Origin of the sequence: Bittarella massiliensis (ex Durand et al. 2017), assembly GCF_009876955.1 — a bacterium.
Taxonomy (GTDB): domain Bacteria; phylum Bacillota; class Clostridia; order Oscillospirales; family Ruminococcaceae; genus Bittarella; species Bittarella massiliensis.
On sequence record NZ_WWVY01000002.1, the window covers coordinates 539467 to 595057 of the forward strand.

Below are 55591 nucleotides of genomic sequence, written 5' to 3' on the forward strand. Positions count from 1 at the left end.
AGGGGTTCTCGGGGGCCTGGCTGCAGCGCCGCCGGCAGACTTCCAGCGCCTCGTCCGGGTCGATGTTGCCGGCCACCGCCAACACCATGTTGCGGGGGTCGTAGAAGAGGCGGTGCACCCGCTCCAGGGTGGCGCGGTCGATTTTTTGGATCGAGTCCACCGTGCCGGCGATGTCCTCCTTCACCGGGTCGTTGTGGTAGAGGCAGCCCAGCAGGTCGAAGGTAGAGCGCCAGTCCGGGTCGTCGTCGTACATCTTGATCTCCTGGGCGATGATCCCCTTCTCCTTCTCCACGTTCTCGTCGGTCAGGTAGGGCGCGCCGATCTGCCCCAGGAGGATGTCCACCGACTGGGCCACGTTCTGGGTGGCGGTAAAGAGGTAGCAGGTGCGGTCAAAACTGGTGTAGGCGTTGGCGCTGGCCCCGGTCTTGGCGAACTTCAAAAAGAGGTCGCCCTCCTCGCTCTCAAAGAGCTTGTGCTCCAAAAAGTGGGCCACCCCGGCGGGGATGTGCACTTCCTCCTCCCCGTCGAAAAAGGCGCAGTCCTGGCTGCCCACCTTGCACCCCAGCAGGCAGTGGGCGGTGGAGAGCCCCTCGGTGGGGTAGAGCAGGACCGTCAGCCCGGAGGGCATGACCGCCTTCTGGTAGCCGCCTGCAAACCCCTTGGCGCGAATTGTCTCGGTGCGAACCAAATCCATCCTGTCTCCTCTCGTAAACAGTCGCTTGTCTTCCATCTCGCCGCCCCCCTAGAGCGCCCGCTGCCGGGGCTTGAGCAGGTAGCGGAGCCGCTGGGAGAAGCTGGCGCAGACGGCCATGACCTCTTCCCGGGTGGCGGCCTCGATCTGGGCGGCTGCGGCCTGGGGGGACTGGGCGTCCCCCTCCAGCACCTGGCCCAGGTACCAGGGGTCCAGCTCGGCCAGGGAGTCCTCCATGGCGGTCATGCTGTTTTTCAGGTAGGCCTTGGCGTCCTGCAACTCCTCGTCGGTAAAGTTGCCGGCAGCCAGCTCCGCCAGTTCGCGGCGGATGCTCTCCTCGGCGCGGGGGACGTCCTTCTCGTCCAGCCCGCAGTCCACCGTCAGCACCCCGGTCACCCGGTTGAAGCGGGCGTCGCAGTAGTAGCAGAGGCTCTGCTTCTCCCGCACGTTGGCAAAGAGGCGGGAGAAGGGCGCCCCCCCGAAGAGGGCGACAGCCGCCCGCACCGCCCCGTACTGCCCGGGGGCAAACCGGCGGGCGGGCAGGAAGCTCAGGACCAGCTTGGACTGGGTGACCGAGAGGGCCTCCTCCACCTCCACGGGGCCCTCGGTCGAGGGCAGCGGGGGGAGGGAGAAGGCGGCGGGGCGGGGCGGCAGGCCGCCCAACTGCCGGGCAAAGACCTCGGCCGCGCCCGAGAAGTCGCCTCGGCCGCTGCAGAGGATCTCCACCTGGGCGCTCTCCAGCAGCCGCTGCAGGGCCCGGTAGAGGGCCGCCCCGTCCAGGGCCAGGACCGCCTCTTTGGTGCCCAGGCGGGAGCCGGCCAGGGGGGTCCCCACATGGAGGATCTCCCGGCTGCGCCCCAGGGCGTAGGCCCGCTTGTTGTTGATCTCGCTGTCGATCTCCTCACAGAGGTTTTTCTGCTCCACCGCCACCTCGTCGGGGAGGAAGGCGCCTCCGGGGGCGTTGGGCCGCAGCAGCATGTCGCAGAGGAAGTCGGCCAGTTCGCCGTTGATCTTCTCCCGCTTCCAGGCAAAGGCCTCGTCGATGGTCTGCACCGCCAGGCTCAACACCTGACAGCCCCCCAGGGTGGCGAGGGTGCAGTCGTAGTAGGCCCCGTAGAGGTCGTAGAGCTTGCGGTTGAGGGGGGCAAACCCGGGGTAGCGCTCGCTCCCCCGCCGCAGCAGGTAGGAGAGCATCGCCCCCTGGGCCGACGCCTCCTCGCTGCGGGGGAAGCAGAGGTTGACGGAGATGCGGTTGCAGACGTAGCGCCCGTCCCCCAGAGTGGTGAGGGAGATCCCCTCGGCAAGGGTTTTTCGTTCCATGTATGACAGTCCTTCCGTTGTCTTTCTCAAATCCATTCGCTCACCGGGCCGGGCTGCCGCTGCCCATGATGGCCTGGGCCACCCGGACCCCGTCCACCGCCGCCGAGACGATCCCCCCGGCGTAGCCCGCCCCCTCCCCGCATGGATAGAGGCCGAAGGCCGCCGGGGAACAGAGATCCTCCCCCCGCAGGACGCGCACCGGGGAGGAGGTGCGCGTCTCCACCCCGGTGAGGAGGGTGTCGGCCGCATCGAAGCCGGGCAGCTTGCGCCCGAAGTCCCGCAGCCCCAGCTGAAGCATCCCGTACACCCGGGGCGGGAAGAGGCGGGAGAAGTCGGCCGGGGCGACCCCCACGGCGTAGCTGGGGGCCACCCGGCCAAAATTCGCCCCCGGCCGCCCGGCCAAAAAGGCGTCGGCGCTCTGGCAGGGGGCCCGGTAACCGCCGCCCCCCAGGGCAAAGGCCGCCCGCTCCAGCTGGCGCTGAAAGGCGATGCCCGCCCGGGGGTCCTGGCCGAAGTCCCGGCTGTCCACCCCGGCCACCAGGGCGCTGTTGGCGTTGGGGCCGCTGCGGGCGTACTCGCTCATCCCGTTGACCACCACGCCCCCCTCTTCGGAGGCGGCGGGGACCACCGTTCCCCCCGGGCACATGCAGAAGGTGTAGACCCCCTGCCCGTCCACCCGGCGGGAGAGCTGGTACTCCCCCCCCGGCAGGGGGGGGTCCCCGGCCAGGTCGCCGTAGAGGCCCCGGTCGATGTCCCCCTGCAGGTGTTCGACCCGGACCCCCACCGAAAAGGGTTTGGGCGCCACCGGCAGCCCCTTGTCAAAGAGCAGCGCAAAGGTGTCCCGGGCGCTGTGGCCCACCGCCAGCACCAGCCGGGAACAGGGGATCTTCTCCCCCCCGGCGGTGCAGGAGACCACCCGGCCCCCGACAATCTCGATTTCTTCCAGGCGGGTGTCGAAGCGGATCTCGCCTCCCAGGCGGAGGATCTCCCCCCGCACCTTTCGCACCACCTGCCGCAGCCGGTCGGTGCCGATGTGGGGCTTGGCCCGGTGCAGGATCTCCTCCGGTGCACCGAAGGCGGCCAGCTGCCGCAGCACCCAGCCGCAGCGCTCGTCCCCGATGCGGGTGGTGAGCTTGCCGTCCGAGAAGGTGCCGGCGCCCCCCTCCCCGAACTGGACGTTGCAGGCCGGGTCCAGTTCGCCGGTGCGCCAAAACCGCTCCACCGCCGCCACCCGGCGCTCCACCGGGGCGCCCCGCTCCAGCACCAGGGGGCGGTAGCCCTGCCCCGCCAGGGCCAGGGTGCAGAACATCCCCGCCGGGCCCAGGCCCACCACCACCGGCCGGTGGGCCAGCGGCGCCCCGGCGGGAGCGAAGGCGGGCGGGGTCTCCCGCACCAGGCGCACCCCCTGCTCCCGGGCGGCGAGGCGCTCTTCCAGGGCGGGGTCGTGCAGCGCCAACTCGGCGCTGCAGACATAGCGCACCCGGTCGCGGCGGCGGGCGTCGAGGGAGACCTTGGCCAGGTGGCTCTCCGCCAGTTGGGCGGGTCTCAGCCCCAGGCGGCGGAGCGCCTTCTGGCAGGCGGTGGCCGGGTCCTCCCCCAGGGGGACGGGGATATTCTGCACCAAGATGGCCAAGGGGCGGCCTCCTCTCTCAAAAATCTCTTGCGGGCTTCCTATTTGGCGCTCACCTTCACCACCACTTCATAGCTGCCGGTGGGCCAGACCATGGCCCCGCTGGTGGTGGAGAGCTGCACCGGCACGTTGTACTGGCCGTTTTTCAGCTCGATGGACGCGCCGTCCACCTCGGCGACGATGTCGGTCCCCTCCAGGGCGTCGATGTCGTCGCGCAGCCCCACGAACTTCACCCCGTAGAGGCGGCGGGTCACCACCGAGATGTCGTAGTTCTCGGGGGCGTTGATGACGTTGATGTTGGAGACGGTGAAGCTGCCGCCGTCGTAGCGGCTGCCGAAGCTGACGGCCACCGAGTCGAAGTCGTCCAGGTTGACAAAGCCGGTGGGCAGCTGGTCTTGCACCTGGAAGGTGTAGCCGTTTTTGTAGTCGAAGTCCAGCACGTTGACATAGCCCAGGGTGATGGCGGTCATCCGGTCCACCGTCTCGGCGGGGCCGGCCACCTGGATGGTGGTCTCGCTCAGGTCGTACTGCAGGGCGCTGCCGTCCAGCCCGCTGGGCAGGTTGGTAAAGGCCACCTTCAGGGGCAGGGTGGCTTTTTTCAGCACCGGGATGGTCACCTGCACCTTGGGGGTGTCGATGGAGAGAGTGCTGCCCAGCTCGATCTCGCTGCCGTCGGCGGCGTAGAGGCGGACCTCCGCCTCCACCTTGGCGGTCTTTGCCAACTTGGTGTCCTTGCCGTCCAGCCGGACCTCGGCCTTGGCCACCTGGTCCACCGCCGACTCGGGCCCCTTGACGGTGATCTCCTTGGGGTTGGCGGCGGAGGAGCCGAGGATGTAGCCCTCCTCCGCGGTGTAGCCGGAAACGGCGACGGACAGTTCGGTCTTGAGGGTCTTGACCCGGTCAAAGGTCAGCTCCACCTGCTCGGGGGAGACCGAGAGGATGGTGAAGTCGGCCGCCGAGTCGACCTTCACCGCCCGCAGGGAGCAGGTGTACTTCCCCGCCTCGGTGACGCTGGTGAGCACCGGGTAGACCACGATGTCGGAGGGCTTGAGGGAACCCACCACCTCGCGGCGGCCCTCCACCTTGACGCGGACGGTGCGGTTTTGCCCGTCCACCACGTCCAGTCCCACCGAAGACAGGGTCTCGTTGCTGCCGGAGATGGTGATGGGCACGTCGGAGACGGTGGTGGTGATGGTGGGGCTGATGGTGAAGGCCACCACGAACCAAAAGAGGATGGCCACCCCCACCGAGAGCACCTTCATGAAGCGGCTGTCGTCCATCAGCCGCTGAAAATCGAGTTTCTTCATCTGTGTTCCCTCCTGCCAAAGGGGAAGCGGCGTTTTTTCTGCTCGGCGGCGGGGGCCTGGGGCAGCAGCTCGTTGGAGAGCAGCCGCTGCAGGTAGTCGCGCTCGATGCCCCGGTGGAGGTGGCCGTCGCAGGCCACCGAGATGAGGCCGGTCTCCTCGCTGACCACCACCACCACCGCGTCGGAGTTTTCAGAGACCCCCAGGGCCGCCCGGTGGCGGGTGCCCAACTCCTTGCTGATCTCAAAGTTTTGGGAGAGGGGGAGGAAGCAGCCCGCCGCGCAGACGCGGCCGTCGCGCATCACCACCGCCCCGTCGTGCAGGGGGGTATTGACGAAGAAGAGGTTGCCGAAGAGCTCGACACTGGGCTCGGCGTCCACCACGGTGCCGGTGGAGATAATGTCCCCCAGCTTGGTCTTTCGCTCGATGACGATGAGGGCGCCGGTCTTTTTGCCCGAGAGGATGTCGGCGGCGTCACAGACCACGACGATGGCCTTCTCCACCTTTCTGCGGGTGGCGTCGTCCACCGTGGAGCCGGAGGAGAAAAACCGCAGGCTGCGCAGCTTGGTGCGGCCCACCTTCTCCAGCGCGCGGCGGATCTCGGGCTGAAAGACCACCACCAGCGTCACCACCCCAAATTGGAGGATGGCGTTGAGGAGGAATTTCAGCGATTCCAGCCCCAGTTGGGAGGCCAGCACATAGGCCACCAAAAAGATGATGACCCCTTTGAGGAGTTGGGCCGCCCGGGTCTCCCGCACCAGGATAAAGGCGACGTAGACGATATAGGAGACGATGGCCACGTCCAGAACATCCATGACGGTGATGGTCTTGATGACGCTGACCAGCGAGTCGAAAAACGTGGTGATGGCTTGCATGGATAAGCCCCCTTCTATGGCAAAGGTTACAGGTGTTTACAGGCCGGGTCCCCCCACCCTGTCGGGGGAGGGAGGGGTCTCGATGGGCAGCAGCAGGCAGACGCTGTGGGCGGCAATGCCCTCCCGGCGGCCGGTGAAGCCCAGGTGCTCCTCGGTGGTGGCCTTGACGCTGATGTTTTCCAGTTCGGTCTGCAGGTCGCCGGCCAGGTTGCGGCGCATCTGCTCTATGTACGGGGCCAGTTTGGGGGCCTGGGCGATGACGGTGCAGTCCAGGTTGCCCAGCTTGTAGCCGCGCTCCTTCATCATCTCCCGCACCGCCCGCAGCAGGGCGCGGCTGTCGGCGCCCTTGTACATGGGGTCGGTGTCGGGGAAATGGGCGCCGATGTCCCCCAGCGCCAGGGCGCCCAGGATGGCGTCCATGGCGGCGTGCAGCAGCACGTCGGCGTCGGAATGGCCCAGCAGCCCCTGGTCGCAGGGCAGGTCCACCCCGCCCAAAATCAGCTGTCGGCCCGGCGAAAAGGCGTGCACGTCGTACCCGTGCCCGATGCGGATCGCTTGCATCTCTACTCCCCCCTCACGGCCAGGATCTGCTCGCAGAGAGCCAGGTCTTCCGGCGTGGTGATCTTGATGTTTTGATAGCTCCCCTGCGAGAGGTAGACGCGCCGTCCGGCGCTCTCGAAGAGCTGGCAGTCGTCGGTGTAATCCCGCCCCTGGGCGAGGGCCTCCTCCATGGCGCGGCGGTAGGTCCCCACCTCGAAGATCTGCGGGGTCTGGCAGGCAAACAGGGTGGCCCGGTCGGGGGTGGAGTCGATGAAGCCGTCCTCCCCCCGCACCTTGATGGTGTCCTTCACCGGGACGGCGGCCGCCGCCCCGCCGTGGGCGATGGCGTCGCGCAGCACCCGGCGGATGAGGGCCTTGTCGCAGAGGGGGCGGGCCCCGTCGTGGACGGCCAGGTACTGGCAGCGCCCGTCGAGACAGGCGAGGCCGATGGCCGCCGACTGCTGGCGGCTCTCCCCCCCGCGGACGATCTGGCTCACCTTCGCCAGCCGCCAGCGGGCGCAGAGGTCGGCCACCTTGGCGATCGACTCCTCCCGGGTGACCACCACGATCTCGCCGATCTCCCGGCACTCCTCAAAGGACAGCAGAGTGCGGGCCAGGCAGGGGATCCCCCCCACCGGGGCAAACTGCTTGTCGATCCCCTCCATCCGGCTGGCGCTGCCGGCGGCCACCACGATGGCCGACACAAAAGGCCGCTTCTCCCCCACGGCGCACCCCTCCTCCAAACGAAAAAAAGAGGCCGCCCAACCGGCTGCAAAAGGGCGGCTCAAAACGCTCCTATACGCCTAACAGTATACTATAAATCCCCTGTCGTTTAAACCCCTGATTTTTCCTGTTCGCCAAAAGTTCACAAAAGCGGCGGCCCTTCCTTGGGCGAAATGACCCCGCCGCCAAAAAAGGGGGCGAAACTTTGGCCAAAGCCCCCATTGCCAGCCCCCGCCGCGGGCGGATATAGTGTTGTTGTGCGACCATTTCGCCGGCTGTGCGCCGGCCCGATAGAAGGAGCGAGTGACAAATGGACAAACAGCAGATCAAGGCGGCCGTCTGCGCGGCCATCGACCAAAACCGGGACAAGCTCATCGCCCTGGGCAAGGACATCTTCTCCCACCCCGAGCTGGGCTATAAAGAGACCCGCACCAGCTCCCTGGTGCAGCGCACCTTTGAGGAGCTGGGGCTGCCCTATCAAAACGAGCTGGCCCTCACCGGGGTCAAGGCCCGGGCCGCCGGGCGGGACCACCGGGCCACCGTCGCGGTGATGGGGGAATTGGACGCCGTCGTCTCCCCCCTGCACCCCAACGCCGACAAGCAGACCGGCGCGGCCCACGCCTGCGGCCACAACGCCCAGATCACCACCATGTTGGGGGCGGCCATGGGCCTTTGCCTCTCGGGGGCGATGGAGCAGCTGGACGGGGACGCGGTCTTCATGGCGGTGCCCGCCGAGGAATTTGTGGAGCTGGAGTACCGGGAGAAGCTGCTGCGCGACGGCAAGATCGAATTTTTGGGCGGCAAGCAGCAGCTGATCGCCGAGGGCGCCTTTGACGACGTGGACATGGCGATGATGGTCCACTCGATGCCCGGGGCCCCCACCCCCCAGTTCACCGCCGTGGGCGCGGGCTGTTCGGGCTTTGTGGGCAAACTGGTGAAATACCGCGGCAAGGAGGCCCACGCCGGGGCCGCCCCCCACGACGGCATCAACGCCCTCAACGCCGCCTGCCTGGGGCTGATGGGCATCAACGCCCAGCGGGAGACCTTCAAGGACGAGGACGGCATCCGGGTGCACCCCATCATCACCAAGGGGGGCGACCTGGTCAACATCGTCCCCGCCGACGTGCGCATCGAGACCTATGTGCGGGGCCGGGGGATCGACGCCATTGTCGACGCCAGCAAAAAGGTGGACTGGGCCCTGCGGGGCGGGGCCATGGCCGTGGGGGCCGAGGTGGAGATCGTGCAGCTGCCCGGCTACCTGCCCATCGACACCAACCGCCAGATGGACGCCCTGTTCATGCAAAACGCCGCCGCGCTGGTGGGGGAGAAAAACGTGGTGGACGCCAGCGCCATGCCCGCCGGGGGCGGCAGCTCCGACGTGGGGGATCTGAGCCTGGTCATCCCCACCATCCAGCCGGTGGCCGGCGGCTTCAGCGGCACCGCCCACGCCATGGACTTTTTGGTCTGCGACGAGGAGATGGCCTACATCAACCCCGCCAAGATGATGGCCTGCACCGTGGTCGACCTGCTCTGCGATGGGGCCGAGGCCGCCTGCCAGGTCAAGGCCGAGTACAAGCCCACCTACACTAAGGAGACCTACCTCGCCTTCTGGCGGGAATTCGTCAAGGCCCAGTAGAAAATCCAACGCCCTTTGGCGCCCGGCGTCCCCCTTTTTTTCGGGGGCGGCGGGCGCCTTTTTGGCTGTGTGCAGGGGGCCGGTAAGGACCCCGCGGGCAGGCCGGCGAAAAAGGCCCTTTCCCGCAGCCCACAGGGCCACCCCGGGGTGCTTTCCTCCTCCCCCAGAGATCCCCACCGAGCGCAGGCCGCCCCTTTCCCCTTGCCCCTTGTCCCCCCGCCAAAAAACTGGTAAAATGGGCGGACAAAACCGAAAGGGGGAAGCGGTGGATGGCCATTGTTTTGGAGACCGAGCGGCTTGTTTTGCGGGGGATGGAGCAGGGGGACCTGGACGACCTGGCCCAGATGCTTCAGGACCCGCAGGGGATGCTGGCCTACGAGCACGACTTCACCCCCGAAGAGGTGCAGGACTGGCTGGACCGGCAGCGGGGCCGCTACGCCCGGTACGGCTACGGCCTCTGGGCGGCCTGCCGAAAAGACAGCGGCGAGATGGTGGGCCAGGTGGGGCTGACGTGGCAGCCCTGCGAGGAGGCAGAGGTGTTGGAGGTGGGCTACCTCCTCAAGCGCCGTTTCTGGCACCAGGGCTACGCCCGGGAGGCGGCCGCCGCCTGCCGGGACTACGCCTTCACGGTCCTGGGGGCCGAGAAGGTGCACGCCGTCATCAAAGCCGACAACCTGCCCTCCATCCGGGTGGCCCGCGCCCTGAGGATGGAGCGGGAGCGGGCCTTTCTCACCCACTATTACAGCGGCGAGCGGCTGCACTATCTCTACGCCGTCTGCCGCCCGCCCCAGGAGGGGTGATGGGTAAAAAACGACAAAAGAGAGGGGGGACCGGTCGTCCCCCCTCTCTTTTTGTGGGCGATTTTCGCATCTCTCCCATCAGCGCACGGTGCGCAGGGCCTCGATGAACTGGTCGGTGAGGGCCGGGTCAAACTGGGTGCCCCGGCAGCGCACAAGCTCCGCGATCCCCTCCTCAAAGGTGCGCCCCTTTTTGTAGGGCCGGTCCGAGAGGATGGCGTCAAAGCTGTCCACCAGGGTGAGCACCCGCGACAGGTAGGGGATCTCCTCCCCCTTCAGGCCGTCGGGGTAACCGCTGCCGTCGTAGCGCTCGTGGTGGTGGCGGACCAGTTCGGCGGTAAAGGCCAAACTGGGCAGGTTTTGCAGGATGTAGGCCCCCTCCTCGGGGTGGCGCTTCATCTCCCCCCACTCCTCGTCGGTGAGGCCGATGGGCTTGAGCAGCACTTCTTTGGGGATGTTGATCTTCCCCACGTCGTGGACATAGGCGGCGTAGACCAACTGCCCCGCCTCCTCCGGCGGGAGGGCCAGCTGCCGGGCCATCATGTCGGCGTAGTAGACCACCCGTTCGGTGTGGCCAAAGGTGTACATGTCCCTGGAGTTGACCACGGCGATGAGGGCCCTGATAGAGGCCAGGGCTTCCTCCACCCCCTCGCTCCCCTCCCGGGGGAACTGCTCCAGCAGCGAGACGTAGACCTCCACCCGGTTTTTGCGGAAGAACTTGGCCCGATAGAGGGCGTCGTCCCCGCTGTGCACCAGCTCCTTGTAGTCCGCCTGCTGGGGGGTGCGGGCAGCCACCCCGCAGGAGATGGTCAGCCGCCCGCCGGGCAGCACCTCCTCCCCGGGGAAGGGGTGCTCCTCCACCGCGGCGCGAAGCCGCTCGGCCAGGGCGCGGGCCTCCTCCTCCCCCACCCCCGGGAGGATGAGGGAGAACTCCTCCCCGCCGTAGCGGAAAATCTGCTTTCCGTCCCCCAAGAGCTGGGTGAAGAGGCCCGCCATGGCCACCAGCGCCGCGTCGCCGGCCTGGTGCCCGTGGCAGTCGTTGTAGGTCTTGAAGTAGTCCACGTCGGCAAAGATGAGGGAGAGGGGCTGGTCCTCTCTCACCGCCCGCTCAAAACCCGCCTGCACCGCGTCGTAAAAGCTGCGGTGGTTGAGAAGGCCGGTGAGCCCGTCCACCCGCACCTGCTTCTCCAAACTGGCGATGTACTCCTGCCGGATCTGGGAGTAAAAGCCCAGCGCCCAGGCGGTGACGATGAAGGCCCCGCAGAGGAGCAGGTCGTTTTGCATCTGCAGGTTGACCCCGCCCTGGGTGGGGGCCCAGACCGCGTCGATGGCCAGGACTGCCAGGGAGCAAAAGGCCGCCAGCCCCAGGCCGACGCGCATCCCCGACTCAAAGGTGTAGCTGATGATGAGGAAGAGAAAGAGGATCTTGTACTGGCTCTCCCAGAGGCCGGTGACGGCGATGGCGAAGAAGAACACCCCCAACATCAGCCCGCACTCCAGCGCCTTGCCCCAGCGCTGCTGCCGCTTGGTGGCCCGCCGCAGGTTGAAGAGGCAGAGGTAGATGGCCGCGGCGATGGCGATGGCCGCCAGGGGGACATACCAGACGTAGGAGGCAAACTCCGCCCCCGCGTCCACCTGCCAGTAGGCAAACTGCAAAAAGGCGATGGCGGCAAAGAAGAGGGAGAGGAGCCGGACCGAGAACAGAAAATCCTGTATGTTGAGGCGATCTGTCTTTTTGTTTGTCATCTTTGTCATCCTTGCCATCAGCCCCCCTTTCTGCCCGGGCGTTCTGCGCGCCCGGGCGTCGGTCGTTTTTTGTCACTGCTCTCTCGATTGTATGACCGATGTGTGACCCTGTCAAGGACAGATGTGCTGCAAAAAAGAGCCTCGCGGCTCTTTTTTGCGGTGCGCAGTCCCTGCTGTCTTACTTGTTCAGGCAATCGGGTTCCTTCGGCTGGTAGAAAAACCACAGGCAAGCCGAAGAGGCCATCAGGGCCGCGGCAGCAGTTGCCAGCGCCGCCAGCGCTGCATACCACTTCTTCCCTTTCACGTCCTGTCACCTCCTTTCCAGGCGGGCGCCGGAGCGCCCGCCGATCGCTTTGTCAGCCGCACCGCGGCCGGGGTGAGGGAGGCCGCCTGCCAGCAGATCGCCAGGCAGAGGGCGCCCCCGCAGCTCCTCCACCCGCCGCCGGCAAAGCCGCCGGCCAGGGAGAGGGCCGCCAAAAGGGAGGCCAGGGCCACCCCCCGCCTGCGAAAGGCGGCCCGCAGCCGCGCATCCCGCAGCTGCTTGTTGGGGTGATCCACCGGCGCCCAGAGGGAAATCGCCAGGATGGAGAGAAGGGAGAGGGCCGCCGCCCCCGCCAGCCAGAGGGGGCGGGGCAAGGGCAGGGCCCAGCCGGAGAGGAGGGCCATCCCCCAGCAGGAGAGGGCGCTTACCGCCCCGCAGAGAAGGGGGCTGGGCGCGTGGGCGCCGCCGCAGAGCCGGCGCAGCAGGGAGCCGCCGACCAGGGCGGTCAGCGCTTCCCCCAGGCAGCCGCTCAAGCCGCCCAGGGCGCCCACCGCCAGCAGGAGAAGCGCCGTCTGAAAGAGGCCGAAAAAGCCGTAGGCCAGCACCTCGACGCGCTCCTGCGGGTAGTCCAGGGCAGCGCCCACCCGCCCGGCCGCCCGTTGGGCGGCCCCTTCCAGCCAGCCCACCGGTCAGTCCTGCCGGGAGCGCTCGGCCCGCTTTTTTTTGAGGCCGTAAGCGCCCAGCAGCACCGCCGCCAGCAGCAACACGGTGGGCAGCCCGGCGACGGTCTTGTAGAGGCGGTTTTCAAAGATCGCCCCCAGGTCGCCGTGGAAGAAGAGCTGCAGGAGAAAGACGTTGAACGCCTCCAACAGGGCCAAAATCAGGGTGACGATCAGGCTGGACTTGATGGAGGTGAGCAGGTCGATCTTGCAGAGATAGGTGGCCAGAGAGATGAGGACGATGACGTTGAGGAGGATGTAGACGCCGTTGTTCAGGGGGAGGGCCCGGGTGAGGATGGTGGTGATCACCAGCACCCCGGCGGAGAGGAAGTACTGCCGCTTCTCCACCGGCTGGCCGGCAAAGACGTAGAGCCCGAAGAGGAGCAGCAGCACCTCCGGGATGTCGCGCAGCAAGAGTTCCAGCAAAAAAATCATCTATCCCAACTCCTTTGAGGCGGCCTTCTGCGCGAAGTGGCGCAGGGTCGCGTAGACGGCCAAAAAGCCCATCACCCGCACCAGCACATCCCCGATGCTGAGCACGCTGTAGCCGATGTCGATGTAGTCTGTGAGCACCTTCAGGCGGGTGGCGCCGTCCCCCAGCACATGGATGCCGCCCCCCAGGTTGAGGTTGCGGCTGTTGACATACCCCGTCAGGTAGGAGAGGGTGGGAAAAACCGGCATCTTCCCCCCGTTGAGGCCCATGACCAGGTTGTTGAGAAAACTGCCCAGAAAGACGCACCCTGCACTCAGGAGCCCCGCGTCCCAGAGCCGGTAGCCGATGAGGGGGAGGGCCAGGGCCAGCATGTAGCTGGTCTTGAGGATGGGGGCGTAGGGGATAAAGGTGTAGACCCCGCAGAAGACGCAGACCTGAAAGGCGATGGTGCAGAGTTCCAGCAGATAGGCGGGGTAGAGGAGCTTTGCCCGCTTGAGTCCGGCCAGGGGATACCCCTTGCGCCCGGCCCACCAAATGGCGAGAAGAATGGTCTCGATCACGCCGACCCGCCTTTCCCCGGCATTGCCGGCCCTGTATTTCTCACCCTCTCATTATATCGGCCTCCCAGGCCCCCGTCAACAAAAATCCCCCGAATATCCCCTTTATGAGACAAATTGGGGGATCCCCTTCAAATAAAATTTCAAAATCACCGATTTTCGCTGTTTTCCTCAAAAATGCGATAAAGTTTATCCAATTGCCAGCGCTCCACCCCCCTTTCTTTACCGCCCCTTGGCGCTTGCCCCCACCCGCAAAACGCGGTATCATAGAGGGGCCAAAAGGCAATCATCAATCGCGGCGGCCGCCGCTTTACAAGGAGGGCGCACCCATGGACAACAGGGCGCTGAAAGAGCGGGTATTTCAAACCATCGACGAGAACCGGGAGCGGATCATCGACGCGGGCAGGGCCATCTTCGCCTACCCCGAGCTGGGCTATAAGGAGCACTTTGCCAGCGAACTGGTGCAGACGGTCTTTTCCGAGCTGGGCCTCCCCTATCAGACCGGGCTGGGGCTCACCGGGGTCAAGGCCCGGGCCGCCGGGCGGGACCACCGGGCCACCGTGGCCCTGTTGGGGGAGCTGGACGCAGTGGTCTCCCCCACCCACCCCTTTGCCGACGAGCGCTCCGGCGCGGCCCACGCCTGCGGCCACAACGCCCAGATCGCCGCCATGCTGGGGGCGGCCATGGGTCTCTGCCTCTCGGGGGCGATGGAGCAGCTGGACGGGGACCTGGCCTTTCTGGCCGTCCCCGCCGAGGAGTTTGTGGAGCTGGAGTACCGTCAAAAGCTGCGGGACGAGGGCAAGGTGGAATTTGTGGGCGGCAAGCAGCAGTTGATCGCCGAGGGCGCCTTTGACGACGTGGACATGGCGATGATGGTCCACTCCTACTGCTCCCCCGACGTCCGCTCCTCGGTGGTGGGGGCCCCCTCCTCCGGCTTTGTGGGGAAGATCGTGCAGTACACCGGCAAAGAGGCCCACGCCGGGGTGGAGCCGGAAAATGGGATCAACGCCCTCAACGCCGCCATGCTGGGGCTGATGGCCGTCAACGCCCAGCGGGAGACCTTCAAAGACGACGACGGCATCCGGGTGCACCCCATCATCACCAAGGGGGGCGACCTGGTCAACATCGTCCCCGCCGACGTGCGCATCGAGACCTATGTGCGGGGGATGGACACCGACGCGGTGGTGGCAGCCAGCGCCAAGGTCAACCGCGCCCTGGAGGCGGGGGCCTACGCCGTGGGGGCCCGGTGCGAGATCAAGGAGCTGCCCGGCTACCTGCCCATGCGCCAGAACCCCGACCTGGACCGGGTATTCCTGCAAAATGCCCGCGCCCTGCTGGGGGAGGAGCACGTCATCGACGCCACCGTGGGCCCCAAAATGGGGGCCGGCTCGTCGGACATGGGGGACCTCAGCCATGTGATCCCGGCCATCCACCCGGTGGCGGGGGGATTTTGCGGCAACGCCCACGCCAAGGACTTCGCCATCTGCGACGAGGAGATGGCCTACATCCTCCCCGCCAAGATGATGGCCGCCACCGCCATCGACCTGCTCTGGGACGGGGCGGCAGAGGCCCTGCGGGTCAAGGAGAACTTTGTCCCCAAATACACCAAGGAGAGCTACCTCCAGTTCTGGCGGGAGTTTGTGGGGGAGTAGGGCGACCCCTCCCCCCAAGCCGGGCAACTGCAAGAAAACGGCGCTCCCCCGGCGGGAATGACTGGCCAGCCACCCGGGCAAACTGCGAGGGACAAACGTTTTGAAGGAGGACGGCAGATGGGACGGCAAATGGTGGAGCAGATGCCCTTTTCCAAAATCTATCCCCTCCTTGTCAACAAGGCGGTGAGAAAGGGGCGCACCAAGGGAGAGGTGGACGAGGTCATCTGCTGGCTGACCGGGTACAGCCAGGGGGAGATCGACACGCTGGCCGCGGGAGGGGGCAGCTATGCCGCCTTCTTTGAGGGGGCACCTCGGATGAACCCCGACCGGGAAACGATCAGCGGCACGGTCTGCGGCGTGCGGGTGGAGGCGGTGGAGGACCCCCTCCTGCGGGAGATCCGCCGCCTGGACAAGTTGGTGGACGAGCTGGCCAAAGGCCGGCCCCTGGACGCCGTTTTGCGGGCCCAATAGGAGCCCACCGGTAAAGTCTCATCGGCTGGGCGCCGGTCCCCAAAGGGCGTCGCACAGATTTAGCCCCGCAAGGAGCATCAAAATTTGTGCCCGCCCTCCACGCGCTGCCACCGGCAATCTGGGATGAGATGCAATTTCGCGCCATCTGCAACCCAAAATCGCTTTTCCCATTGCGTCTTCACCCTCTTTTTTCGGGGATCCCTCTGCAAGAACAATATGACTTCCCCGGCAGAGTCGGGGGGCCAAAGCCATAAAAGAAGGGCGACAGCAAATTGCTGTCGCCCCTCTTTTTTATTTCTTGTTGTCCTCTTTGAGGATGTAGACCGGCCGGCGCTTGGTCTCGAGATAGGTCTTGGAGAGGTACTGCCCCAGAATGCCCAGACAGAGCAGCTGGATGCCGCCGATGAGGAAGATAAAGCACATCATCGAGGGATAGCCCGCCACCGGGTCGCCCCAGACCAGGGTCTTGACGATGACCACCACGATCAAGATGGCCGCCAGCAGGCAGAAGAGAACGCCCATGAGGGAGGCGATGGCCAGGGGGGCGGTGGAGAAGGCGGTGATGCCGTCGATGGAGTAGAGCAGCAGCTTCCAGAAAGACCACTTGGTCTCCCCCGCGACCCGCTCCACATTCTCATACTCCAGCCACTTGGTGGAGAAACCCACCCAGCTGAAGATCCCCTTGGAGAAGCGGTTGTACTCGCTCATGGAGAGGATGGCGTCCACCATCTGCCGGGTCATCAGCCGAAAGTCCCGGGCGCCGTCCACGATCTCGGTGTCGGAGATCTTGTTGATGAGCTTGTAGAAGAGCCGGGCAAAGAAGGAGCGCACCTTTGGCTCCCCCTTGCGGGTGACCCGGCGGGTGCCCACGCAGTCGTATCCCTCCTCGGCGATGCCGCGGTACATCTCTTCGAGCATCTGGGGCGGGTCCTGCAAGTCGGCGTCCATCATGGCCACATAGTCGCCGGTGGCGTGCTGCAGCCCGGCAAAGATGGCCGCCTCCTTCCCAAAATTGCGGGAGAAGGAGAGGTAGCGCACCCGCTCGTCCCCCGCCGCCAGCTCCTTGAGCACCCCCAGGGTGCCGTCCTTGGATCCGTCGTCCACAAAGATAAAGGAGAAATCCACCCCGTAGGCGGCCTTCATCCGCCCGGCCACCTTGCAGATTTCCGGGTAAAAGTAGGGCAGGGACTCCTGCTCGTTGTAACAGGGAACCAGTACGGTAATCTCACTCATGCTGTCTCTCCATCCTTCTTTTTAAAAATCCACAGCTTGCTGAACAGGTAGTTGAGGACGATCACCACCACATTGGAGGCGATCTTCACGAGTAGGTCGGGGCAGGCCAGCCGGGTGACAAACAGCCACATGATCCCCATGTCCAGAGCGCCGGAGAAAAGCCTCGCCGCCACAAAGGAGCCGAATTCCCGCGCCAGGTGGCGGGCCCCGAAATCCCGGTTTTCAAAGACCCAGAGCTTGTTGGTCACATAGGCAAAGAGGACCGACAGCACCCAGGCCCAGACATTGCTCCCCATCTCCCCCATCCCCAACAGCCGGGTCAAGGCCGCGTAGGTGACGATGTTCACCAGGGTGGTGAGGGCGCCAAAAATCAGGTAGAGCAGAACGTCCTTGTACTTTTTCAAAAGGTCTTTCAACTTCTCATTCCTCCCAGCGGGCAATCAGGGTGTTGACACCATAGTAGCGCGCGGCGTGCTGGTTGACAAAATAAGAGGGATCTTCCCCGATGAGGACGCCGGTGTAATCCACGTTTTGCCGGGTCTTTCCCCCCTCAAAGGTAAAGGTGACTACGTCCTGCACCCCCGCCGCCTTCTGGGCGAGGATGTCCTCTTCCTGCTGGCGGTGGTAGAGTGCCGTGCGGGCGCAATCCAGCGAGGCGAAGAAATAATTGCCGGCAAATAAAACCAGGGCGCAGCCCGTAGCGGCCCAAACCATCTCCCGCCGCCAGGGAACGGAGACCTGCAGCACCTGTAAGCAGGCGACCGTCAAAAAGGCAAAGACCCCAAACATCGCCCGTTCGGGGTAGTAGGGCGAGAGAATCATCGCGTAGTTGCAGGCGATCCCCGCCACAAAGAAGAAGGTGGGCAGCAGCAGCTCCCGGCGTCGCTCCCCCTTGAAAAAAATGTAGAGAAACAGGGCCGCAAAGAGTAAGACCAGCAGGAGGGCATTGTCCCACAGCTGTTGGGTGGCGGTCTCAAAGCGCTTCAGATAGCGGATAAAAAGGCTACTGCTCTCCTGAAAGTACTCCTTGCGCAGAGCGTTTCCAGGGGCCAGCACCAACAGCGCCAACCCCACCGCACAGCCGACACAGCCCGCCGTCAGCGAGAGGGGGACCTGTTTGTCCCGCACCCAGAGGGCAATCAGAAAACCGACGCCCAGGAGCAGACAGGCCCCCGAGGTGTTTTCGTTGCACCAGCCGGCGGCGACCCCCACGGCAAAGAGAAGGGGCGTCCACCCCGGCCTCGCAAAGGCCTGCGGCCTGTCCCAGTGAATCCTGTAAAAGAGGAGAAAGCCCAGGACAATGGCGCCGCACCACAGGTAGTTGCAGGCGCCGGTCAGCCAAATCATGTCCTCTGCGTAGTTTGGCAGCAGCGCCCAGAAGGACAGCTGCGCCAAGAGGTAAACGGGAACGCTGTCCTTTTTGCCGAGTCGGGCATGGCGGTATAAAAACCAGGTAAAGGCCAGGTAGACCAAGGTGTTGCAGAGGTTGAAGAGCGGCTTTCCCAGCCAACAGAAAAGCTGGGCAAAAATATGGGCCACCGTCCGCCCACCCCAGGTAAAGTAGTGGACGTACTGGGAGGAAAAAACATCCCCCAGACTGGCAATCGGCGCGCCGGTCCCATAATGAAAAGCATAGAGATAATCATCGCAATAGAGAGGAGCCAGTGCGTTGAGGACAAAAAACAGCACCCCGCTGACAGCCACAGCCCAGTAGAGGGTCCGGCGACTGGAGCGATCTTCCCGCCGGAGCGATGCCCCGCCCTGCCCCTTCAAGATTCTCACGCTTCGATTTCCCCTCTCCCACTGAATTTCTGTTCATTATACCAAAAAAAGGCGGTTTCCACAACCGCCTTTTCCCTGTCGGAAATCCTATTCCACCGATTTGAGGCTCTCCACCATATCCACCTTTTTCAGGTGAAAGTGCATGGCCAGGTTGACCAGCACCGCGAAGAGGATGGTCAGCGCCGCCGAGAGGAGGTAGCTGAGGGGGGCCACCGTCCGCCCGAACATGATGGTGTCGATCTCGGCAGTGGTGATGACGAACCGGTGCAGCCAGATGCCCCCCAGCAGCCCGGCCACGGTGCCCATGAGGGTGAGGGCCACATTCTCCCGGAAGATGTAGGCCGAGACCTCCTTGTCGTAAAAGCCCAGCACCTTGATGGTGGCGATCTCCCGCAGTCGCTCGGCCACGTTGATGTTGGTGAGATTGTAGAGCACCACAAAGGCCAGCGCCCCGGCCGAGACGATGAGCACCAACACCACGTAGTTGAGGCTGGCCACCGTGTCGCCAAAGCTGTTTTTGATGCCGCTGGTGTAGCTGATCATCAGCACCCCGTCGCGCTCTAACAGCGCCCCGGAAAGGGCGTCCTGCCCCTCCTGTCCCGGGTCGTCCATCTGCAAGAGCAGGGTGTTGGGGCGCATCTCCTCCCCAAAGACCTGCCGGTAGTAGGCGGGGGAGAGGTAGAGGTAGTGGAAGGCGTAGTTCTCGGTGATCGCGGCCACCTTGACCGGGAGCTGTTCCTCCGAGTCGGCCACCAAAAAGATCTCGTCCCCCGCCGAGACCCCCATCAGGCTGGCGGCCTTCTCGCTGAGGACCGCCCCCTCGTCGGTGAGGGGGATGGGCGTGTGCCCCTTGCGGGTGCGCAGCACGATCTGCTCACCCAGCCGCTCCGGCTCCTCGGGCACCACCAGGGTCAGTTCCAGCTGGCGGCTGTCGCTGCCGGCGGTGACCGACTTCTCGCGGGCGTACTGGCGCGCCCCCAGCCCCAACTGGCCGGCCAGGAGGGCGTCGAAGTCCTCCCTGTCCTCGGCGAGGGTGTCCTCGTCAAAGACCACCTGCCCGTCGTAGACATCCAGCTCGCCGAACTGGATGCTGACGATGTCGGAGATGGAGTCCTTTACCCCAAAGCCCGCCATCATCAGCGCGGTGCAGCCGGCGATCCCCAGCACCGTCATGGCGATGCGCTTTTTGTAGCGAAAGAGGTTGCGCACCGTCACCTTGCCGATGAAGCTCAGCCGGTCCCAGACAAAGTCCACCCGCTCCAGCAGCACCCGCTTGCCCGCCTTGGGGGCCTTGGGGCGCATCAGCTGGGAGGGGGTCTCCCGCAGCTCCTTGACGCAGGCGTAGAGCACCGCCAAAGCCGCGCAGGCCGCCGACCCCAGGGTGATCCAGAGGAGGTAGTCCAGGCGGATGGGGGCGATGACCTTCGTCATCCGGTACATGATGGAGTAGGCGTTGAAGATGACGTTGGGGAAGAGGAGCAGCCCCCCCACGATGCCGAAGACCGCCCCCAGCACCGCCGCCGTCACGGCATAGATCAGGTACTTGCAGATGACCGCGCTGCTGCCGTATCCCAGGGCCTTGACGGTGCCCGCCTGGGTGCGCTGCTCCTCCACCATCCGGGTCATGGTGGTCAGGCAGACCAGGGCCGCCACCGCGAAGAAAAACACCGGGAAGACAAGGGAGATGGCGTCGATGCGGTCGGCGTCGTCGGCAAAGCCGGAGTAGCCCACGTTCCCATCCCGGTCGTAGAGATACCACTTGGGCAGGGCGATGTCCGCCAGCTTGGCCCGGTTCTCGTCGATCTCCTCCTGCCCGTCGGCGATCTGGGTGGCAAAACTCGCCTTGGCGCTCTCGTACTCGGCGGCGCCGCTGCGGTATTCCCTCTGGCCCTGCTGGTACTGGGCCAACCCGGTCTGGTACTGGGCCAGGCCCTGCTGGTAGTCGCTCTTGGCCTTTGTCAGGTCGGCCCGGGCTTGGTCGAGCTGGGCCTGGCCGTCCTTCTTGGCGGCGGCTAAGTCAGCCTCCCCCTGGGCCAACTGGGCGCGGCCCCCGTCCAGTTGGGCCTGCATCCCCTGCAACTGCCCGGCCAGGGCCTGGTACTGCGCCTGCAGTTCCGGCGGCAGCTGGGCGGGGTCGCCCATGGCGGCCAGCTGACCCTGCAGGGTCGTGACCCCCTGCTCCAACTGGGCCAACTGGCTGCGGGACCGCTCCAATTCGGCCTGACCGGCGGCGATCTTCTCATCAAAGGCGGCCTGGTTTTGGGGGATGGCCGCCTCCCCCGCCGCGATCTGGCTCTTGGCGTCGGCCAGCTTTTTCCCGCTGGCGTCCAGGGTGCTCTTGGCGCTCTGCAGCTCGGCGGCGGCGCTGTCGAGCTTTTTCTTGGCCGCGTCCAGTTCGGCCTGCCCGTCGGCCTTTGCCCGATCCAGTTCGGCCTGGGCGTCGTCAAGCTTGCCTGCGGCCTCCTCGTAGATCTCGTCGTAGCGGGCCTGGGCGCGGGCCTCCCCCACCCCCTCGAGGCGGACCTTGGCGTCGGCCACCAGTTGATCGTACTCCTCCCCGAAGCAGTCCAGCTCTGCCGCCCCCTTGAGGGTCAGGTAGGCCTCGGTGTAGTAGTCGAGGACAAAGGCCTCATCGGGGATGAGCAGCAGGTCGTCCACCGTGCCGCTGCCGATGCTGGTGGTGCCCATGGAGAAGGTGATGTAGAGGGGGCACTGGGCGACCCCCACCACCGTGTAGCTGCTCTCCTCCAGGGTGTCCGACAGCGCCTCCCCCTCCTTGCCGGGGGAGAGGGTCACGGTGTCGCCGATCTGCAGCCGCCGGCTCAGGTGGCCGCCGTACTGGATGAGGCACTCGTTCTCCGCCTCGGGCAGCCGCCCCTCCATCAGCCGGGGGGCGTTGATCCCCCCCTCTCCCGGCAGCCCCAGCACCTTGATGACGCTGGATTTCTCGCCGTCGTGCACCAGGGTGTCCACCGAGTGGGCCGGCTCCACCGCCTTGACCATCTCATCGGCCTCCAGGGCGGCGATGTCGTCCCCGTTGAGTCCGTAGGTGGAGAGGGCCTTGATGTCCATCAAATCCTGCTCGTCAAAATAGGCGTCGCCGGTGAGCTTCATGTCCGGCCCGGTGGCCTTGATCCCCGCAAAAAAGCCGGCCCCCAGGGCCACGATCAAGAAGATAGAGAAAAACCGGCTCTTGGTCTTGCGCACCTCCCGGAAGGCGTCCTTCCAGAGGGCGGTCTTGCGCTGTCTCTTCACCGTCTACCACTCAATTCTTTCCACCGGGGTGGGGGCGTCGTTTTTCTCCATGCTCCGCACCCGGCTGTTTTTGATTTTGATGACCCGGTCCGCCATGGGGGTAAGGGCGGTGTTGTGGGTGATGACCACCACCGTGGTCCCGGTGTTGCGGCAGGTGTCCTGCAACAGCTTCAAAATGCTCTTGCCGGTCTCGTAGTCCAGCGCGCCGGTGGGCTCGTCGCAGAGCAGGAGCTTGGGCCGCTTGGCCAGGGCCCGGGCGATGGCCACCCGCTGCTGCTCCCCGCCGGAGAGCTGGGCGGGAAAGTTCTTCATCCGCTCCCCCAGCCCCACCTGGCGCAGCACTTCCTCGGCGTCCTCCGGCTCCCGGCAGATCTGGGAGGCCAGCTCCACATTCTCCTTGGCGGTGAGGTTTTGCACCAGGTTGTAAAACTGAAAGACAAAGCCGATGTCGTAGCGGCGGTAGGTGATGAGCTCTTTGCGGGAGTAGGCGCTCACCTCCTTGCCGTCCACCCAGATCTTGCCGCCGTCGCAGCTGTCCATCCCCCCGAGGATGTTGAGGACGGTGGTCTTGCCCGCGCCGCTGGGCCCGACGATGACGCAGAACTCCCCCTTCTCGATGGAAAAGGTGATGCCGTCCGCCGCGCGGATGGTCACCTCCCCCATCCGGTACTCCTTGACCACGTCCTGAAACTCGACAAATGCCATCTCTCTGCCCCCAGCGGGCGCCAGAGCGCCCTGTATTTTGAAAAAGGGAGCGGGGCCGCCCGACGGCGAAACACCCGCGATCCCATCTCTATGCATCTTCTGCCATATCTGTCCATTCTGGTTCATTGTACACCATATTTCGCCCCCGGTGATAGCAAAATTGTAAACAGAAAAAATTTTGCCCGGGCAAAAGCGCCCCCTCGCCCACCGGCATCAAACGCCCCCCTCCGGCAGCCTGCACCGCCCCTTTGGGGCAGGGGCATCAAAACCGGCGGTCAAAGGGCCCCAGGGGAAGGGGCAGCCAGCGCAGACCGGCGACACCCCCCGGCGCAGGCGCGCTGCACCGCCCCGAGGCGGCAGACCCGCGGGAACGCCGAGCGGCGGCGCCCCCTCTCGCCGGGGGCGCCGCCGCCGTTTACGCCCAGATGCGCGCCACCAGGGCGGGCAGCTCTGCCAGCGCGTCGATGGTGTAGTCGGCCTCAGGGGCCCGGCCAAAGCCGTAGCGGGCGTGGATGAAGGGCACCCCCGCCCGGTGGGCGGCGTCGCAGTCCATCTCCGTGTCCCCCACGTAGAGCACCCGGGAGAGCCCCTCCCGCCGGGCCACCAGGGAGATGTTGTCCCACTTGGGCAGCCCGGTGTGGCCGGCGTTCTCGCTGCCGGCAAAGTAGTGCCCCAGCCCGTGGGCGGCGTAGAAGGCCTCGATATACCCCTCCTGGCAGTTGGAGACCACGTAGAGCGGCCAGCGGGCCGAGAGGGTGGCCAGGGTCTCCTCCAGCCCGGGGTAGAGGGTGCCGCCGGTCCGCTCGAGGTAGGCGTTCTCCTCGTCGCAGCAGCGGGCCACGATCTCGTGGGCCCGCGCCACCGGCACGCCGGTGAAGAGGGCCTCGCCGATCTTGGGCAGGGTCTTGCCCATGACCCCCTTCATCTGGGCCTCGGTGATGGGGCCCACCTCGGGGAAGTGCCGCAGGGTCAGGTTCCAGGACTCCACCACCCGGGCCGCCGCGTCCCAGAGGGTGCCGTCCAAGTCAAAGAGGATGCCGTCTTTCTGCACTGTCTCTCCCCCCTATCTGCCCAAATCGAAGCGCAGCTGCGGATTGTAGAGGTAGTCGTCGTTGTCGTAGGTCAGCTCCAGGTTCTGCGAGCCCTTGGGCACCTCGTAGCAGAGGGTGGTCTCGATGGTCCGCCCGGCGGCTAAAGTCTGGGTGGTAAAGAGCTCCTGGCGGTTGCCCTGGCTGTCGGTGATGTAGGCGTCGTCGTCCTCGGAGAACTCGAAGAGGTCGTCGCCCCCCTGCAGGATGAAGTCGGGCCGCCAGAGCAGCCGGTCCTCTCCCGAGTGGTTGGTGATCTTTATTTGCACCACCAGGTACTCGTCGTCCTCGTCGGGGGCCAGGCCGTACTCGCTGCCGTCGCGCACCCCGGTGACGGTGAACTCCATCTCCTCCCAGCTGGCGGTCTGCCCCACCGCGTAGTGGGTGGCGTCGGGGGTCCGGCGGTTTTGGTGGTCGCCGCTGTTCCAGCCGCTGGGGGCCTGCTGGTCAAAGTAGCTCCCGCCGTCGCCCTCGTCGCCGTAGTCGTAGGTATCGCCGTCGTCCCAGCCCCCCTGGTAGTGGTGGTAGCCGTTCCCATAGCCGCCGTCACCGTAGTTGCGGGCGGTGCGAAAGACCGCCGCGATCACCGCCCCATAGCACAAAAACACCACCAGCACCGCCGCCACCGCCACCGAGGCCACGGCGATGATGGTGTTGCGCAGGTTTTTGTACTTTCGCTCCCGCACCGCTGCCACCGGGCAGCCGCAGCAGGGGCAGACCGGGCTGCCGGCGGGGATCCGGTTGCGGCACTGGGGGCAGCTGGTGGTGCCGTAGGACTGGGTCGGGGGGGTGTAGTAGCCGTTCATAGAGAACTCCTCCTCATCGTCGGGGCGGGCAGGGATGCCGCCCTTCTCTCTCTTCTGTTTTAGTGTATCGGCCGGGGCCCGGTTTGTCAACGAAAAAGGTCTCATTTTCCCCGCTCCCCCCGGGTGTCGAATTGTGAAAAAAGTCATAACAAATTGTAAAGAGACGGTGGACAAGTCCGGCCCGGTGTGGTATCCTGAGGACAAAGTTGATAGAGGCGCGGTGCGGATGAGTAGCCGGCGGGAGGGGACACCCTGGGAACCCGGCAAAAGGCCAAACCGCCGAAACGGCTGGGCGGGTGCGCCCCGCCGTTGGGCAGGGGGAGAAGATCTCCCTGACTCCTGTTTTTTAACAGAGGCGCTATCGGTGATAACTTTGCTCGTTTGAAAGTTGCACTGATGGGGTGCAACTTTTTCTTTTTGCCCGCCCCGGCGGGCGGGACGACACCGAAAGGAGTTACACAGATGAACCAAACACCAAACACCAACAAGGCCCAGGCGCTGGCCTCTGAAAAGACCGAGCTCAAGCGGGAGGTCGGCCTCTTCGGCGGCGTGTCGGTGCTAGGGGGAATCATGATCGGCTCGGGCATCTTCTACCTGGGCAGCATCGTGCTCCAGCGCAGCGGCATGAGCATGGGGCTGGCCCTGCTGGTCTGGGCCCTGGGCGGGCTGGTGGTCCTCTTCTCCGGCATCTGCTATGCCGAGCTGGGGGCCATGATGCCCAAGGCCGGCGGCGGCTACGTCTACCTGCGGGAGGCCTACGGCGAGCGGGTGGCCTTTATGAGCGGGTTCTCCAACTTTATCCTCGGCTCCTCGGGCTCCATCGCCGCCCTGGCCGTGGCCTTTCCCGAGGCCATCGCCAGCCTGGTCCCCCTCTCCCCCCTGGCCTGCAAGGCCATCGCCATCGGGATGATCGTGCTCCTCAGCGCCATCAACCTCTTCGGCATCAAGCTGGGCAGCCGGATCCAAAACTTCTTCATGGTCCTCAAGCTGCTGCCCATCGTCCTCATCATCGTCTGCGGCATCTTCATGGGCCAGCAGACCCCCAACCTCTCGCTGGTGCCCGACCCGGCCATCGCCGGGACCCCCTCCCTCTTTAAAATCTGCGGGATGGTGGCCTTCGGGGTGGTGGCCACCCTCTGGGCCTACGAGGGCTGGACCAACCTGAACACCATCAGCGAGGAGATCAAAAACCCCAAGCGCAACCTGCCCCTGGCCATCATCCTCTCCATCGTCGGGGTGATGCTCATCTATGTCCTCTTCAACTTCGCCATCTACCGCACCCTGCCCTATGAGACCATCACCGCCATGCTCGCCAGCGGCGACCTCTTCCTGGGCACCGCGGCGGCCAACACCCTCTTCGGCAGCGCCGGCAAGATCATCGTCGGCTCCACCATGATCGTGGCCATCTTCAGCGCCCTCAACGGCTGCGTCATGGTCTTCCCCCGCACCTACTACGCCATGGCCCGCGACGGCGCCTTCTTCAAGAGCGCGGCCAAGCTGCACCCCAAATACAAGACCCCGGTCTTCGCCATCGTCCTCTCCGGGGTGGTCTCCATCGTCCTGGTGTGCATGCAAAACCTCAGCCAGCTCACCAGCCTGGTGGCCTTCTGCGGGATGTTCTTCAACACCATGACCTTCTACGCGGTCATCCGGCTGCGCAAAAAATACCCCGATCTGGAGCGCCCCTACAAGGTGTGGGGCTACCCGGTGATGGTGGTGCTGGTCATTCTCATCACCATCGGCCTGCTCATCAACACCCTGGTGGAATCCCCGGTCACCTCCATCATCGGCCTGTCTGTGCCCGCCGTGGGGCTGCTGCTCTACGAGCTGGTGTTTAAAAAGAGCCGCGAGGCCGTGCTGGCCGCCCAGCGGGCGGAAGCCGAGGCCCAAGCCACCGACAACAAGGAGGAAGCGTAACATGGACAGCTGCGTCATCGTCAACGGAAAAGTTTATCTGGAGCGGGAGAGATTCGCCCAGGCCGTCTGCATCGAAGACGGGATCATCAAGGCCGTGGGCACCAACGAGGAGTGCCGGGCCGCCGCCCCCGCCGGCGCCCGGGAGTACGACGCCCAGGGCCGCACCGTGGTGCCCGGCTTCAACGACAGCCACATGCACCTCTACTTCGTGGGGGAGAACCTGGAGTCCATCGACGTGCACGGCTGCACCTCCATGGCCGAGGTCAAGAAGATCGCCCGCGACTTCATCGCCCGCACCCAGCCGCCCAAGGGGACCTTCCTCCACGGCTCGGGCTGGAACCAGGACTACTTCACCGACGAGGCCCGGATGATGGACCGCCACGACCTGGACGAGATCACCACCGAGTACCCCCTGGTGCTGGAGCGGGCCTGCGGCCACGCGGTCACCGCCAACTCCCTGGCCATCGAGATGGCCGGCATCACCAAGGACACCCCCCAGCCCGAGGGGGCCCACTTCGATGTGGACGAAAACGGCGAGCCCACCGGCATCTTCCGCGAGACCGCGGCCAACATGGTGATGGCCCTGCGCCACGAGCCCACCGTGGAGGAGATCGAGCACACCCTGCGCACCGCCATGGCCCACGCCGCCCAGTGGGGCATCACCTCGGTGCAGACCATGGACGTCCGCCCCGGGGGCTGGCGCGAGACCCTGCAGGCCTATAAGAACATCCAGTCCAGCCATCCCACCCTGCGGGTCTACCACCAGTGCAACTTCATGGACCCCGCCAGCTATCAGGCCTTTTTGGACGAGGGGCACAAGACCGGCGCCGGCGACAGCTACAACAAGATCGGCCCCCTGAAGCTGTTTGTGGACGGCTCCCTGGGCGCCCGCACCGCCACCATGAGAGAGCCCTATGCCGACGACCCCTCCACCCAGGGGATCCAGACCCTGACCCAGGAGCAGACCGACGCCATGGTCAAGCTGGCCGACGAGAACGGCTGCCAGGTGGCGGTCCACGCCATCGGCGACGCGGCCATCGAGCAGGTGCTTAACAGCTACGACACCGTCTGCGACGGCAAAAACCCCCACCGCCACGGGGTGGTCCACTGTCAGATCACCGACGCCCCCCTGGTCGAGCGCTTCTGCGAAAACGACATCCTCGCCTACATCCAGCCCATCTTCCTGCACTACGACATGACGGTGCTGGAGAGCCGGGTCGGGAAGGAGCTGGCCTCTACCAGCTACGCCTTCCACACCATGAACAAGCTGGGCATCCACACCTCCTTTGGCACCGACAGCCCGGTGGAGGACCTGAACACCATGAACAACCTCTACTGCGCCGTGGCCCGCAAAAACCTGGACAAAAAGCCGGAGGGCGGCTTCTACCCACACGAGTGCATGGACATCTACGAGGCCGTGGACGGCTACACCGCCGGCAGCGCCTACGCCAGCTTTGAAGAGGGCGTGAAGGGCCGCATCAAGCCCGGCTACTACGGCGACCTGGCCATCCTCAGCCAGGACATCTTCACCATCCCCACCGACGAGCTGCTCACCACCGTGGTGGACGCCACCGTCCTCGGCGGCGAGTTCGTCTACGAGCGCTAGATTGCGCTTCCCCCGCAAAAAAGAGAGCGCCGGAACAGGGCCGTCTTCCCTGTTCCGGCGCTCTTTTTCTCCCACTTACCTGTCCGCCGCCCCTTCGCGCGAAAGAGGACTTTTCCCCAGCACACAGGCCGGGACGGGCGCGCCGCTCGTCCCGCGGGCGGCAGGGATGGAGGTGATTCGCGCCGTCTCCATCGACCACACTGCCTGATGCCGACTCTGCGGGCTGAAGCACACAAAAAGAGAGGGATCTCCCCCTCTCTTTTTATCTGCCTATCTGTCCTCCCGCCAGGCGCGGAAGAGCGCTTCCAGCTGCCGGGGAATATCCCCCCGGACCGCCCCGCCGTGGTGGCAGAGGACGGTCTGCAAGTCCAACCGGGCCAGGAGGCGGACCGTCTCCATCCCCTCTTCCATGTCCAGGGTGTAGCGGGGGTTGGGGCCGGCCAGCCGCCCCTCCTCCGCCGTGAGGGCGTCGCCCGCTATCAGGGTGCGCTCCTCCTTGCAGTAGAGGGCGATGTGGCCGGGCATGTGGCCCGGGGTGTCCACCACCCAAAGCCCCTCCCAGCCCGGGAAGGGAGCGTCCCCCTCCAGGGCGACGGCCCCGGGGACCGGGTCGTCCACCGGGGCAGGCCGCCCCGCGGCCACCGATCGGGGGGAGGCCGCCTCCCCCGCCACAAAGGGCCGCTGCACCGCCGAGCAGTAGACGCCCAGACCGGGGCAGCGCCCGGTCAGCTCCCGCGCCAGACCCATGTGGTCGTGGTCGCAGTGGGTCAGCGCCAGGGCCTGCAAGTCCCCCAGGGACGCACCCGCCCCGGCCAGGGCCTCTTCCAGCTGGGGCAGGGTCCCGGCACAGCCGCAGTCCACCAGCAGCGCCCGGTCCTCCCCCTCCCACTGCAGCAGCACCGGCCAGATGGGAGGCGACCCCTCCCCCGGCCCCGGCAGCCGCAGCGGCGTGATCCTGTACATCCGCACTCCCCGTCCTCTCTCCCCCGCTCAGGGGGCGTCGGGGCCGGCAGGCAAACCTAGTCGGCCCAGTGGATGACCCCTTCCCGCCGGGGTTTGGCCGCCGGGGTCTCGGCCGGGTGGCCCAGGGAGGCAACGCCCCAGACGATGTGCTCCGCTGGCACCCCAAAGCCGTTCAGCACGGCGCGGACGCCGGGCTCGTCGCTGGTCTCCTTGAGCTGGTTGATCCAGACGCTGCCCAGCCCCAGGGAGTGGGCGGCCAGGAAGATGTTTTGCAGCGCGCAGGCGCAGTCGGCCAGGCCGTTGCCGTTTTCCCGGTCGTTGGAGGCCAGGATCAGCGCCGCCGGGCGGTACATGTCATACCCCTCCTTGCCCATGGCCTTCCCCATGGCCTCGCAGAGGGCGGCGATCTTCGCCCCGTCGGTGACGGCGGTGAACTGCCAGCTCTGCTTCCCCATCCCGCTGGGGGCGTAAGAGGCGGCCTGCAGCAGGGTCTCCATCTCCTCCCGGGCAATCGGCTCCCCGGTGAATTTGCGGACGCTCCGCCGCTCCAAAATCGCTTTCAGCACTTCGTTCACAGCAATTTCCTCCTTTGCCTTCTCGGCTTTTTCTACTATATTAGTATACTACCGCTGCCAAGGGCGGTCAAAGGGCAGTTTGTAAACTTTTTCCCTGCCCTCTCTCCCCCTGGCATTTTTTCCAAAGGTGTGCTATACTGTCCCAAATTTGGCCCGGGCACAGGGTCCGGGCCACCGGCCAAAAAGGAGGGAATGTCTGTGTTTCGCCATTGGAAAGGGCTGCTGGCAGCCGGGTTGGCCGCGCTGGTGGGCGGGACCGCCTGCTGGGCCCGCTTTGGGGAGACCAGCCGCCTGGTGCTGCGCCGGGAGGAGGTCGCCCTTCCCGCCGCCGCGCGCCCCTTTACCATCGCCCTCTTTTCCGACACCCACCTGGGCCGCTACGGCGACGCCCGCTCGCTCCGCCGGGTGGCGGCCCTCATCGGCGACCAACAGCCCGACCTGGTGGTCTTTGCCGGCGACTTTTTCGACGCCTATCGCCGGGACCAGGAACTCCTGGACCTGGACGAGCTGGCCGCCATCCTGGCGGAGATCGAGGCGCCCTTCGGCAAATACGCCGTCTGGGGCAACCACGACCGGGGCGGCGGGGCCCACCGGGTCTACGGCGAATTGATGGAGCGGGGCGGCTTCACCCTGCTGCAAAACCAGGCGGTGGCGCTGCCCGATCTGGGGCTGGTCCTGGGCGGGCTGGACGACGCCCTGCTGGGCCGCCCGGATTTCTCCCTCTCCCTGGAGGGGGAGGGGCTGCGCGTCCTCGTCGCCCACGAACCCGGCCCGGCGGCCGAGCAGGTCCCCGGGGCCCACCTGATCCTCTCCGGCCACACCCACGGCGGGCAGTTGGGGCTGCCCTTGGTGCGGGACCTCCTCCTGCCCCCCGGCTCCGGCTCCTACGCCAAGGGGAGCTACCCCCTGGGGGAGGAACGGTCCCTCCAGGTCACCAGCGGGGTGGGGGTCACCAAGGTGCCCGCCCGCCTCTTTGACCCGCCCGAGGTGGTGTTGCTGCAAATCGTCCCCGGCCAGAAAAGCCCCTCGTAAAGCGGGGGGCTTTTTTGTGTCCCCGTCGGGTGAAAGCCCCCGTTTCGGTTGGAGGTCAGCCGCCTCACCGGACATTTCTACCCCGCTGCAAAAGGCATCTTCCCCGGCGGGGAGTGCGCCTTCGGAGCAAGGCCGCAGCGGCGAGCGGTCAGTGGCCGGGGCACCCTCCCCCGACAGCGGGTGGCCATCGCCCACTGCTTTTGCGGCAAAGCACTGTCCCCTCGCCCCCGCAGGACAGGGCGCTTTCCAAGGAAGGAGACCCCCCTGGATAAAGGCCGCGCGGGAATTTCCTTGCGAGAGCACCGCTTTCCCCAGACGCTGGCAGGCGAAACCCTCGAACAGGCTGGGAAGCGGCGCCCCCCTCCCCGGCCTGTCGGCGGGGCCCTCTCTTGGGCGCAGCCGGCAGAGCCTCTCCCCTCGACTGGGGAGGGGAAAAGGCCCGCCCGCAAAGCCGACCCGCCCGGAAAAGCCGGAGGTCCCTCTATCGGCGGCGCGGACCGGTTTTGCGCCGCCCTTTTGCGCCCTTTTGGGCGGTGGCGAAGTGCTCTTTTGTCAGGCGGAACACCTGGGGAGAGAGCAGAAGTAGCGCCAGGAGGTTGGGCACCGCCATCAGGCCGTTGAGGGTGTCCGACAGCTGCCAGACCGGCCGCAACTCCACCGTGGCCCCCACCATGATCAGCACCAGAAAGACCACCCGGTACCAAAACACCGGCCCCTGCCGGCCGCGGCTGAGATAGGCCATGGCGCTCTCGCCGTAAAAGCACCACCCCAGCATCGAGGAGACGGCGAAGAACAGCACCGAAATGGCGATAAACCCGCTGCCCCAGCGGCCCAGCACCGTGTCAAAGGCGGCGGTGGTAAGGGCCGCCCCGTCCAGCCCCGAGTCCCACATCCCGGTGGTGAGGATCACCAGGGTGGTGAGGGTGCAGGTGACAAAGGTGTCGGCAAAGACCTCGAACATCCCCCAAAAGCCCTGCTTGACCGGGCTGTCGGTCTCGGCCGCCGCGTGGGCGATGGGGGCGCTGCCCAGCCCCGCCTCGTTGGTAAACACCCCCCGGGCGACCCCAGTGCGCAGGGCGGCCTGCAGGGTGTAGCCCACCACGCCCCCCGCCGCCGCCCGAACGCCGAAGGCCGAGCGGAAAATCAACCCAAAGGCCGGGCCCACCTGGTCGCGGTGCACCGCGATCACCCAGAGGGAGGCGGCGATGTAGAAGATGCTCATCAGGGGGACAAATTTTTCGGTGAAGGCCCCGATCCGCTTGAGTCCCCCCAGCACCACCAGGGCGCAGAGGGCCATCACCCCCACCCCGGTGGCCCAGTAGGGGATGGAGAAGGACTGGCGCAGCGACTGGGCGATGGTGTTGGACTGGGTCATATCCCCCATCCCGAAGGAGGCGCAGACACACAGCAGGCAAAAGATCCCCGAGAGCCAGCCCCAGCCCCGGCCCCGCCCCGTTTTGATGTAGTACATCGGCCCGCCCCGGTGGGTGCCGTCGGGGCTGGTCTCCCGGTAGTGCACCGCCAGCACCACCTCGGCGTACTTGGTCATCATCCCGAAGAGGGCCGACAGCCACATCCAGAAGATGGCCCCCGGTCCCCCCAGGGTGAGGGCGGTGGCGATGCCGGCGATGTTGCCCACCCCCATGGTCCCGGCCAGGGCGGTGGTCATGGCGGCAAAGGGGGAGAGGTTCTGCCCCGTCCCCCCCTTCTTCTTTTGAAACAGGCTGCCCAGGGTGACCTTGAACATGTATCCCAGTTTGCGCAGCTGCAAAAAGCCGGTGCGCCAGGTGAAGTAGACCCCCACCCCCACCAGCACCGCCAGCATCACCGGCCCCCAGACAAACCGGTTGACCGCTCCCTCCGCCGCCCAGAACCACGCCATTTGACCGTCCCCTTCCCGCACCCACGGGCGCAGGAAATGGATATGCCGGAGGGCGGGGGGATATGCGGGAAAGGGCGGAGGGGCAGAAAAGGATCGCTATCAGCCGGAGACCCTCTCCCCCGCAAGCTGTTTTGCGACAGGGCATAAAAATCCCCCAGCGGGGAGGGGATACCCACCCGCCGGGGAACGCTCATTTCCTTCTGTTTTCCAAATCTACCACTCGATGCGCTCCACCAGCCGCACCCCGTTTGCCTGCATCGAGGCGGCGAAGACGGCGTTGTAGAAGTCGCGGCCGTGCACCCCGGGGATGTCAAAGGTGTCCACGCAGTCCAGGGGGACCACCACGTCCAGCTCCCGCCCCTCGGCGTTGGCGTAGGCCTTGCAGGTGGTCGCCAGCTGGTAGACGCAGATGTCGGTGACACAGCCGGTGACGATCAGGTGCCCCACCTCGTAGCGGTCGAGCAGCTCCTTGATGTACCAGTTGAGAAAGCCGTTGGTCGAGGCCTTCTCCACGATCTTGATGCCCGGCACCGCGGCGATCTGCTCCACCACCTTCTCCTCCCCGCTGCCCTTGACGCAGTGGGGCGGGTAGGCGGAAAATTCGGGGGAATCGTCCCGGTGGCAGTCGGTGTAGGCCAGGGTGTAGATCTGTCTCTCGGCGCAGGCGCGGGCCAGGGCCGCCGCCCGGGGGACCACCGCGTCGGCATAGGGGCTGGCCAGGGCCCCCTGGCGGCAAAAGCCCACGTTCAAATCCACCACCGCGCAGACGGTCCCCTCGGCGGGGAACTCGTCAAGGTGGGCGGCGGGCAGGTCGCGCAGGCTCCCCTCCACCTGTTTGGCGGCCTCGACAAAGGCGGCCTGGTAGTCAATGGCGTGCAGATCCATGGGGCATTCCCCTTCCGTTTTTTCTTTTCAGTATACCCCTTTCACCCCCGCTTTTCAACCGACTGCGCGCCTGTGCCGACCGACTGCGCAAAAGCGATGGACGTCCCCGCCCCACCAGGGTATACTGGTACCAGAACAAAAAAGGAGGGATGGCCGTGGAGGTGGAGATCAAATTGCAGCCCGGTCTGGCAGGGCCCCGGGCGGTGATCTACTGCGGCGAGATCACCCCCGAGGTGGAGGCGGCCGCCGCCCGCCTCGCAGGCGCCACCCGGCGTCTGGCGGGCCGGCGGGAGGGGCGGGTCTACCTGCTCGACCCCGGGGAGATCACCCTCGTCACCGCCGAGGGGCAGCAGGTGTACGCCCTCTGCCAGGGGGAACGCTACCTCCTCAAGGCCCGGCTCTACGAGCTGGAGGCCCAGTTGGCAGGCAGCCGCTTCGCCCGCATCTCCCACTCGGAGATCGCCAATTTCGACTGGGTGGAGAGCCTGGACATGTCCACGGCCGGCACCATCCACCTGCGCTTCAAAAAAGGGGGCGGGGCCTTTGTCTCCCGCCGGTATGTGGCCCGCATCAAAGAGCGGCTGGGCCTGTGAAAGAGAGGAGGGTTTGTCTGTGAACTGCGCAAAAAAAGCGGCCGGCCGGGCCGTCGTCGGCTTTGGCTGGGGCGTCTGCATCTCCACCGCCATCTGCTACTTCATCTCTTTGGGGGTGGGGGAGTACTGGCCGGTGACTCCCGAACTGCTGGCGGCCTTCGGGGGCGACCTGTTGGCCGCCGTGGGGCTGCAACTGCTCACCTCCGGGCTGCTGGGGGCCGTCTGCGCCGCCATTTCGGTCTTTTTTGAAATCGAGCGCTGGAGCCTGGCCCGGCAGACCGCCCTGCACGGCTGCTGCTGTGCCGCCGCGGTCATCGGCACGGCGGCCCTCAACCGCTGGGTCACCTTGAGCGCCGCCGGGCTGGCGAGCTACCTGCTCCTCTTTCTGGGCATCTACCTGGTCATCTGGCTGGCGCTGGCCCACCACTGGCGGCAAAAGCTGCGGGCCATCAACCAAAAACTCAAGGGGCTTTAAGGGCCCCAAAAGGAGAGCGGGGTTGTCGGGCAGCCCCGCTCTCCTTCTGTTTTGGGGAAGGGGGAGCAAGCGTCGTTCCCCCTTGCTCGGGTGCGAGGGCATATCGCGCGGCGGCTGTTTTGGGGGATGTGGCGGCGAGACGAGGACAGGACCTGACCCGACAGGTCCGCTGGGTCCACGGCAACCACTCACCTCCTTCGCCCGCCGACAGGCAAACAAGGCCCCCCCCGCCTTTCCAGGCGATTTGTCCGGCGACCCGGCTCCCGCCGGTCCACTGACGGCAGCGGGGCGATAAAGGCATGACCGGAGAGGCGCAGCGCGCTGCCGGCAGCCTGTCTGAAAGGGAGAATCGGGTTGGCGGCGATACCCTCTGGCCAAATCGGTTCAGAAATCGTATTATTGGCCGCTCCCAGGCATCGCCGCAAGCTCGCGGTGCGCAACTCGATGGCGGTACACAACTCGGCGGCCCGCGCGAAACCACCTGCCCCCGGCCGGGCCATTCTAAAAAGCCGTTTGGACAGAGGGGGCCATCCCCGCCCTGTCGCCCTGCACCGCGCCCAGGTTGCACCAAAAAGCCCTCGCCCATTCCTGCGGCCTGCACGAATGGGCGAGGGACATTTTTTCTTTGCAACAGCACGTTCAGCACAGCGGTACAGGTTAGACCCGGCCGCCCCCCTCGTCGTCCCCGAAGGGGAAGAGGCCCAGCTGCTCATCCCGCTTGCCCACGGCCTTGGGCGGCTTGCGAAACCGGCTCAGGGCCACCAAAATCAGCGCCACCACGGCGATCACCGCGACAAAAATCAAACCGTACTTGATCCACAGAGCAACACTCACAACAGTTCCTCCTCTCCGCCGCGCCGGGCGGCAGTCAACCCCGCCGCTGGGCCGGGCCCAACAGGCGGGCGATGGCATAGCCCAAAAAGAGGGCCATGACGATGAGCCCCGCCGTCACGTACCAGCGGCCCAGGGGGGCGCCGAAGGCGGCGGCGATGACGGCCGGGGCAAAGACCGCCGCCACCGCGGCCCGCAGGATGACCGCCGCGTCCATCCGCCGGACATAGTAGCCCCAGTCGCTGTTTCCGTCGTAGCGCAGGGGGGTGCCCCAGAGGGTCAGCTCGGGGCGCTGGTAGATGGGCTTTTGGGGCTTGCCCTCCGGCTCGGGGTGGGCAAAGACCGCCGTAAAGCCCTGAAAGACCGTCAGCGCCAGGTAGGCCACCCCGCCGATGCGGGCGGAGGTGGGCAGCCCCTCGGCCGCCACCCTCTGCCAGTTGATCCCCAGGCAGAGGGCGCAGAGCCCGAGACAGGCGAGGCCGCCGGTCTCCCAGATGCGCTGAAAGCGGTTGTAGCGATAGCGGATGCGCACGGCCTCCCCTCCTCTCTCTGTTCCGGCGGGCGGGCTAGTGGGCGTCGCCGGGCTTTTGCCCCCTCATCTTTTTGAGGGTGCGGTCGATTTCCCGGTCGGTGGGCTCCTCGTAGTTGGGGCCGTAGAAGAGCTGCTTACCCGGCCGGTCGGTCCGGTCCAGCGAGCGGGGCGCCCCCTTGCCGACCCGGCCGATCAGGCTGGGCAGCAGCACCAGGGCCACCAGGGCCAACACCAGCACGGCGAGGTAGAACCACTCCTTCCCGCTCAGGCCGGCAAACCAGGAGAGGGAAAACCCACCCTCCCCCAGGAGTGCCGGCGCCAGCAACAGCCCCACCCCGAAGAGGAAGCAGAGCGCAATGGCCGCTGTCTTCAATGCCTTTTTCATTTTGAGCCCTCCTTTTTTTCCGGTCTCTTCTCAAAATGGGGCCTCCCCCTATTTTGTCTCTCCACCCGCCCGGGCGCGTAGCTGTCGTACCCGTAAAAGGACCAGCCCTCGCCCTTGGCGGCCTTGCCGGCGGGCAGCTCCCTGCCCTGGGTGGCCCGGCCGATGAGCCCGGCGATGACCAGCAGGAGAAGCAGGATGCCGCCGATGCCCGCCACGATCCCCAGCAGGTACCGCCACTGCTCCCCGCTCAGGGGGACGCCGCGGTTTTCTTCCAGCTGCACCGTGTAGAGCAGGTAGCCAAAGCCCGTCAGCGCGCCCAGCGCCACCAGGGCCAATACCGAACGAACGATCCACTTTTTTGCCTTCATCGCGAAACACCTCCCGCCGATCTGGGCAAACTGCTGTTGTCCGTAGGTTCCTAGCTTCAGTATATACCCCTTTTTTTCAAAAGGGTATCTCTTTTGCCCCGAATCAGCGCTTTGTCCTGAAGGGGTGTCACAATTTGTCGATTTTGCCGATACCGCCGCTGTCCGCGCCCAGTTGCGACGCGAGCGCAAAGCCGCGCTAGCCCCCCTGTCGCCCGGCGTGGGCCGCCAGCGCCAGCAGGGCCAGCAGCAGCCCGGCCCCGATCGGCTGCCCCGCAGCGAGGGACAGGGGGGACAGGCCGCCCCCCAGCCGCCAAAAAAGCAGGGCCGCTCCCCCAATCCCGGCGCCCCAAGCCAACAGGTGGCGCCCTCCCTTTTTCATCCGTCCATCCCCTCCTCGACCGGTGCCAGGCCCTCTCTGGGGAGAGTTTGTCCCCTCCGGCGGCAATCATACCCCGGCCAAAGGGGGGCAAGCTATCTGCAAAGGCCGCCGCAGCACCCGTCCAAAACGGCGACCTATTGGGGGAGAGGAGGTGAGAACATGACCGAGAGAGAGCGGGAGGAGCGGCGCAAAAAGGCTGCCCAAAGCCGCATCATCACCGACCCCCAGGGCTCCTGGACCGGCGTTCCCCTGAACCCGGACGAGACACCGGTGCAGGATGCCGACGACCTGTAATAGAGCACTATCACTAAATCAAAATATATTTCTTTAGCTCTTTTGTGCATATACAATACCCCGCAAATTTGCTATACTACAGATGCAGAAACAGATTCCGATGAAACGGAATCCTCCTATTTCTCACCTTCTTTTCATACTTTTATCTTTTCATCCCACAGGGAAAAAGGCCCCACTCCGCGGGGCCTTTTTCCTTTTATTTTTTTCTCCGCCCCCTCCGGCGGGGAGCGCAGACGCCCCCAGTCCCCTCACACAGGGGCCGGGGGCGCATTTTTTAGGGGAACGGCCCTACACCAGGTACCACACCCAGATCCAGCACTTCGCCGCCCCTTCCAGGGCGGGGGCAGGCTGGTTGCTGCCCCCGCGGCGCACGGCAAAGGCAAGGCCGTCTGTCCCCGCCTCCCCGGCCAGGGTCAGCTCCTCCCCACAGGGGGGATCGCACCGCCAGACGCCGCCGACAGGGGCCGAGCGAGGGGGCAGGGGCAGCCCGATGAGCCGGAAGCCGGGCTGGCAGTCATCCAGCTCCACCTCCCCGGCCAGGGCCACAAAGTCCCCCTGCCGCCGCCAGATGCAGGACTGCCCGGTAACCCGGCAGTCTTCCCCCACAAAGGCACAGTCGCCCCCGGCGGCCGGGGCGTAGTCCACCCCCGGCCGGGCCAGGAGGGGGACACCGGCGGAAAACCGGGCCAGCCCCTCCACGTCCGCCCCCAGAGCGGTCGCCCGCCGCGCGCCGTCCAGCACCGGCCCCTGGGGTCCGGCGCCCCAGGTGTAGGGGTAGTGTTGCAGCTTCTGCAGCCACTGGGCAGCGTCCAGGCCGGCGCAGTCCGCCGGCACCGCAAAGAGGAGGGCGCAGTCCAGGTAGCCCCGCCCGGACACCACCGTAAAGGTCAGAGGGGCAGCCGTCGCGGCCTCCAGGTGGAGGAGCCCGGCGTAGAGGGTGAACTTGGCGTTGATCCGCCCCATCTCCACCTGGCAATCCCCCGCGGCGGCAAAGAGCCGCCCCACCCCCCGGGCCACCGCCGTCACCAAATAGTCCCCCGGCTGCCAGTCCAGGTCGGCCGCCGTCTCTAGGGTGTGCCCGATCCCCACCGCCGCCCCGTAGCGGCCGTGCAGGGGGCTGGGCTGCTCGCTTCGCTCGGTGAGCGTCCAGCCCTCCTCCCCCTCTTCAAAGCTGGGGTTTTGCAGCAGGTTGCCCGGCAGGACCCCGTCCTGGACCAGGGCCCCGGCGGCGCTTTCGGCGTCGGAGGCGGCGGTGCGGGCGGCGGTGGCCGCCGACTGGGCAGCCGCCGCGTCCGCCTGGGCGGAGTTGGCGCAGAGCTGGCTCTGTTCGGCCGCCTCGGCGCAGTTCTGGGCGTCGGTGGCCGTCTGGGTCTTCGCCGTCTGGGCCGCCTGGGCGGCGGCCACCACCTCCTGCCGGTCGGCGGCGCAGAGCTGCTGGTACTGGCGGGCCTGGTTTTCGCTCTCGGCGGCGCGGGCGGCCGACTGGTTGGCCAGGCTGCCCACATTCGCCACCGCCTGCTTGGCGTTCTCGGCCTCCAGCGCCGAGAGGGAGGCCCCCTCCGCCGCCGTCTCGGCCCGGCGCTGGGCGGCGCTGACAGACTGCAAAAAGCTCTCAAACAGGCTCTCCCCTGCCTGGGCGATGGCCTCGGTCCGCGCTCCGGGCACAAAGCGCAGGGCGGTCTTGCGGGTGGCCAGCACCCGCTGCCCGTCCCGCCCCTCCAGGGAGAGGAGCACCTCGTCCCGCAGCCCTTCCAAAGAGCAGTCCAGCTCCAGCACACAGCGCACCGCCCCCTCCACCCGCTCCGAGCGGGCGGCGGCCAGCTTGTGGCAGCCGGCAGCGCTCTCCAGGTTGGCGGTGAAGGAGAAGTCGTCCAGCGCCATCCCCCGGTAGGGGTCGGGCAGGGTGAATACCAGCCGGTCCACCCCCTTCTCCCCCTGGATCAGGGGCGGAGGCGTCCCCACCTCCAAGCCCTTGTCCTCCCGCACCGCAATTTGATAGTCCATCTCGTCTCCCCTTTCCTCTCTCCCGGCCGGGGCTCAGTAGAGCCGGCCCAGGGCCTCTTCGCTGGTGTAGGCCGCCGGTATCTTCAAATAGTCCGCCAGGGCCCTCGTCTTCTGCGGGTCCCCGTCCACCTGGGCGTAGAGCCAGCGCACCTGTTGCTGGTAGCCAAAACTCCTGCCCCGCTCCTCCCCGCCGCTCTCCTTTCCCCGGCTGTAACCCAGCAGGTACTGCTTGTGGCTCTCGGCGGCCAGGGAGCGAAACTTGCCGCTGGTCTCGTCAAAGGCGGCTGGCGCCTTTTGGCCGGCGCCCTTCTTGACGGTGCTGGAGCCGGCACTCTTCTTGGCAGCGCCGGCCCCCCCGCTCGACGAGCGGCCGCTCTTCTTGCTGGCGGCCAGCCGGGCGGCCTCCACCTTGGCCTGGGCGCGGATGCGCTCGATTTCCAGCTTGTTTTCCTCCTTGATGCGCAGCTCCTCCTGGCGCTGGGCCTCTTTTCGCGCCCGCTCCTGGGCGGCGGCCCGCTCGGCGGCGGCCTTCTGCTCCTCTTTGAGCACCTTCTCTTTCAGCCCGTCGCGCTCCTTTTCCAGCCCGGTCACCCGGGCGTCGTAGGCCTTTTTGGCCTGCTGCCCGTACTGCTGGCGCAGGGCGCTGTCGGCCTCGCCCCGCTGCCGCTCCAGGTAGGCGCGCATGGCCCGGCCGTAGCTGGTGTCCGCCCCGGCGGCCCGGGCCCGGTCGTCGGCGGTGGCCCCGTCCTGCCGGGCGGCGGTCTGTTCCTTGCCCGCCTTCCGCTGGCGGATGTAGGCGGGGTCGTCGTCCACCGCATAGGTGAACTTGGTCTCCTCCAACTGCTTGAGGACCCGCTTCAGATCCTCTTTATATCCCATCTTCCATCACCTCGACGATCCGCCCCTCCTCCACCCGCAGCCGGGTCCCGCCCAGCCGCAATTCTCCGGTGTATCCGGCCGTGTCCGCTGCGCGGGCGGCCGCCCGATCCACCGGCCCGCCGTTTAGGGTCTGGGCCAGGGTGGGACTCAAATTCCCCGCATCCAGGTTTTGCAGGGCGTACTCCAGTTCTTTGCGCAGCCGCAGCACCGTGTTTTCCAGGGCGGCGATCCGCTCTTCCGCCCCGCCGGAGGAGAGGCGCGCCGGCGACAGGTTCACCATCCGCTCTCCCCCCCTTTGACCTCCACGGCCAGCCCCGCCACCTCGGCGTCGGGGCCGCAGCGCAGGGTGAAGAGCCCCGGCTCCCTGCCGCCCCGGGCCACAAAGCAGCGCAGCAGGGCAAACTCCCGGCTGCGGCTCTCGCCCAGGGGGCGGCCCTCCCAGGCGGCGGCCACCTCGCCCCGGCACTCTACCCGGTACTCCTCCCAGCTGCCGCCGGCAAGGCCGGTCTTGACTCCGACTTCGTAGGCCTGCCGGGGGCCGGCGAGAAACCGCCAGCAGACCCCCTCGCCCCAGTCCAGGCCGTAGACCTGCCCCCCCTCGCAAAAGAGGCGGTCGCAGTGCAGCCCCTCCTCCAATTCCAGCAGGCAGCCGTCCTGCCAGAGGTAGACGCTCTCCGGCGCGGCGATGAGCAGCCCCCCGCCGAAGGCCTGCAGGGCGCAGTCCTCAAACCGCCAGCCCAGGTGCCCAAGCAGGTCGCTGACCCCGCCGCCCTGGTAGAGCCAGATGCGGTTTTGGGAGAAGAAGTAGAGCCGGTCGTCAAAGGCCGTCAGGTGCCGCGGCTCCTTCACCCCCAGCCCCGCCACCTGGGTGAGGGCAAAGTTGGAGGGGCGGGTGCCGTAGAGCTCGAAGAAATCCCCCTCCCGAAAGAGCATCAGGTGGTTTTGAAAGGGGAGCAGGGCGGTGAAGGGAGCGTCCTGCAGCGTCAGGGCAAAGGCGCCGTTTTCCTTGGGGGAGCCGTCGGGGTTTTGAAAGTCGTCCCAGCAGTTCTCGTTGCCCACCGAGCTGGCCAGCAGGCTCCCCCCGCGGATGCCGAAGACCCGGTTTAAAAACACCGTCGCCCAGTCGATGGCCGGGGCGCTGAAATTCCCCGCCTCCCCCCGCACCCGGTCGATGTAGACCCGGTCGGGAAAGAGGAGCAGCCGCTCGCCAAAGGGCACCACCGACTTCTCCCCGGCGGCGATGGGAGCGGCCAGGTCGATGCCCTGCCAGTAAAAGCGGTTTCGGGCGATCATCCACCCCTCGCCGCACTGGGTCAGGCCGGGGGCCCGGCGGGCCTCCACCTTTCCCCTGGCCCCCACCAAATGCCCCTGGGGGGTGATCTCGCAGCGGCGGCAGCGCTGCAGGTATCCCCCGGCGGGGGCCAGGGCGCTCAGCCCCCGAAAGGGCCGCACCGCCCGCCGCTCCCCCGAGAGGGGGCGCAGATGGGGCATCCTCATCCCTCACACCTCCGATACAAACCGCTGCCGCGACCCGCTGAGGGTCTGCACCGCCGCCCGGGTGTACTGCCCGGTCAGGCTCTCCAGCAGGGCGCTGTAATTGTTGTACCCGCCGATGTTCCCCCGCCAGAGTTCCAACTTGGCCAGGGCGTAGTAGAAGTAGCACCCGGCGTAGCCGTCGTCCAGGGTGAGTTCGCTCTCGGGCGCAAGGGTGGGGGGCGGGCGGCGGTAGACCACCCGGGCCCTCTCCGCCCGCCGCCCCGCGGGGAGAAAGACCCCGTCGCTCGACTTGCAGGCCCGGCCGGTGCCGGGGGTCAGGGCCAGGGGGAGGCCGTCCACCTGCTGCACCATGTAGGGGCGCACCCCCGCGGGCAGCTCCACCCGTCCCTCACCGTTTACCGGCAGCCACTCGCAGGCAATGCGCAGGGGGTCCTCGGCGCAGAGGCGGGCCTCGGCCTCCTGCAACAGGGCGAGGATGGCGCTGTCTGGCAGGGTGGAGGGGTAGGCCTCCTTCACCCGGGCGATCATCTCCCGCGCCCTCACCGCAGCGAACCCTCACAGCGGCCCATCAGCGCCCGGGCCGCCTGGCGCTGCCGCTCGGCGTCGCGCAGGGCCAGGGCCACGAACCGGGGCACCATCACCGGCTCCCCCCGGCGGATGATCCAGGTCTTGCCGTTGACGATCACCACCGCGTCGTCCCGGTACTCCCCCCCGTCCCGAAAGAGGGTCACCGGCACCAGTTCCCGCAGAAAATCCCGCTTTGCCATCACAGCATCTCCCCTTCCCTGGCGGCGGAGGAGCAGCTCTCCACCCGCACCAAAAAGGGCTCGCTGAGGATGGCGGCGGTCTTGGTGGCCTTCCAGCCCACGGTGGCCCGCTGGTCCAAGGGGTCGGCGCTGCCGGCGCTCCCCAGCTGTTTGATGATGGTCTGCAGGCCGCCGCCCTCGATTTCGGTCACCCCGTAGGCGTTGGCCCCAAAGATAAGGGTGGCATAGACGTCGGCCCCGCCGGCCCCGGCCTCCCCGCCAAAGACGGGAGTCCCGGCCGCGGCGGTGCAGGCCCGGTCCAGGGTGAGGGCGCTGCCGCTCTGGGAGCGGACGGTGTAGCACTCCCCCCCGACGAGGATCTGGCGGCCGGTCAGGTCGTCAACAAGGCTCTCCTTGACGGTGAGGGCGGTCCCGCTGGCGCTGGCGACTTCCAGCTGCTCGCGGCCGTCCAGGGGCGGGGCCTGAAAGACCTTGGCCTCGGTGGTCTCCACAAACCGCACCCCAAAGAGGCGGCCGATCTCCCCGTCGTAGAGGTCCTTGGGGTCGTAGCTCTTGACCTGCTCCCAGAGGGGGTCGGCGGTGAGGTCGTGGGCCACGTTGGGGTGGATGATGGCGATGTAGCTGCCCTGGATGGGGGCGGCCAGGTTGTTTTTCAGGGCGGTGACCGCCCGCTTCACGTCCTCCACCGCGAGGTAGTCGTTCCCGCTCTCCGCCCCGCCCACCAGGGTGTGGCGGGCCAGCTTCTTCCCGGCGTAGAGGACGTTGTGCCCCCCGCAGATGACCTCGCGGGTGATCTGGTCCAGGGTGCGGCCGGCCTGGTCGCCCAAGATCTCCTGCGCCTCCAGCAGGTTCTGGTCGATGGCGGTCAGATCCAGCATGTCCGAGACGCTGACATAGTCGCCGTACTGGCTCACCGTGGCCGAGAGGGTGGACCAGTCCAGCTTCTGCCCCGCCGGAGTGACCCCCTCTTCCAGGGGCTTTTTGGCCGGGGGAAAGGGGTTCAGCTTGCGAAATTCCACCGTCTTCCCCCGGTTCTGGGGGATGGGCTTTTTCTGGGCGAATTGGTCGTGCACCAGCCTCGGCTTGGCGTTGCGAATGAGTTCTTTGTCGTAGTAGGTCTTCATCTGGGCCGAGAGGATCTCCTGGCCCTCCCCGGTCTGTGCCGTGGTGTTCACATGTTGCTCCATGTCGTCTTCCTCCTCGTGTTGGGGCGGTCGCCCGCCCGGTTGTCGTTCGTCCCCCTGCGATTTTAGATGGCGCTCCCCTCCCCTCCTCGGTCCCGGCGGGCCTTAGAGGCGGATGCGCCGCCCCCGCTTCACCGCCCGGCTGATCTCCTCCAGCCGCTCATCTGTAAAGGCGGCGACATCCTCCCCCAAGACCCCGGCGGGGTCGCCCTCCAGGGCCCCCTCCCGCGGGCGGGCCGGGGGCTGTGTCCTCTCCAGCACCCGCTCGGCGTAGCAGGCCAGGTAGCCCGCCAGGGGGGAGAGTCCCTGGGCCAGCAGGGAGACAAACTGCCGGTTGCCCGCCAGCTCTTCCAGCCCCACCCCCTCGGTGAGGGCGGGGGCCCGGCGGCAGACGGCCTCCCACTCGCCGGCAAAGGCCTCCTTGAACTCCTCCACCAACTGGGGACTGGGCAGTTCCAGCACCTCGTCCAGGTTGGCCACCCCCAGATGCCGGGCCACCTCCTCCCCCCGGGCGGCCCACTGGGCCCGCTCCTGTTCCAGGGCGGCGTCCACCTCCTTGGCAAACTCCTCCTCGCTGCCAAACACCCGGTAGGGGGCGGCGCTCTCCTACGATCCCTCCTCGGCGCCTCCCTCCGGGTCCGCCGTCTGGTTCACTCTCTCTTCGTCCATCTTCTCCTCCTTCTCCCCCGGCCCGCCCCACAGGGCGGGGCCGGAGGCTCTCTGTCAACGTCTGCCGGGGCGGGCTGGGGCCCAGCGCAAGGCCCGCTTTTTCATCTGCCCCGCCTTCTCTCCCCCAATCCTTTCCCCGTCCGCCGCCGGGCCCCTCCCCCACCCACCAGACGGCGCGAGGCGCAGAGCCCCGCCTTTTCAAACAGCACGCGCCCTCCCTCGCTCGACTTGCTTCCCACCCGTTTCCAGGCCGTTCCTTCATTCGCCAAAGAGCGCGGCGTGCAAACCCCATTTCTCCGAGCGTCACCCTCTCCCGCCCCTCCGGCCTCTTCCCCCCGCCCACCGTCGAGGCCTTCCCCCGCCCGCCAAAGGGAAGGGGGCGCGACTCCCCCCTCCAACGGCTGGTCCCCGCATCGGGCAGGGTCCTTCTTCTTCTCCCCGTCTCCTCCCTTTAAAAGGGGGCCAAAAGGGGCTAAAGGGCGGTCCGCTCCCCCTCCACTCCCTCCGGGGCCAAGGGCGCCTCCTCCGCCCCCAGCCCGTCCAGCGCCTGGAGGATGGCCTCCTTCCCCTCCAGCGCCAAAGCCCGCACGCAGGCCTTGGCCCCCTCGGCCCGCCCGGCCTCAAAGGCCCCCTGTTTGTACAGGTCCAACACCAACTGGTTGTGGGCGGCGGTGGTGAAGGGATTTTTCTTCTGGGCGGTGATCTTGATGTCCAGGTGGGGGGTCACCCGGGCCCCCTCCAGGGTCAGAAAGGCCCCGCCCACATAGAACAGCCGGGGCCCGGTGTAGAACTGACGGATGAGCCAGACCATCTGCCCGATCACCTCCCGAAAGGCGCGGTAGCTGCCGGCGATCAGGTCGCGGGAGAGCTTGCTCCCCGCCTCCTGCAGGGCGACGATGGCCCCGTAGGCGGTCACCCCTCCGGCGACCCCGCCGGTCATAAAGTCCTTGTTGCCCAGCACGTCCTTGAGCTCGGCGATCTTCTGGTCCCGGTGGGCCTGCACAAAGCCGGGCAGCGGGGCCGCCTGTAAGGGGCGCACCGCATTGTCGTCCACCGACAGGTCGCAGCCGATGAAGTTGCGGGAGAGGTCGGCCAGCGCCCCCTCGTCCACCCCGGCCCCGTTTTTCACCAGGAACCGCTGCCGCCCGGCAATCAGGGCGTTCTCCTCGATGAGGTAGTCCAACCGGTCGATATAGCTCTGGGTGGAGCGGCCGATCTCGGCCATCCCCATCCTCAGGGGGGTGCCCGCCCGGGGGATGAAGGGGTCGAGCACAAAGGGGTACTGCCCGTGGTCGTAGAGCCCCCGCTCCCGGTAGGCGGGCTCGTCCTCCGAGCAGTAGAGCAACCTCTCCCCCGAAAACTTGGCCAGCTGCACCGCCGCCTTTCCCCCCGGCAGGGGGCGCTTGTAGTAGCAGTCCACCAGGACCACCTTCCCCTCCAGCTCCCGCTGGCCCTTGCCGGCAAAGTAGTCCCGGCAGGTGAGGGCGGACTGGGGCCACTCCCCCCCGTAGCGGCGCTGCGCCTCCTCCCGGGGCAGCAGCGAGAGGCAGAAGAGATAGGGCGAGTCCTGGATGCTGGCCGCCCCCGGGGCGAAGTAGAGCCGCATCAACTCGATGTTTTTCACCTGGATCTCCTCGCGCTCCGGATCCCAAAACACCCCGTAGCAGCCGGTGCCCTGCTTGAGCTTGTACCACCACAGGTCGCTGTACACCCCCTCAAATCCCAGCTTGTCCAGCAGCACCGGCACCACCTGGCCCAGCAGTTCGGCGCCCTCCCTGTCCTCCGGCCGCCGGGGCAGAAAGAGGGGCACCGGGTAGTTGTCCATGGCGTCGGCGTGCTTGTTCCAGATGGCGTTGAGGAGGAAGGGCGTCTTGGGCTCCCGCCCGCTGAGCTGCCCCCTCTTGATGTACTTCCAGTGGTTGCCGCAAAAGTAGTCCTCGTTGACCAATACCTCCCGGTGAAACCCCTCCAGGCCGTCCCGGTACTGGCGCAGCGCCCTGCGCATCTCCTACAATCTCTCCAATTTCTCCGTTCCTCTCCTCTTTCTCTGCCCACCCGGTACCCGGAGGGACGTTTTCATCCGTCAGCGCCAGCCGCCCTCGTCGCGGGGAACGGGTGGGGCTCTCAGCACCGGCAGAGGGCCGCCTCCCCCGCTGCCGGACGTCGGCCCCGCCCCATTGGCCGCGGCAGGACCGACACCCCCCGCCAGCAAAACTCTTCCCCATCGAGATGCCCCCGCCGCCCGGGCCGGGCCCACCCCTTGCAGGTCCGCCCTTCCCCTCCAAGGGGGCGGCCCGCCCGAAAGAGAAAGTCCCCGCCAGGTCGCGCCGCTCACCACAGGGCCGCTTTCCCACAGCGGCGGCCTCCCCCTCCCCATAAGGGGACGGTGCGCCCGACACCACCTCCCGCAAAGAGGGTCTCCTGCGCCGGGGAAAGCCGCTTGTTGCGTGTTTCCCCTCCAAAAGAAGGGACCAAAAAGCCGCCGGCAGCCCTCCCCCCATCCCCGCGACAGGCAGCATTTGGCTTGCTCCCCTTCCCAGAAAAGGGAATGTCCAGGGCCGCCGACGGCAGGGACAGCCCACCGCCCCAACACGACGCCTCACCCGCGCGCAGCCCACTGAAAAAGTTTGCCTCGCCGCAGGGAAAAGGCAGCTGTTGGCTCCCAAAAAGGCCGCCCGCCGACCCCTTTCCCCCACATCGGCAAAAAAATGCGGTCAATGCCCTCCCGCACCGCGCTGCTCCCACCGCGGCAGACACTACCCCGGCCAGACCGGCGTCCCGCCGATCATCATCGCGTCGTAGGGGCTGTTTCCCCGCAGCGGCGCGGGGTCGATCTCCAGCGGTCCGCCCCCCGGCGGATGGGGCGCGGCGGGGGGCGGCGGGGTGTAGAGAGGGTTTGCCATGCAGACATACCGCGCCTCGTCGTAGATGTGGTCCTCCTGGTCGCTGTCCACGTCCTCCGGCCGCAGGGGGTCGTAGCAGAGGGCGGGCAGGGTGCGGATAAAGGCCCGGCAGCAGGAGAAGACATAGAGCCCCGCCAGCCCCTGCTCGTCGAAGCGGAGCCGGGCGTGCAGCTGCATCTTCCCCGGCAGGCGGCGGTTGTCCCCCTTCTCAAAGTAGAGCCCCTCCCTGGCAAAGAGGGCGGCCACGCACCCGTCCTCCCCCCGGCTCTCGTCGAAGATGCTGGGGTCGGCCACCCCCACCATCCGCCGCCCCGCCAGGTTCTCCCGCTCAAAGGCCGCCACCTGCCGGGCCACCGTCCGCGGGTCCATCCGCAGTCCCCGGTCCGCCTCCCCCGGTCGGCAGCCGTAGATCTCAAAGAAGCGGTAGAGCACCCCGTCGGGGGATTTGGCCCAGTACCCCACCGAAAAGGGGCGGGTGTACCCCCAGTCAAACCCCCGGTAAACCGGCCAGTCCGCCGGCAGGTCGAAGGGGTCGATGACGTGGCTGAACCGCCGGCTGCGGTACCCCGCCGCGTCGTCCCGAAACTCCTCGAACACCTGGCCCTCAAAGGCGTTCCAGTCCCCCAGCAGGAGGGCCCGCCGCAAAGCCGGGGGCTTTTGCTCCAGCTCCTCCCGGTATCCGGCGGCCAGGTGGGGGTTGTCCTCCACGGTGGCGGGGATGTACTGGCGGGTCTGTCCCGCCTGCCCCCGCCCGTCCTTTCCGCCAAAGGCCCGCACCTCGCCCGGGGGCATGGGGTCGATGAACCGGGCCCGCACCCAGGCGTGCCCAACTCCGCCGGGGTTGGCGGTGCACCGCACCCGGGGGGAGACCCCCAGGCTGGCCTTGGCCCGCAGCCGGGTCTTCAGGTAGTTGTACTCCCCCTCGGTAAAGTGGGTCAGTTCGTCGATGTAGAGGCGGTTAATCTCCGCCCCCTGGTAGCGGTAGCAGTCGGCCATGCTCCGGCAGTGGCGAAAGTGGAGTACCGAGCCGTTTGGCAGCTCCAGGTCGTGGGTGGTCTGCCGCAGGTTGCCCATCCCCGGCGGCAGGGACTCCATCACCTCCCGCAGCAGGGTGTCCCGCAGCTCCGGGTAGGTGCGCCGAAAGAGGTAGCTGTGCACCCCCGGGTGCTCCAGGGCGTCCACCAGGGCCTCCATGGCGATGGCCTTGGTCTTTCCCCCGCCCGCCGCGCCGCCGTAGAGCACCTCAAAGGCGGCCGAGCGGTGAAAGGCGGCCTGCTTGGGGGTGGGGCGGTAATCCAGCGTCAGCTGCATTTCCCCTCCTTCGGCCGGGGCACCTGGTGGACCACCTCCACCCCGCCCGGCCGCCCCCCGCCGCCGAAGAGGTCGGGCAGCAGGGCCCCCAACAAAAAGGTGAGCATCTTCTCGCTGGGGGGCAGGTACCGCCGCTGCCGGACAAGCTCCACCCGCTCCCGCTCAAAGACCTTCTTGCCCCCCTCGTACTCCACCTCTTTCAGGGTCATCGGGCGCTCCTCCTCCACCCAGCGGCCGGTGGCCTGTTCCATCGCCGCCTGAAAGAGCCGCCCCTCGGCGGTGCGGCGGTTCTGTCGCAGGGCCTCCGCCAGGGCGGCGTCCCCCCTGGCCCGGGGCCGCCGGGCCTTCTCCCCCATCCCCAGGGCACGGGCGATCTCCCCCAGCGTCGCCCCCCGGCTGGCCAGTCCCCAGACCGCCCGCAGGTCTGCCTCCTGGCCCCGCCCCTCTGGCGCCTTCTCCACTGCGTCCCCTCCTCTGTCCGCTACAAAACAAAGTTCGTTTGATTTATTGCCGATTCGCAACCTTTGAAAGATGTCTTTCCCCGGGCGGAAAAGGGCTGCTCTTACTCTTCCCCCAAAAACGCCGAGGGTCCTTCAACGCCCGTCCAGCATCCCCGCAAAACAGGTGGCCTTTCCCAGCCGCGTCCCCGTCGCTTCAAACCTCTTCCAAATCGGCGGCCTCCTTCTGAAAAAGAGGCAACGATCGCCTGCATCAAGCAGCCCGGCAGCCCTTCCAAAATAGCCCGCCCCCGCACCTTAAAAACCACATCGACGGAGACAGATGGGGCGCAAGAGGCGCCTTTCCTTTCGTATTCCCCCGCCCCATCCCGGCAAAAGGCGCGTAACGCCCCTGTCCCCTCCCCCCCGCCCCGCCGCCTCAGGGGAAGAAGGCCCTGTCAGCCATCCCAACTGCAAGGACCTCTCACCGTTCAAAAAGAGGGGATGTCCCGTGGCGGAGAGCCATTTCCCCGCTCCCCTCCAGCCTCTCTCCCGCCGATCCCTCCAACAAAAAGCCCGCAAAAGCTGACCCCTTATCCCTTCATCCCCAGAAACCGCACTGCCGTCCCTTTCGCGCCCGGCTCACAACTCCCTGCCCGCACAAAAAGCCGGCCCCTTATCCCTTCATCCCCCCAAGCCGCCCTCCGGGAACCGCGCTGCCACCCCTTTCGCGCCCAGCTCGCAACTCCCTGCCCGCACAAAAAGCCGGCCCCTTATCCCTTCATTCCCCCAAGTCGCCCTCCGGAAACTGCACTGTCGTCCCTTTCGCGCCCGGCCCGCAGCTCCCTGCCCGCACAAAAAATCGCCTTCACCCGCTCCCTGCTCTGCCACCTCATTTTCTCTCCCGCAACGAAACTCAAGAGAGCAAATTCTTTTAAGCAACTATATTATCCCATTCTCGTTTCTTAAAGTCAACGATTTGGGGAGTATTGGACGCCCTACACCGCTTTCTCCACCCGCCTGCAACTCCGTACTCCTTCCCACTCCGTTTCGTTTTTCTGCAAAAATTCGCGAAAAATCGTTGCATATTTGCAAAAAATCTGCTACACTGTGGGTATCCTGGGGAAATTGAAAAAAGTGTTCCCCCCATTCCCGGCGGGCTTTGTCTCCGCCATTGGAGGAGTGTCCTATGACCATCAACGAAAAAATCAAAAACCGGCGTCTGGAACTCGGCCTCTCCCTCGAGGACGTGGCCCAGAAGCTGGGCGTCGCCAAGAGCACCGTCTACCGCTATGAGACCGAGGAGATCAAGAACATGGGCGCCGATAAGATCGCCGCTCTGGCGCGGGTCTTGCAGCTCTCCCCCGGCTACCTCATGGGGTGGGAGGGCAAAGACAGCAACCTCTACTACCACTTCAAATCCATGACCGAAGATTTGGACCTGTCCGAGGACGACATCGACTTTCTCGTCACCATGGCCCAGAAGATCGCCCGCAAAAAGGGCGAGGGTGGCGGCGATGCCGGGGCCTGAGGCGATCCGCGGCCGCCAGAGCCTCTACCGCCGGGTGGACGAGATCCGCAGCCAACTCCCCGCCGGAGACCTGCTCTACACCGCCCAGACCCTCATCCCCGTCTACTTTCACCCCTTTGACGGGCGCTGCCTGGGCGCCATGATCATGGGGGAGGACTGCATCCTCGTCAACTCCTCCTACCCCCGCACCGCCCAGCGGTTCTCTCTGGCCCACGAAATGATCCACCTCTTCCTGCACATCCGCCCCCACGCCCCCCGCGGCCGGTGGGACGAGTGGCAGGCCAACGAGGGGGCGGCCCAGCTGCTGGTCCCCTACCAGAGCTTCCTGCCCGAGGTGGCCCGCCGCCGCATCCTCTACACCCAGGACCGCCCCGCCCTGGAACGGCTGCTGGCAAAGCGCTACGGGGTCAGCCCCACGGTCATCCGCAACCGCTTTTCCGACCTGCGCGCCCCGCTGGAAAACCATCTGGCCGGTTGCCCGCTGGAACAGGTGTTCGCCCCCTGCGGCAGGGCGCTGCGGCCCGCCGGCGGCAATATCGACATCTTTCGCTGACCCCTCTTTTTCAAGGAGGGGCCGCCCCAACAACACCCACCGCCTGTGCCGGGCGCGCCCCCGCACACCGGCCCCAGAGGGGAGGAGACCGCCCCGTGAACCCGTCCATCGACCCCGCCGAAGCGGTGGCCTTTTCCGGCTACCGGCCGGATAAGTTCCCCTTCCCCTACACCCCCGACAGCCAGGCCTATCGCTCCCTGCGGGAGGCCCTCTACCGCGCCGTGACCACCGCCTGTCAAAGGGGGCAGCGCACCTTCCTCTGCGGGATGGCCGTGGGCTTTGACACCCTGGCGGGGCTGCAGGTCCTCAGGGCCAGGGGGGCGGGGTATGGGGCGCGGCTGGTCTGCGCCGTCCCCTATGCCGGGGTGGCCGACCGATGGCCCCGGCCGGACCGGTACGCCTTTGACCACCTCTGCCGGGAGGCAGGCGAGGTCATCACCCTCTCCCCCCGCTACTTCAGCGGCTGCTTTCACGCCCGCAACCGCTGGCTGGTGGATCACGCCGGATTGCTCATCTGCTACCACTGCGGGGTGCCCGGCGGCACCGCCTACACCGTCCGCTACGCCAAGAGCCGGGGGCTCCCCATCCAAAACCTGGCCGAAGAGGGGCCGGAGCAGCTCACCCTTGCCCTATAAAGTCCCCACCCCAAAGGGGAGGGCCGCCCAAATACAACCAAAAAGAGAGGACGCGTCTGCGCCCTCTCTTTTTTCGTCTGTCTATTTTTCCAAATGCCGGTCAAACCAAGCGGTGATCTCGTCGAGCCGGCGGATGCGGTGTTCGGGTTTGCCGGAGCGGGAGAGCTCGTGGTTCTCCCCGTGAAAGACGCACATCCGGGTCTCCACCCCGTGGAGTTTGAGGGCGGTGAACATCTGGTACCCCTCGGGGATCCAGCAGCGGTAGTCCTCGTCCGAGTGGATGAAGATGGTGGGCGTCTTGCAGTTGTCGTCGTATTTCAGGGGGGAGTGCCACCAGAGCTTCTCCGCGTCCGACCAGGCGTCGGCGGCCATCTGGTCGGTGCCAAACCAGTAGCCGATGTCGCAGACGTAGGTGAAACTCAGCCAGTTGGAGATGCTGCGCTGGGAGGCGGCGGCCCGGAAGCGGTCGGTGTGGCCGATGATCCAGTTGGTCATAAAGCCGCCGTAGCTGCCGCCGGTGACCCCCACCCGCCCCTCGTCGATGGCGGGATAGCGCTCGAGCACCAAATCGCAAAACTGCATCAAATCATCGTAGTCGTAGGTGCCGTAGGCCCCCCGCAGCTCGGCAAAGGCGTTGCCCTTGCCCTCGCTGCCCCGGGGGTTGCAGTAAAACACAAAGTACCCCTGACTGGCCCAGAGCTGCATTTCGTGGTAGTACACCTCGCCAAAGGCCGCCTTGGGCCCGCCGTGGATGTCGAGGATGGCCGGCCGCCGCTCCCCCTCCTCCAGGTCGCGGGGGACGAGCACCCAGCCGTCCACCTCCACCCCGTCGGCGTCGGCAAAGGTCAGGTGTTGGGGGGCGATGGGGGGGTACTTCTCCAAATAGGCCCGGTTGAAGGCGGTCACCGGCTGCAGCCAGTCCCCCTCCACCCGGTACACCTCCTGCAGGTCCTGCCCCACCATGGCCACGCAGAGGAGCTGCTCGCCGCAGACGGAAAAGCCGTCCACCGAACCGGAGAGGTGCACCCGCTCGGCAAAGGCGCCGCTCTCCAGCTCCAGGGTGTAGAGGTGGGAGGAGTAGCCGTCCAGCCCGGTGAAGTAGAGCTTGCCCCCCTCGCAGACAAAGGTAGTGCAGCCGCCCAGCCGGCAGTCGCTGGCCACGGCGTCGCAGAGGCTGCGGTCCCGGTCGAGCAGGGTCTCCACCTCCCCGGTCTCGGCGTCCAGGCGAAGGATCTCCGGGTTCTGGTCGATCCCCCAGCGGTCATTTTTCGCCGCCGCCAAAAAGATGCCCTCTTCGGCCATGGCAAACTGCAAGATGGTGTAGTCCCCCTCCAAATAGATGCGGGTCTCACCGCTGGTCAGGTCGTAGAGACAGAAGGTGTGCTGCAGGGGCTGCACCCCCTCAAAGCCCTGCACCGTATAGCCCACAAACCGCCCGCACCCGGCGACCCGGGCCTGGCAGACCTGCTGGGTGGGGGCGGTGATGGGCTCACAGGCCCCCGTCTGCGCGTCAAAGAGGTAGAGACGGCGGCGCTTGCCGTTTGTGAACCCGGCCCCGTTGCCCCAGTAGGGCAGCTCGTCGATGACCTGGTAGTCGCCGGCCCAGCGGTCCTCCTCTGCGGGAGCGGGGTCGTCCCGCTCCCCCAGGGCGGTCACCAGGTAGCGGCTGCCCTCGATCCGCTGCAACTCCACCGCCTTGAGGGGGACGGTGAAGGCGGGTACAGCCTCGCCCCCGTCCACCGGCAGGCGGTAATAGGTGGTGGCGTCGGTCTGTTCCTTTTCGGCCTTGGTGCGGGCCGCCGGGAAGAGGAGGTGCCCCTCGTCCTCCCACAGAAAGGCCCGCTCCTCCCCACCGGCGGTGAGGGGGCACACCTCCCCCTCGCCCACCAGCCAGAGGCGGCTGTCGTAGCCGTTGTCCCCGTTGGCCCTGCTCACCACCGCGGCGGCGTGTCCCCCCTCCGGGGAGTGGCGGAGCGCGGAGACGAAACTGATTTCGCGCAGGCTGCTGGAAGTCATCTTTTCCAATCGTATTTCCCTCCATTTGGTCTCTGTTTGCCGGTTCCAAAATATTGCGGGCCAGCCGGGCCGGCAATCCGCCCGCCGCCCCAAACAGTCGTTTCTCCCCGCCCAGCGCCCCGGCCGGACGGCCCCTCGGGAGAGGGCCCCCCTCCCTGCACCGCCGGTGTCGCAGCCCCCTAAATCAGCGGGCGCACCGCCCGGGAGAAAAGGGAGACAAGCGCCATGGTGGCCCGCTTTTTGGGCGGCACCGGCACGGGCTCCACCGGGCCGGGCAGATAGCCGCCGTCCGGCCCCACCTGGGCGCACTGGGCAAACAACCGCTCGAACTCACCCTGCAGGGCGCGGCAGAAGGCCGGGCTGTCCACCACCAGGGCGGTCTCGGTGTCGATGTAAAAGCTGCGGTCGTCCAGATTAAAGGAGCCCACGGCAGCGATCCGGCCATCCACCGTGCAGGCCTTGCCGTGGATGGAGTCGGCCCGCTGGTACTCCCAGAGGGCAAAGCCGGTGTCCAGAAAGGCCCCCTTGGCGTATTCATACCCCGAAAAGGCGGGAAAGTTGGGGGAGGAGTAGGCCGAGTTGGTGAGCAGCCGCGCTCGCTGGGCCCCGCCCGCGATCTGCCGTAGCTCCTCCAGCAGCCGGGGGTTGGCGGTGGCGTAGGGGGTCTGTATGTCCACCTGCCGCCCCCCTTTGAGCAGGGCGGCCAGGGTGGTCCCCAGCACCGGCGGCTTGGGCCCCGGCACCACCGGATTGGTCACCAGGGTGACCCGGTTGGTGGGGAGGGTCTCCTCCCCCGCCGGGCGGGCGGGGCGGTAGTATTCGGGCCAGCGCGCCTCCCAGCGGGCGGCGATCTGCCGCAACCGCCGCTGGGCCGCCCGCCCCCTGGCAGGGTCGGCCGCGGGGGGAACGGCGGTCTCCCGGGCCGACCAGAGGGCGTCCATGTACCCCTTGACCTGCAAGACGGCGCTCTCCCCTCCCCGCAGGGTGCCGGCGGCGGTGTTCTCCACCAGCACGTCCCGGTCGTAGGTGACCGGCCCGGCGTACCCGGGCGGGTCGCAGTACTCGTCCCCCAGGTTGCGCCCGCCCAGGAGCATCAGCCGGTCGTCGGCGACCAAAAACTTGTCGTGCAGCAGGGCGTTCCACCGCCAGGGGCGCAGGGGGTCAACGGGGTTGTAGAGCCGAAAGCGGATGTTGGGGTGGCTCAAAAGGGCCGCGGGGATGGCGCGGTGCTCCTCCTTCAGTCCCCCCACCTTGCCGTCAAAGAGGACCCGCACCCGCACTCCCCGGTCGGCGGCCCGGATGAGCTCGCCGAAAAAGGCCTCCACACTCTCCCCCGCCTTGGCGCAGTGGCAGCAAAGATCCAAGGTCTCCCGCGCCGCCCGCATCACCTCTATCCGGCGAGCAAATCCCGCCCGCGGCTCCTCCACCAGCAGCATCCGGTCCACCCCCTCCCCGTCGCCGCGAAAGGCGTCGGGGGGGAGGGCAGGGGCCGCCTTTTTGGGGAACCAGTAGGCCAGCACGCCCCCCGCCAGGGCGTAACCCAGGTAGCCCCCCAGGGCAATGCCCGCCGCCCGGGCCAGCCGGCGGCTCATCGGGCGCTCTCCCGCCACATCCGGCGAAAGACCGGGACATAGAGCCCCAAAGTGGCCGCCATCACCGCCGCACAGAGCAGGGCGATGCCGTTTTGCACCCCGCCCGGCAGCCCCGGGAAGAGGAGGAGGACGGCCGCCGCCAGGTAGAGGGTGGCGGTGCAGACCTTGCCAAACCACATGGCCCCGTCGAGTTTGCGCCCCCGCCGCAGCAAAAGCATCCCCATCACCGCCATGAACCCCTCCTTCACCGCAAAGAGGGCCATCAGCGGCCAGAGGGCGGGGCGGCGCAGCGCCATGCAGAGGAGGAGCGCTCCCAGGGTGAGCTTGTCCGCCAGGGGGTCGAGGAACTTGCCCAGCTCGGTGACCATCTGAAAGCGGCGGGCGATCTTTCCGTCAAAGAGGTCGGTCAGCCCTGAGAGGGCGACGATCCCCCCCGCCAGGTAGTAGTCGGCCGCCGTCTCGGCGGTGGCAAAGCGCCAGACGAAAAGGGGGATGAGGAGGATGCGAAAGTAGCACATGCAGTTGGGGATATTCAGCGCCTCCTTGAGGCGGGGTCTTTCCACAGCGAACCACTCCTTCTTCAATTGGTTTCCTCCCCCATCTTAGCACAGCCCGGGGGGTGGCGACAACCGCCGGACGGAAAGGCGCCCCCTCGCCGGTCCGCCTTTCCC

Annotated in this window: 55 protein-coding genes and 1 riboswitch (1 of these 56 cut by a window edge); of the genes, 13 read left to right on the plus strand and 42 right to left on the minus strand. The window is 66.7% G+C overall.

The genetic code is table 11. The features are described from left to right. The 7 genes in view from yfmH to ispD are tightly spaced (at most 40 nt apart) and all read right to left on the minus strand, a layout consistent with a single transcriptional unit that may run on beyond the window. A protein-coding gene (yfmH, locus tag GT748_RS03590) for an EF-P 5-aminopentanol modification-associated protein YfmH (RefSeq protein ID WP_021660785.1) crosses the window boundary here: on the minus strand, positions 1–730 show its 5' portion. It extends 593 nt beyond the left edge of the window; the window shows 730 of its 1323 coding nt (coding positions 1–730); it begins with the start codon at positions 728–730; the stop codon falls past the left edge of the window. Positions 731–742: 12 nt separating this feature from the next. Continuing rightward, on the minus strand, positions 743–2011 hold the full coding sequence (locus GT748_RS03595) for a M16 family metallopeptidase (protein ID WP_044993104.1): 1269 nt from the start codon (positions 2009–2011) through the stop codon (positions 743–745). A 40-nt stretch (positions 2012–2051) separates the two neighbouring features. Beyond that, complete coding sequence (locus GT748_RS03600; RefSeq protein WP_161222311.1) at positions 2052–3644, minus strand: NAD(P)/FAD-dependent oxidoreductase; 1593 nt, start codon at positions 3642–3644, stop codon at positions 2052–2054. 38 nt (positions 3645–3682) lie between these two features. Further along, positions 3683–4948, minus strand: coding sequence for a CdaR family protein (locus GT748_RS03605; protein ID WP_021660782.1), 1266 nt, complete (start codon positions 4946–4948; stop codon positions 3683–3685). Then, complete coding sequence (cdaA, locus tag GT748_RS03610; RefSeq protein ID WP_021660781.1) at positions 4945–5820, minus strand: diadenylate cyclase CdaA; 876 nt, start codon at positions 5818–5820, stop codon at positions 4945–4947. The genes GT748_RS03605 and cdaA overlap by 4 nt, the downstream gene beginning before the upstream one ends. Before the next feature lie 36 nt (positions 5821–5856). After that, positions 5857–6381 carry a 2-C-methyl-D-erythritol 2,4-cyclodiphosphate synthase gene (gene ispF / locus GT748_RS03615; RefSeq protein WP_021660780.1) on the minus strand — a complete coding sequence of 175 codons (525 nt, stop codon included), beginning with the start codon at positions 6379–6381 and terminating at the stop codon, positions 5857–5859. Between the two features lie 2 nt (positions 6382–6383). Next, positions 6384–7085 carry a 2-C-methyl-D-erythritol 4-phosphate cytidylyltransferase gene (ispD, locus tag GT748_RS03620; RefSeq protein WP_083546620.1) on the minus strand — a complete coding sequence of 234 codons (702 nt, stop codon included), beginning with the start codon at positions 7083–7085 and terminating at the stop codon, positions 6384–6386. A 308-nt stretch (positions 7086–7393) separates the two neighbouring features. Between ispD and GT748_RS03625 the strand changes: the two genes are divergently transcribed. Then, positions 7394–8719 (plus strand): amidohydrolase, encoded by a 1326-nt coding sequence (locus GT748_RS03625; protein WP_161213255.1) that lies wholly within the window; start codon positions 7394–7396, stop codon positions 8717–8719. Between the two features lie 269 nt (positions 8720–8988). Next, on the plus strand, positions 8989–9519 hold the full coding sequence (locus tag GT748_RS03630; protein ID WP_021660773.1) for a GNAT family N-acetyltransferase: 531 nt from the start codon (positions 8989–8991) through the stop codon (positions 9517–9519). A gap of 78 nt (positions 9520–9597) precedes the next feature. On the opposite strand, the gene GT748_RS03635 is transcribed toward GT748_RS03630, so the two are convergent. The 5 genes from GT748_RS03635 to GT748_RS03655 all read right to left on the minus strand — a co-directional run bounded on the left by GT748_RS03635 (position 9598) and on the right by GT748_RS03655 (position 13236). Further along, entirely contained in the window at positions 9598–11262 is a 1665-nt protein-coding gene (locus GT748_RS03635; RefSeq protein WP_161213254.1) for a bifunctional diguanylate cyclase/phosphohydrolase, read from the minus strand. A 178-nt stretch (positions 11263–11440) separates the two neighbouring features. After that, a complete protein-coding gene (locus GT748_RS03640) occupies positions 11441–11566 on the minus strand; it encodes a cyclic lactone autoinducer peptide (protein WP_044993103.1) in 126 nt (41 codons plus the stop codon). Next, the gene (locus tag GT748_RS03645) at positions 11563–12210 is read right to left on the minus strand and encodes an accessory gene regulator B family protein (RefSeq protein WP_021660769.1); all 648 of its coding nucleotides are present in this window, start codon (positions 12208–12210) and stop codon (positions 11563–11565) included. The genes GT748_RS03640 and GT748_RS03645 overlap by 4 nt, the downstream gene beginning before the upstream one ends. A gap of 3 nt (positions 12211–12213) precedes the next feature. Beyond that, positions 12214–12678, minus strand: coding sequence for a hypothetical protein (locus tag GT748_RS03650; protein ID WP_021660768.1), 465 nt, complete (start codon positions 12676–12678; stop codon positions 12214–12216). After that, positions 12679–13236 carry a DUF5317 family protein gene (locus GT748_RS03655; RefSeq protein WP_021660767.1) on the minus strand — a complete coding sequence of 186 codons (558 nt, stop codon included), beginning with the start codon at positions 13234–13236 and terminating at the stop codon, positions 12679–12681. 326 nt (positions 13237–13562) lie between these two features. On the opposite strand from GT748_RS03655, the gene GT748_RS03660 reads away from it, so the two are divergent. Both GT748_RS03660 and GT748_RS03665 read left to right on the plus strand, forming a co-directional pair. Further along, entirely contained in the window at positions 13563–14885 is a 1323-nt protein-coding gene (locus GT748_RS03660; protein WP_073261141.1) for an amidohydrolase, read from the plus strand. A gap of 117 nt (positions 14886–15002) precedes the next feature. Beyond that, positions 15003–15356, plus strand: a complete 354-nt coding sequence (locus GT748_RS03665) for a DUF2200 domain-containing protein (protein ID WP_044993102.1) — start codon at positions 15003–15005, stop codon at positions 15354–15356. Positions 15357–15647: 291 nt separating this feature from the next. On the opposite strand, the gene GT748_RS03670 is transcribed toward GT748_RS03665, so the two are convergent. From GT748_RS03670 to GT748_RS03700, 7 genes are all read right to left on the minus strand, one after another. Next, positions 15648–16589 (minus strand): glycosyltransferase family 2 protein, encoded by a 942-nt coding sequence (locus GT748_RS03670; RefSeq protein ID WP_161213253.1) that lies wholly within the window; start codon positions 16587–16589, stop codon positions 15648–15650. Next, complete coding sequence (locus GT748_RS03675) at positions 16586–17005, minus strand: GtrA family protein (protein WP_161213252.1); 420 nt, start codon at positions 17003–17005, stop codon at positions 16586–16588. The genes GT748_RS03670 and GT748_RS03675 overlap by 4 nt, the downstream gene beginning before the upstream one ends. 4 nt (positions 17006–17009) lie before the next feature. Beyond that, positions 17010–18371: a DUF3329 domain-containing protein gene (locus tag GT748_RS03680; protein ID WP_021660759.1), complete on the minus strand. Its 1362-nt coding sequence runs from the start codon at positions 18369–18371 to the stop codon at positions 17010–17012. A gap of 87 nt (positions 18372–18458) precedes the next feature. Continuing rightward, complete coding sequence (locus tag GT748_RS15915; RefSeq protein ID WP_021660758.1) at positions 18459–21626, minus strand: ABC transporter permease; 3168 nt, start codon at positions 21624–21626, stop codon at positions 18459–18461. Between the two features lie 3 nt (positions 21627–21629). After that, a complete protein-coding gene (locus GT748_RS03690) occupies positions 21630–22331 on the minus strand; it encodes an ABC transporter ATP-binding protein (protein WP_044993101.1) in 702 nt (233 codons plus the stop codon). 415 nt (positions 22332–22746) lie between these two features. After that, entirely contained in the window at positions 22747–23382 is a 636-nt protein-coding gene (locus GT748_RS03695; RefSeq protein ID WP_021660460.1) for an HAD family hydrolase, read from the minus strand. A 12-nt stretch (positions 23383–23394) separates the two neighbouring features. Further along, positions 23395–24330 carry a DUF4352 domain-containing protein gene (locus GT748_RS03700; RefSeq protein ID WP_021660461.1) on the minus strand — a complete coding sequence of 312 codons (936 nt, stop codon included), beginning with the start codon at positions 24328–24330 and terminating at the stop codon, positions 23395–23397. A gap of 97 nt (positions 24331–24427) precedes the next feature. After that, positions 24428–24594: riboswitch (Lysine riboswitch) on the plus strand. A 93-nt stretch (positions 24595–24687) separates the two neighbouring features. Here GT748_RS03700 and GT748_RS03705 point away from each other — a divergent pair. Continuing rightward, positions 24688–26142, plus strand: a complete 1455-nt coding sequence (locus tag GT748_RS03705; protein WP_044993027.1) for an APC family permease — start codon at positions 24688–24690, stop codon at positions 26140–26142. 1 nt (position 26143) lies between these two features. Further along, entirely contained in the window at positions 26144–27748 is a 1605-nt protein-coding gene (locus tag GT748_RS03710; RefSeq protein ID WP_021660464.1) for an amidohydrolase, read from the plus strand. Between the two features lie 270 nt (positions 27749–28018). Here GT748_RS03710 and GT748_RS03715 read toward each other — a convergent pair whose 3' ends face one another. Both GT748_RS03715 and GT748_RS03720 read right to left on the minus strand, forming a co-directional pair. Then, positions 28019–28711 carry an MBL fold metallo-hydrolase gene (locus tag GT748_RS03715; protein ID WP_021660466.1) on the minus strand — a complete coding sequence of 231 codons (693 nt, stop codon included), beginning with the start codon at positions 28709–28711 and terminating at the stop codon, positions 28019–28021. Between the two features lie 56 nt (positions 28712–28767). Next, positions 28768–29286 carry a nitroreductase family protein gene (locus GT748_RS03720; protein ID WP_021660467.1) on the minus strand — a complete coding sequence of 173 codons (519 nt, stop codon included), beginning with the start codon at positions 29284–29286 and terminating at the stop codon, positions 28768–28770. Positions 29287–29484: 198 nt separating this feature from the next. Here GT748_RS03720 and GT748_RS03725 point away from each other — a divergent pair, with 198 nt between their 5' ends. Next, complete coding sequence (locus GT748_RS03725) at positions 29485–30318, plus strand: metallophosphoesterase (protein ID WP_052537693.1); 834 nt, start codon at positions 29485–29487, stop codon at positions 30316–30318. A 481-nt stretch (positions 30319–30799) separates the two neighbouring features. Here GT748_RS03725 and GT748_RS03730 read toward each other — a convergent pair whose 3' ends face one another. Together GT748_RS03730 and GT748_RS03735 are read right to left on the minus strand one after the other, a co-directional pair. After that, complete coding sequence (locus GT748_RS03730; RefSeq protein WP_161222312.1) at positions 30800–32200, minus strand: alanine/glycine:cation symporter family protein; 1401 nt, start codon at positions 32198–32200, stop codon at positions 30800–30802. Positions 32201–32413: 213 nt separating this feature from the next. Further along, positions 32414–33085: a cysteine hydrolase family protein gene (locus tag GT748_RS03735; protein WP_021660470.1), complete on the minus strand. Its 672-nt coding sequence runs from the start codon at positions 33083–33085 to the stop codon at positions 32414–32416. 155 nt (positions 33086–33240) lie between these two features. Here GT748_RS03735 and GT748_RS03740 point away from each other — a divergent pair, with 155 nt between their 5' ends. Both GT748_RS03740 and GT748_RS03745 read left to right on the plus strand, forming a co-directional pair. After that, positions 33241–33678, plus strand: coding sequence for a LytTR family DNA-binding domain-containing protein (locus tag GT748_RS03740; protein WP_044993031.1), 438 nt, complete (start codon positions 33241–33243; stop codon positions 33676–33678). Between the two features lie 19 nt (positions 33679–33697). Further along, positions 33698–34153 carry a DUF3021 domain-containing protein gene (locus GT748_RS03745; RefSeq protein WP_021660473.1) on the plus strand — a complete coding sequence of 152 codons (456 nt, stop codon included), beginning with the start codon at positions 33698–33700 and terminating at the stop codon, positions 34151–34153. A gap of 657 nt (positions 34154–34810) precedes the next feature. Here the strand turns inward: GT748_RS03745 and GT748_RS03750 are convergent. The 5 genes from GT748_RS03750 to GT748_RS03770 all read right to left on the minus strand — a co-directional run bounded on the left by GT748_RS03750 (position 34811) and on the right by GT748_RS03770 (position 36648). After that, positions 34811–34987, minus strand: coding sequence for a hypothetical protein (locus GT748_RS03750; protein ID WP_021660474.1), 177 nt, complete (start codon positions 34985–34987; stop codon positions 34811–34813). Between the two features lie 34 nt (positions 34988–35021). Continuing rightward, positions 35022–35516 (minus strand): hypothetical protein, encoded by a 495-nt coding sequence (locus GT748_RS03755; RefSeq protein ID WP_021660475.1) that lies wholly within the window; start codon positions 35514–35516, stop codon positions 35022–35024. A gap of 34 nt (positions 35517–35550) precedes the next feature. Next, entirely contained in the window at positions 35551–35901 is a 351-nt protein-coding gene (locus tag GT748_RS03760) for a hypothetical protein (protein ID WP_021660476.1), read from the minus strand. Beyond that, the gene (locus tag GT748_RS03765; protein WP_021660477.1) at positions 35898–36269 is read right to left on the minus strand and encodes a hypothetical protein; all 372 of its coding nucleotides are present in this window, start codon (positions 36267–36269) and stop codon (positions 35898–35900) included. The genes GT748_RS03760 and GT748_RS03765 overlap by 4 nt, the downstream gene beginning before the upstream one ends. Positions 36270–36465: 196 nt before the next feature. Beyond that, positions 36466–36648 carry a hypothetical protein gene (locus GT748_RS03770; RefSeq protein ID WP_021660478.1) on the minus strand — a complete coding sequence of 61 codons (183 nt, stop codon included), beginning with the start codon at positions 36646–36648 and terminating at the stop codon, positions 36466–36468. A 159-nt stretch (positions 36649–36807) separates the two neighbouring features. Here GT748_RS03770 and GT748_RS15690 point away from each other — a divergent pair, with 159 nt between their 5' ends. Further along, on the plus strand, positions 36808–36942 hold the full coding sequence (locus GT748_RS15690) for a hypothetical protein (RefSeq protein ID WP_021660479.1): 135 nt from the start codon (positions 36808–36810) through the stop codon (positions 36940–36942). Between the two features lie 288 nt (positions 36943–37230). On the opposite strand, the gene GT748_RS03775 is transcribed toward GT748_RS15690, so the two are convergent. The 11 genes from GT748_RS03775 to GT748_RS03825 form a co-directional block, all read right to left on the minus strand. Further along, positions 37231–38946, minus strand: coding sequence for a hypothetical protein (locus GT748_RS03775; protein ID WP_073261139.1), 1716 nt, complete (start codon positions 38944–38946; stop codon positions 37231–37233). A 33-nt stretch (positions 38947–38979) separates the two neighbouring features. Next, positions 38980–39825, minus strand: a complete 846-nt coding sequence (locus GT748_RS03780) for a hypothetical protein (protein ID WP_021660547.1) — start codon at positions 39823–39825, stop codon at positions 38980–38982. Next, entirely contained in the window at positions 39815–40105 is a 291-nt protein-coding gene (locus GT748_RS03785) for a hypothetical protein (protein WP_021660548.1), read from the minus strand. The genes GT748_RS03780 and GT748_RS03785 overlap by 11 nt, the downstream gene beginning before the upstream one ends. Further along, positions 40099–41322 (minus strand): hypothetical protein, encoded by a 1224-nt coding sequence (locus GT748_RS03790; protein WP_021660549.1) that lies wholly within the window; start codon positions 41320–41322, stop codon positions 40099–40101. Before GT748_RS03790 ends, GT748_RS03785 begins: the two co-directional genes overlap by 7 nt. A 3-nt stretch (positions 41323–41325) precedes the next feature. Continuing rightward, complete coding sequence (locus GT748_RS03795; protein ID WP_143161619.1) at positions 41326–41865, minus strand: phage adaptor protein; 540 nt, start codon at positions 41863–41865, stop codon at positions 41326–41328. Further along, a complete protein-coding gene (locus GT748_RS03800) occupies positions 41862–42089 on the minus strand; it encodes a hypothetical protein (protein WP_021660552.1) in 228 nt (75 codons plus the stop codon). Before GT748_RS03800 ends, GT748_RS03795 begins: the two co-directional genes overlap by 4 nt. Further along, entirely contained in the window at positions 42089–43276 is a 1188-nt protein-coding gene (locus tag GT748_RS15150; RefSeq protein ID WP_021660553.1) for a N4-gp56 family major capsid protein, read from the minus strand. The genes GT748_RS03800 and GT748_RS15150 overlap by 1 nt, the downstream gene beginning before the upstream one ends. A 102-nt stretch (positions 43277–43378) precedes the next feature. Next, positions 43379–43858, minus strand: a complete 480-nt coding sequence (locus GT748_RS03810) for a hypothetical protein (protein WP_021660554.1) — start codon at positions 43856–43858, stop codon at positions 43379–43381. A gap of 556 nt (positions 43859–44414) precedes the next feature. Then, complete coding sequence (locus GT748_RS03815; protein WP_021660555.1) at positions 44415–45947, minus strand: hypothetical protein; 1533 nt, start codon at positions 45945–45947, stop codon at positions 44415–44417. A 751-nt stretch (positions 45948–46698) separates the two neighbouring features. Further along, positions 46699–48156: a phage terminase large subunit gene (locus tag GT748_RS03820; RefSeq protein ID WP_021660558.1), complete on the minus strand. Its 1458-nt coding sequence runs from the start codon at positions 48154–48156 to the stop codon at positions 46699–46701. After that, on the minus strand, positions 48147–48617 hold the full coding sequence (locus GT748_RS03825; RefSeq protein ID WP_161222313.1) for a hypothetical protein: 471 nt from the start codon (positions 48615–48617) through the stop codon (positions 48147–48149). The genes GT748_RS03820 and GT748_RS03825 overlap by 10 nt, the downstream gene beginning before the upstream one ends. A 1165-nt stretch (positions 48618–49782) precedes the next feature. Here GT748_RS03825 and GT748_RS03830 point away from each other — a divergent pair. The 3 genes from GT748_RS03830 (at position 49783) to GT748_RS03840 (ending at position 51312) form a co-directional block, all read left to right on the plus strand. Next, positions 49783–50124, plus strand: coding sequence for a helix-turn-helix domain-containing protein (locus tag GT748_RS03830; RefSeq protein WP_021660563.1), 342 nt, complete (start codon positions 49783–49785; stop codon positions 50122–50124). Then, positions 50111–50677 (plus strand): ImmA/IrrE family metallo-endopeptidase, encoded by a 567-nt coding sequence (locus tag GT748_RS03835; protein WP_021660564.1) that lies wholly within the window; start codon positions 50111–50113, stop codon positions 50675–50677. Before GT748_RS03830 ends, GT748_RS03835 begins: the two co-directional genes overlap by 14 nt. A 95-nt stretch (positions 50678–50772) precedes the next feature. Then, positions 50773–51312, plus strand: coding sequence for an SLOG family protein (locus GT748_RS03840; RefSeq protein WP_021660565.1), 540 nt, complete (start codon positions 50773–50775; stop codon positions 51310–51312). Between the two features lie 81 nt (positions 51313–51393). Here GT748_RS03840 and GT748_RS03845 read toward each other — a convergent pair whose 3' ends face one another. The 3 genes from GT748_RS03845 to GT748_RS03855 all read right to left on the minus strand — a co-directional run bounded on the left by GT748_RS03845 (position 51394) and on the right by GT748_RS03855 (position 55483). Further along, positions 51394–53328 carry an alpha/beta hydrolase family protein gene (locus tag GT748_RS03845; protein WP_243147939.1) on the minus strand — a complete coding sequence of 645 codons (1935 nt, stop codon included), beginning with the start codon at positions 53326–53328 and terminating at the stop codon, positions 51394–51396. A gap of 179 nt (positions 53329–53507) precedes the next feature. Continuing rightward, positions 53508–54920 (minus strand): phospholipase D-like domain-containing protein, encoded by a 1413-nt coding sequence (locus GT748_RS03850; protein WP_073261135.1) that lies wholly within the window; start codon positions 54918–54920, stop codon positions 53508–53510. Beyond that, positions 54917–55483, minus strand: coding sequence for a CDP-alcohol phosphatidyltransferase family protein (locus tag GT748_RS03855; RefSeq protein WP_044993067.1), 567 nt, complete (start codon positions 55481–55483; stop codon positions 54917–54919). The genes GT748_RS03850 and GT748_RS03855 overlap by 4 nt, the downstream gene beginning before the upstream one ends. Positions 55484–55591 lie beyond the last annotated feature (108 nt).

Bases quoted from the DNA above. Each gene is read 5' to 3' on its own strand.
- GT748_RS03595 (WP_044993104.1), bottom strand. From the start codon at position 2,011: ATGGAACGAAAAACCCTTGCCGAGGGGATCTCCCTCACCACTCTGGGG.
- GT748_RS03605 (WP_021660782.1), bottom strand. From the start codon at position 4,948: ATGAAGAAACTCGATTTTCAGCGGCTGATGGACGACAGCCGCTTCATG.
- cdaA (WP_021660781.1), bottom strand. From the start codon at position 5,820: ATGCAAGCCATCACCACGTTTTTCGACTCGCTGGTCAGCGTCATCAAG.
- ispF (WP_021660780.1), bottom strand. From the start codon at position 6,381: ATGCAAGCGATCCGCATCGGGCACGGGTACGACGTGCACGCCTTTTCG.
- GT748_RS03625 (WP_161213255.1), top strand. From the start codon at position 7,394: ATGGACAAACAGCAGATCAAGGCGGCCGTCTGCGCGGCCATCGACCAA.
- GT748_RS03630 (WP_021660773.1), top strand. From the start codon at position 8,989: ATGGCCATTGTTTTGGAGACCGAGCGGCTTGTTTTGCGGGGGATGGAG.
- GT748_RS03635 (WP_161213254.1), bottom strand. From the start codon at position 11,262: ATGACAAACAAAAAGACAGATCGCCTCAACATACAGGATTTTCTGTTC.
- GT748_RS03650 (WP_021660768.1), bottom strand. From the start codon at position 12,678: ATGATTTTTTTGCTGGAACTCTTGCTGCGCGACATCCCGGAGGTGCTG.
- GT748_RS03660 (WP_073261141.1), top strand. From the start codon at position 13,563: ATGGACAACAGGGCGCTGAAAGAGCGGGTATTTCAAACCATCGACGAG.
- GT748_RS03665 (WP_044993102.1), top strand. From the start codon at position 15,003: ATGGGACGGCAAATGGTGGAGCAGATGCCCTTTTCCAAAATCTATCCC.
- GT748_RS03670 (WP_161213253.1), bottom strand. From the start codon at position 16,589: ATGAGTGAGATTACCGTACTGGTTCCCTGTTACAACGAGCAGGAGTCC.
- GT748_RS03690 (WP_044993101.1), bottom strand. From the start codon at position 22,331: ATGGCATTTGTCGAGTTTCAGGACGTGGTCAAGGAGTACCGGATGGGG.
- GT748_RS03700 (WP_021660461.1), bottom strand. From the start codon at position 24,330: ATGAGACCTTTTTCGTTGACAAACCGGGCCCCGGCCGATACACTAAAA.
- GT748_RS03705 (WP_044993027.1), top strand. From the start codon at position 24,688: ATGAACCAAACACCAAACACCAACAAGGCCCAGGCGCTGGCCTCTGAA.
- GT748_RS03710 (WP_021660464.1), top strand. From the start codon at position 26,144: ATGGACAGCTGCGTCATCGTCAACGGAAAAGTTTATCTGGAGCGGGAG.
- GT748_RS03715 (WP_021660466.1), bottom strand. From the start codon at position 28,711: ATGTACAGGATCACGCCGCTGCGGCTGCCGGGGCCGGGGGAGGGGTCG.
- GT748_RS03730 (WP_161222312.1), bottom strand. From the start codon at position 32,200: ATGGCGTGGTTCTGGGCGGCGGAGGGAGCGGTCAACCGGTTTGTCTGG.
- GT748_RS03735 (WP_021660470.1), bottom strand. From the start codon at position 33,085: ATGGATCTGCACGCCATTGACTACCAGGCCGCCTTTGTCGAGGCCGCC.
- GT748_RS03760 (WP_021660476.1), bottom strand. From the start codon at position 35,901: ATGAAAAAGGCATTGAAGACAGCGGCCATTGCGCTCTGCTTCCTCTTC.
- GT748_RS03765 (WP_021660477.1), bottom strand. From the start codon at position 36,269: ATGAAGGCAAAAAAGTGGATCGTTCGTTCGGTATTGGCCCTGGTGGCG.
- GT748_RS03770 (WP_021660478.1), bottom strand. From the start codon at position 36,648: ATGAAAAAGGGAGGGCGCCACCTGTTGGCTTGGGGCGCCGGGATTGGG.
- GT748_RS15690 (WP_021660479.1), top strand. From the start codon at position 36,808: ATGACCGAGAGAGAGCGGGAGGAGCGGCGCAAAAAGGCTGCCCAAAGC.
- GT748_RS03775 (WP_073261139.1), bottom strand. From the start codon at position 38,946: ATGGACTATCAAATTGCGGTGCGGGAGGACAAGGGCTTGGAGGTGGGG.
- GT748_RS03780 (WP_021660547.1), bottom strand. From the start codon at position 39,825: ATGGGATATAAAGAGGATCTGAAGCGGGTCCTCAAGCAGTTGGAGGAG.
- GT748_RS03785 (WP_021660548.1), bottom strand. From the start codon at position 40,105: ATGGTGAACCTGTCGCCGGCGCGCCTCTCCTCCGGCGGGGCGGAAGAG.
- GT748_RS03790 (WP_021660549.1), bottom strand. From the start codon at position 41,322: ATGAGGATGCCCCATCTGCGCCCCCTCTCGGGGGAGCGGCGGGCGGTG.
- GT748_RS03800 (WP_021660552.1), bottom strand. From the start codon at position 42,089: ATGGCAAAGCGGGATTTTCTGCGGGAACTGGTGCCGGTGACCCTCTTT.
- GT748_RS15150 (WP_021660553.1), bottom strand. From the start codon at position 43,276: ATGGAGCAACATGTGAACACCACGGCACAGACCGGGGAGGGCCAGGAG.
- GT748_RS03815 (WP_021660555.1), bottom strand. From the start codon at position 45,947: ATGCGCAGGGCGCTGCGCCAGTACCGGGACGGCCTGGAGGGGTTTCAC.
- GT748_RS03820 (WP_021660558.1), bottom strand. From the start codon at position 48,156: ATGCAGCTGACGCTGGATTACCGCCCCACCCCCAAGCAGGCCGCCTTT.
- GT748_RS03830 (WP_021660563.1), top strand. From the start codon at position 49,783: ATGACCATCAACGAAAAAATCAAAAACCGGCGTCTGGAACTCGGCCTC.
- GT748_RS03835 (WP_021660564.1), top strand. From the start codon at position 50,111: ATGCCGGGGCCTGAGGCGATCCGCGGCCGCCAGAGCCTCTACCGCCGG.
- GT748_RS03845 (WP_243147939.1), bottom strand. From the start codon at position 53,328: ATGACTTCCAGCAGCCTGCGCGAAATCAGTTTCGTCTCCGCGCTCCGC.
- GT748_RS03850 (WP_073261135.1), bottom strand. From the start codon at position 54,920: ATGAGCCGCCGGCTGGCCCGGGCGGCGGGCATTGCCCTGGGGGGCTAC.